Origin of the sequence: Pseudomonas mediterranea CFBP 5447 (assembly GCF_000774145.1) — a bacterium.
Taxonomy (GTDB): Bacteria; Pseudomonadota; Gammaproteobacteria; order Pseudomonadales; family Pseudomonadaceae; genus Aquipseudomonas; species Aquipseudomonas mediterranea.
On sequence record NZ_KN322987.1, the window covers coordinates 792747 to 850417 of the forward strand.

Here is a 57671-nt window from a genome sequence, read left to right on the forward strand (position 1 = left end):
CGATGGCGGCGGCACAGTCAACATCCATGCAAGCTGACCCACCGCTCCGCTCCCACCCTGGATCTGCGCCAAACGCCGCAATCAGGCCAGGTAACCGCCATCGACGGTGAGACTCGCACCGGTGACGAACGAGGCATCGTCGCTCGCCAGATAGGCAGCCATGCCGGCGATTTCATCCGCTGTACCCAGGCGTCCCAGCGGGACCAGGCCGATGACGTGCTCCAGGTAAGGTGCATCAGCCGGATTCATATCGGTAGCGGTCGGCCCCGGCTGGATGTTGTTGACGGTAATGCCCCGCGGGGCGAAGTCCAGGGCGAGGCCGCGGACCAGGCCGGTGAGTGCGGCCTTGGTCATCGAGTAGGCGCTGGAGCCGGGGAAGCCGGTGCGCTCCCCCGTTACACTGCCAACGGTGATAATCCGGTCTCCGCGATTCATCACCTTGGAAACTGCCTGGGCGGCGACGTAGATGGCGCGCACGTTTACCGCATACATGTCGTCAAATGCCTGGACACTGAAGTCGTCCACCGACCCGAGCCCCAGGATCCCGGCGTTGTTCACCAGGATATTCAACGCGCCAAACTGCGCCACGGTGGCGCTCACCGCATGCTCGATGTCCTCCGGGACCTTGCTGTCCGCCTTGATCGCCAGGACCCGGCCACCCTCCTGTCGGATGCTGCTGACAAGCGCCTGGGCTTTCGCTTCGGATGCCGCGTAGGTGAAGGCCACCGTGGCGCCTTCCCTGGCCAGGCGACGAACCACCGCGGCACCGATGCCGCGAGAACCGCCGGTCACCAGGGCGATCTTGCCGGTGAAGCGTTGCGATGTGATGGTCATTTTTTCCAACCTTTCAATGGAGTAATCGAAAGCCCATCCACGCATCGGGAGTCGATGCGTGAGCGGAACCCTCTCAAGACGCAGGAATCACTTCGCCGCAGCCGCTTCCTCGATCAACCGGGCCACCGGTTCCGGGTGGGACACCATCACCACATGGGAAGCCCCCTTGACCACCTTCACATCCCTCGCATCGGCGCGCTTGGCCATGAATGCCATGGCTTGCGGTGGAATGTTCTTGTCCTTGTCGCCATAGATGTACCAGGACGGAATGTGTTTCCAGGCCGGCGCGCCCGCTTGCTCGTTCAGTGCAGCCTCGGTCACCGGACGCTGGTTCGCCGCCATCAAGGCCGCCTGCGCGGCGGGGACGTCGGCGGCGAACTGGTCATGGAATTTGCCCTGCTGGATGTACAGATCCTTGCCGCCATCGGCCAATACGACAGGTGCCGCCAAGGTTGGGCCCAGGGTGCTGCCGGGGAACTTCCCGGCCAGCCCGGCGACGGTTTCCCCCGCCTCGGGGGCGAAGGCGCTGACGTAGACCAGTGCCTTCACGTTGGCGTGGTCATTGGCTGCTTCACTGATGACGTTGCCGCCGTAGGAGTGACCGACCAGCACCACCGGCGACTGGATACTGCCCAGCAGCGCCGAAACCGCGGCGCCATCGCTCTTCACACTGCGCAGGGGGTTGGCGGCGGACACCACCGTGTAGCCATCCTTCTCGAGGATCTTCACCACGCCATTCCAGCTCGACGCGTCGGCAAACGCACCGTGCACGAGAACGACGGTGGGTTTTACAGTCTGCGCCGAGGCGCTGGCACCGATGAACAGGCCGGCCGTGCAGGCCAGGGCGACAATGACTTTTTTCATGGAAAACTCCTTGGATAGCGGGTTTATGGAGCGAGACGCGTAAAGACAAAATCATGGTTCTGCACCCGCGCCTGGTGACAGGCGAAACAGGTCTGATGCTGAGCCTCGTCGGCGGGCTTGCCGTTGATAAAACGACCGAAGCCCCAACCACCGGTTGACGCATATTTTTTCGAGTCCTTGACCATCACCTGGACGGTGGTGGCCGCTCCAGGAATCGACGCCGGCTCGAACTCCGGTGACTGCACGTGCTTCCAGGCCAGCTTCACCAGGACCGCGCCGTCGGGGAACGGCAGCGTCGAGTCCTGGTAAGCCTTGATGGCCCGGTCATTGCCCAGCACCGCGCGAAGCTCGTTCAGCGGCTCGGCTTCCTGCGCCGGCGCGATCAGTCGCCATGTGCGGTAACCCTCGGGCAGCTTCACCCCGTAAATCGGTGAAGCCTCGCCGCTGCCGGCATCGCCCAAGGCAACGCCGGCGCCGATCAACGCCATCGATGCAACCGCGGCGGACGCCGCCAGATGCTTGAGTTTCATCGTTGCGTTCCTCGTACCGAGTCAGAGATGATCGGCGTCGATCACGGCCTGGGCGAAGGCTTGCGGGGCCTCCTGAGGCAAGTTGTGACCGACACCGCCGCTGATCAACCGGTACTCGTACTTGCCGGTAAAGCGCTTGGCATAGGCCTCGGCCGGTGGGTGCGGCGCACCGTTGGCATCGCCTTCAAGGGTGATGGTCGGCACCCCGATGGACGGGAACGCTGCGAGTTTCTTCTCCAGCGCGTCGTACTTGGCCTCACCCTTGATCAGGCCCAGGCGCCAGCGGTAGTTGAAGATCGATACCGGCACGTGGTCAGGGTTCTGCAACGCGGCGGCGCTGCGGTCATAGGTCGCGTCGTCGAAGTTCCACTTCGGCGAGGCCAGTTTCCAGATCAGCTTGGCGAAGTCGTGGGTGTTCTTTTCATACCCCAGGCGACCACGCTCGGTTGCAAAGTAGAACTGGTACCACCACTGCAACTCGGCGGCCGGCGGCAACGGCGCCTTGCCGGCTTCCTGGCTGCCGATCAGGTAGCCACTCACCGCCACCAATGCCTTTACCCGCTCCGGCCACAGGGCCGCGACGATGTCGGCGGTGCGCGCGCCCCAGTCATAACCACCGAGCACGGCCTGCTTGATGTGCAAGGCGTCCATGAAGTCGATCAGGTCGCTGGCAAGCGCGGCAGGCTGGCCGTTACGCACGGTCTTGGCCGACAGGAAACGTGTATCGCCATAACCCCGCGCATAGGGAATCAATACGCGATAGCCCTTCTGGGCCAGTGCCGGCGCCACATCGGTGTAGCTGTGGATGTCGTACGGCCAGCCGTGCAGCAGGATGACCACCGGCCCATCGGCGGGACCGACCTCGGCGTAGGAAACATCCAGCAGACCCGCCTTGACGTGCTTCAACGGGCCGAACGAAGTGTTGGTTCCTGGCGTGATGGCGCCGATGGTACCGGCCGGCACCTCGGCCGCGCTGGCCTGTGACGAGGTCACGGCCAGGGCGCCCAATTGCATCATGGCGACCGCCAGGAGAGCCGGCGCGAGCAGACGCCGGTGCCGCGGTTTGGAGGTGTGGTTCAACAGGGTCGTGGTCATGGTGAGTCTCCCTTGCGAACCGCCGCTTGGCGGCCGCGAGTTGTGAAATCGAAGGTGTCTGCCGGACGCGCCGCGGTGCCGGATTATTTCGCCGCCGCACGCAGTGGCCGGAATGCTTCACGCAGTTCTTCGCTGAACAGTTGCGGCTGTTCCCAGGCCGCGAAGTGACCGCCCTTGCTGACTACGTTGAAGTAGGACAGCGACGGGTAGGCGCGCTGTGCCCAGGTCTTCGGCGCCTGATAGATTTCGTGCGGGAACACGGTGATCGCCACCGGCACCTTGATGTCCGTGGTCTTCTGCGCCGCCGCGCTGAAGTTATTGTTGTTGTTCTCCCAGTAGAAGCGGGAGGACGACGCGCCGGTGTCGGTCAGCCAATAGAGGCTGATGTCATCGAGCATTTCATCGCGGCTGAGCACGCGTTCAGGCTTGCCGTCACTGTCGGTCCAGGCCGCGAACTTCTCGTACATCCATGCCGCCGTCCCGGTGGGTGAGTCGGCCAGCAGGTAGCCGATGGTCTGCGGCCGGGTCACCATCATCGCGCCGTAGGCCGCGTTGCGACCGAAGAACGTACTCAGGGAGGTGTAGGCCCGGCGTTCCGGATCGGTCAGCCCGGCGGGCGCCGGATCGCCGCTGTTGATCGGCTTTACCAGTTCCGGCGGCACGGTGGCCGGCATGTTCAGGTGGATGCCCAGCAATCCGGGCGGCGCCAGGCGGCCCAGCGCATCGGAAATCACCGAGCCGTGATCGCCGCCCTGGGACACGTAATGGCTGTAGCCCAGGCGCTTCATCAGCACGTCCCAGGCCTTCGCCACCCGGTCGGGACCCCAACCCAATTCGGTGGGCTTGCCGGAAAAACCATGGCCGGGAATCGAGGGAATGATCACATCGAAGGCATCTTCCGCACGGCCGCCGTAAGCGGTCGGATCGGTCAGCGGGCCGATGGTCTTGAGGAACTCGAACTGCGATCCCGGCCAACCATGGGTGAGGATCAGCGGCATGGCGTTGGGGTGGCGCGAACGCACGTGGATGAACTGAATGTCGACGCCATCGATGGTGGTGATGAACTCCGGCAAGGCATTGAGCTTGGCCTCGGCCTTGCGCCAGTCATAACCGTCGCCCCAATACTTCACCAGCGCTTGTACCTGGGCCAGTTGCACGCCCTGGGAGACGTCGTTGACGGTTTCCTTGTCGGGCCAGCGGGTGGCCGCGATGCGTTTGCGCAGTTCGCTCAACTGCGCTTCATCGACGTGAATATGGTACGGGCGAATCGCCTCCGACCCGGCCGGTGCAGCGCTGGCGGAGGGGCTGTCCGCAGCCAGGGTGACGCCGCTGCCGGCAAACAGGGCAAGACCGAACACGCTGACGAGAGCGGATGACGCCAAACAACGTTGCCAGGTAAAAGCGGAAGAAGCTGCTTGCATGGTGGTTCTCCTTTTTGACTAATCGGCTCAAGCAGCTCGATCAAACCATCGCGATACCCCATGGAGGATTGCACCATGGTGTCGGTCGATACCTAGGTATGACGCGCGCGGTTTCGTGTGCTGTCTCGATGCAGGTCATTTAAGGCCGGGGAGGTATCGCGGATGTGTCAGCAACGGCTCGTAAAGAAACAGTCCGTATCGACAAGGGGGCTGGATACACAGAGATACATTGGAGGCAGGAAGCTGATGTCAGCTCAGCCGCAGAACCTGTGGGAGCGAGCCTGCTCGCGATGGCGGCGGCACATCCAACATCAATGCAAACTGACCCACTGCTATCGCGAGCAGGCTCGCTCCCACAGGGGATTTGGGGTGGGCATGGGGTCTGTGGGCTATTCGGACAACCCATGTGGGAGCGAGCCTGCTCGCGATGACGGCGGCATAGTCAACATCGCTGCAAGCTGACCCACCGCTATCGCGAGCAGGGCTCGCTCCCACAGGGGATCTGGCGGGTATGATTTCTGTGGGCAACTCCCACAGGGGATTGCGGGCGGGCAGGGTTATTTGGGCGTCAGCCAGTCTCCTGCTGCTACTTAACCCCGCCGCCCAGCCAACACCTGCTCCAACACCACCTCCAACGGATGCCGCAGCTGCTTGTCCGCCAGCCGCTTCACCTGACTGCGGCACGAGTACCCCGTCGCCAGCGCCTCCCCTTCCTTGTCCAGCTTGCCGGCCCAGGACTGTTCGAAAATAGTTCGCGAGGTGTCCTGGTTGCGCAGTTCATGGCCGTAAGTACCGGACATGCCGCAGCAGCCGGTCGCCTCGGTCACCAGTTTCAGCCCCAACCTGGCGAATACGCTTTGCCATTGCGAGGTACTGGCGGGCACGTTGGTCTTTTCGGTGCAGTGCGCCAGCAGACGGTACGTCCGGGCGACGGGATTCGCTGCCTGCGGAACCGCATCGACCAGCCACTCCTGAGGCAGCAGGACTTTCGGGCAAGCCTCCAGACCCGGTACCTTCTGATATTCCTGGCGGTAGACCAGGGTCATGGCCGGATCCAGGCCCACCAGGGGCACCGAGCAGTCGGCGAGTGCCTTGAGTTGGGTGGCATTGCGGATCGCCGCTTTGTTGAAAGCACCGAGGAAGCCCTGCACATGCAACGGCTTGCCATTGGCGCTGTACGGCGCCAGGAACACCCGATAACCCAGTTGATGCGCCAGTTCGATAAAAGAGGCCAGCAACGGCGTTTCGAAGTAGCGGGTGAAAGCGTCCTGCACCAGTACCACGCTGCGCTCCCGTTGCGCCGGCGTGAGTTCACGCAGGGCCGGTACGCTGGCGACCGCGACCTTGCAGCGGCTCAAGGTGGCCTGGAAGTTGTAGCGGCTGATCAACGGGCTGTCGACCATGCCCACCTGGTTCGCCAACAGCCGGCTCAGCCATTTCGAACCCATGACCGCGTTGTAGAGGCCCGGCGCGTAAGCCATGTAGGGGATGGTGAATTCCAGCGAGCCGATCAGGTAGTCACGCAGTGGCCGTTGATAACGGCCGTGGTAGAGCTGCAGGAAACGCGAGCGGAATTCCGGCACGTTGACCTTGACCGGGCATTGCCCCGCGCAGGATTTGCAGGCCAGGCAACCGGCCATGGCGTCATAGACTTCGTGGGAGAAATCCTCCTGGCCCTGGGAGCGCGCACGATTGTTACGCAGCCGCGCCGGCAAGCCTTTCAACCATGACGCACCGCCCCGCGCCGCCTCCAGCACATCGACATTGGCCGCGCCTTGCAGGCGCAACCACTCGCGCATCAGCGACGCCCGCCCCTTGGGAGAATGCTGGCGTTCGCGGGTGGCTTTCCACGAGGGACACATGGCGTCGTCGGGGTCGAAGTTGTAGCAGGCGCCATTGCCATTGCAATGCACGGCGGTGCCGTAGCTCTGCCAGACGCGCTCGTCGATCTGCCGATCCAGGTCACCACGCAGTGTCACCTCATTGACCTTGAGCAGGCCTTCGGCGGCATCCGGCGGCGTGCAGATCTTGCCGGGGTTGAGCTGGTTGTGCGGATCGAACGCGCCCTTGAGCGATTGCAATGCCGGGTACAAATCGCCAAAGAACGCCGGCACGTATTCCGAGCGCAGCCCCTTGCCGTGCTCGCCCCAGAGCAGGCCACCATACCGCTGGGTGAGTTCGGCCACGGCATCGGAAATCGGCTTGACCAGCGCGGCCTGGGCCGGATCTTTCATGTCCAGTGCCGGACGCACGTGCAACACGCCGGCGTCGACGTGACCGAACATGCCGTAGCTCAAGCCGTGACCGTCCAGCAATGCGCGGAACTCGGCGATGTAGTCGGCCAGCCGCTCCGGCGGCACGGCGGTGTCTTCCACGAACGGCTGCGGCCGGACCTCGCCTTCGACGTTGCCCAACAGCCCGACCGAACGCTTGCGCATGGCATAGACGCGGTTCACCGCCTCGGCGCCTTCCGCCAGCGTATGGCCCAGGCGCTCGATGGTGGTGTCGCGCTGCAGATGCGTCACGAAGGCGGCTACATCGGCGTTCACCTGCGCAACATCGTCACCGCTGAATTCCACCAGGTTGATGCCCAGGGTCGGGCGCTCGGCGTCGGCCGGGAAATACTCGGCGACGCTGTGCCAGACGATGTCCTTCATCGCCAGCAGCAAGACCCTGGAATCCACCGTTTCGATGGACAGCGGCTTGTGGGCGAGCAATGCATTCGCGTCGCGCAGGGCGTCCATGAAGCTGCCGTAGCGCACGTTCACCAGCACCGAGTACTTGGGAATCGGTAGCACGTTGAGCTTGGCCTCGACCACGAACCCCAGCGAACCCTCGGCGCCGCACAGAACGCTGTTGAGGTTGAAGCGACCCTGGTCATCACGCAGGTGTGCCAGGTCGTAACCGGTCAGGCAACGGTTGAGCTTGGGAAACACCGACTCGATCAGTTCGGCCTGGGTTTCCTGGATCTGCCGCGCGGTGCGGTATACCTCGCCGATGCGGCTCGGTTCAGCACAGGCGGTTTCCAGCTCGGCGTCGGACAATGGCTGGGTGTGCAGGCGCTCGCCGCCGAGCAGCACGCTGTGCAACTCCAGCACATGGTCGCGGGTCTTGCCGTAGGTGCAACTGCCCTGGCCGCTGGCATCGGTGTTGATCATGCCGCCCACGGTGGCACGGTTGGAGGTCGACAGCTCCGGCGCGAAGAACAGTCCGTGAGGCTTGAGCGCGGCGTTGAGCTGGTCCTTGACCACGCCGGCCTGCACCCGGACCCAACGCTCGGCCACGTTGATTTCGAGGATGGTGTTCATGTGCCGCGACAGATCGACCACGATGCCGTCGGTCAGCGACTGACCATTGGTCCCGGTACCGCCGCCCCGTGGCGTCAGCTTGATCTGGCGAAAGCGCGGTTCGGCCATCAGCGTGGCGATGCGCGCAACGTCGTCGGCGTCCTGGGGAAACACCGCTGCTTGCGGCAGGCGCTGGTAGATCGAGTTGTCGGTCGCCAATACGGTACGGGTGCCGTAGTCAGCGCTCAGATGACCACGAAAGCCGCTGGCGCGCAGGGCCTCGATGAATTCCGGGTAGTGGGCCGCAGGGGCAACCACGGGCAGTTGGGCAATCATTAACGGCCTCTTGCTGGGCTAATCACGGAAATACTTGTCGCCGGTGCATGAATAGGTCAGGCTCGGAACGACCTGCGTCAATGTTCCTTCAGGTTCCGAGCGCAGACAACTGGATAATCCTGCCGCTATCGATGACTTTTCTGAATGAATTACCGTCACCTCACACCGTCCATGTCACTGCTGCTGGCATTCGAAGCCGCCGCCCGGCATGAAAGCTACACCCGGGCCGCGGTCGAACTCTCGCTGACGCAAAGCGCCGTCAGTCGACAAGTCCAGGCATTGGAAGAGCAATTGGGGCTGACGCTGTTTCGTCGCGAAGGCCGACAGGTCCGGCTGACCGATGTCGGTCGTCTCTACCAACGGGAGATGAGCGAGGCCCTCGGACGCATCCGTAGCGCGACGCTGCAGGCCATGGCTTATCAGTCCGGCAGCGGCACCCTGCGCCTGGCGACGTTGCCGACCTTCGGCTCGAAGTGGCTGCTGCCGCGCCTGCATGAGTTCTACAAAACCCATCCCGGCATCCTTGTGCACATCAGTTCCCGGATCGACGCGATCGACTTCGACACCAGCGGCATCGACGCCGCCATCGTCGTCGGTACGGCTGACCTGCCGGGCCTGATCAGCCACCGTTTGCACGCCGAGGAACTGATCGTGATCATCTCGGCCCAGGCGGCCAAGACCCATGAGACGTGGACGCCGGAACGGATCAGCGAGCAGATGCTGCTCAACGTGGCGAACAACCCCAACGTCTGGGGTGACTGGTTCAGTCACTACACCCTGCCCCACGCCAGGATGCGCCTGGGCCCCAGCTTCGAACTCACCTCGCACTTGATCCAGGCGGTGCGCGCAGACATCGGCATCGGCCTGGTGCCCCGCATCCTGGTGGCCGACGAGTTGGCCAATGGCGAGCTGATCGGCCTCGACCTGCCGTTCGCCAGCCGGCGCAGTTACTACCTCACCTACCCGCCGCGCAACGAAATGCTGCCGTCGTTGCGGGCGTTTCGTGGCTGGTTGTTGGAACAGATCTGACAGTTCCGCACTGATCGCGGACATAAAAAAGCCCCGCAAACCAAATGGGTCGGCGGGGCAAGGAGTTGGTTGGTTGCGGCCAACCAAAGGAGCTCTGTGAAAAGCGTCTATCCGTTGAATCAGATGCAGTCTTCTGCGGCGCGTTCGAAACTCGACGGCAGCAGGTTCGAGGCCAGCAGGTGCCGCTCATAGATGAACACCTTGCCGCCGTTCCCGGCCTTGTAGGCCTCCAGCACGTTGTCCGCGGAGACTTTGCTCGGCACGACGATCCGGTAGCTGCGCTGGGTCTGTGAGACCATCGGGTTCAACTGACTGTCCTGCAATTTCGGTATAACGCACTCGGCGTACTCGGCCGGGGTCTTTTGGGTCTGCAGGGTCAGCGTCGGATCGTTTGGCGCAGAGGCACAACCTGCGAGCAGCAAAGAGACAAACGCCATGACCGGCACGAAGAAAAAGCGCATCAGTTTCATTCCAAAAATAAAAAGAATCAGGCTCGTATGTCGACGGAACGCTGCTGCGTCATGTCTGGAGCCACCTGTTCGATGGGTGCGATTGTCCAACGACTGGCGACGAAGCAGAACTTGCGTTTAGTGATGGTCACTATTACTTCTAACGATAGTTGCGTGCCGCAAGGGTGAGGCACGCGTGCCTTGGTGTCGCGAAGCCGGGATTCCAGCCTCGCAGAACCAGGTATTGATGAAGGCGGAAGGCGTCAGGACTGGGCGGTCAGGACCGAGTGGGTTTTCAATTCTTCGTCAATGAACGCAGCGATCATGGCCCGGTAGACCCGCTCCACGACATCAGGCGAGGCACCGGCTTCGTTCGCAAGCCCGCGCACTTTGCTGATGACCTGCTCGACCCGCGCCGGCGCGCGCACATCGTCGGTGGTCTTCTTGAAGGCGGCCGCCTGCGTGACGAAGTCGCCGCGCCGGGCCAGGAGCGCAACGACCTGGCGGTCGATCTGGTCGATCTGCTGGCGGACTTCTTCGATGGATGTACAGCGCAATTCCATTTGGGTATCTCCTTTCAAGTAACGGCAATGTGCGTGAGTGTTTGCGATATGGCGGCATATTCGAGATAGATGCAAGCGGAGCCGCCGCCATCGCGAGCGGGCTCGCTCCCACAGGGTGTTCCGGGGACCTCAGAGCTTTGGGATAATACCGGTGGCCTCGGCAATCGTCGCCAACACTTCTTCCATTCCGGCAATGTGATTCTGAAGGTCAGCAAAAGACTGATGGACCGCTTCGTCGACGTCTACGGTTTGCTGGCCACGAAGCGCTATCACCCTGCGCAGCTCCTTTTCCTGGAGCTCATTCACACTTTCGCGCAGAGCCAGGAGTTGATCGAATATCTGCGCGACTTTGGCTTTGCTATCGGCGTCCATCATCTCCAACCCAGCCTCTTGATGAATTCGCGACGGTACGGTGTGTCGATCTGTTCGGGCACCCTGCGGATGTAATCGCGAGCGTGGTCGCGGGCGTCCCCAGTCAGGCTGTCAAGGTAAGAGACAGCATTGTCGGCCGAGGGGATGCGACCTTCCACTTCCTGGAACCTTGGCGGAAGAGCGGTCCATATGACCGCATCCAGTTGCCGAACGGATGCCCATTGGGCAATCACCCCGATCGACGAATCCCGGGCGCTGAATATTCCGATGCCATCTCGTCTGTCTGCCGGGATCTGCTCGCGCTTGCGCAGGGACTCACAAGCATCGTCCAGTGTCTCGACCGCCATGACTGCCCAGAGAACCTTGCAGGGCGGCGCGTTTGCGCAGACGACCGTGGCGAGCTCTCCCCCATCACCGACCCTGGAGAACTCGATTGGAAGTTGCGGACCGTCCATGAACCACTCACTGGCGAGGCGCAACGCGTCCGGCTTCCAGACCAAAGAACCCCACCCAAGGCACGCGATCAACATATTTCAACTCCTTGAGATGTAGCCGCTGTTCATCCGTTGTTCCCGCGAAACCTGGTGCGCAGGCTGTGGGGTGATCAATGGACAACTGAACGAACCGAGGAGTTTCGGCCCGCATGGCTCCGGGCGCAGCAGCCGGCGTTCCTGGGAACGTAACGACGGCTACGACAGTCGGAGCAATCAGGCCCTTGGCAAAGAACCCTTCCATGCCCCTACGATCCGCCGCCCTCGCTGCATTGTTCACCCTGGCTACCGGCACGGCAGCCGATGCACAGGAACCGCTGCGCCTGGAAAACCTGAAGCGCTGCGGCAACCTCCTGGAAAACCAGCGCCAGGACTGGTGCCTGACGGTGCGAGGGCTGGGCGACGGAATGCCGCAATTGAAACTGGGCAGCCGAGCGATTCCTCCGGACGCCATCCAGCGCGAGGGGCAGCACCTGCGCTTGCAGCTGGACAGCACCCATTATCAAAGCGGCCCTCTCTGGCTGGAGGATGGCCCACGCAGCAGCAACGCCGCCTGGCTGACCTTGCGCAACAGCCACGTAATGGCCGCCGGCCCGGACGAGGTGGCAAAGAACATGGACGGGCTGACCACCTACGTCAATCTGGTCAGCCTGCTGATCGAGGAAGATCGCGCCGGTCGCCAGGAAGCCGAGCGCATTGCCCGCAAGTACGGGGCGACCGTGGTCGGCAGCATTGCCCCGTTGAACCTTTATCAGCTTCGCCTGCCGGCCACGGACCTGGTGCAGCGTGACGCACTGGTGCTGCGTCTGGGCAGTGAAACCAGCGTGGATGCGGTGGTGATCGAGGAGTCCGCGGCGGAAGAAACCGAACAGCCCCCGGCTCGGCCCGAAGAGCCGAAAAAGCCGGCGCAGGACTCCGACGAATGGGCCGCGAACCGCTTTCTCGACGCGGTGCATTACTACCAGCGGCGCATTCCCGGGCGGCAAGCGCCCATCCAACCGCAACCCGTGCGTATCGGCCTGATCGAACGCGACGTGGATTTCGACACGGCGGATTTTGCCGACTACCTCGGTGCCTGCTCGGTACCGCGCACCTGTGTCTATGCCCGCGATGCCGACGCCCCGGACGGCCATGGCACCACCGTCGCGGGCATCCTCGCCGCACGCTGGAACGACGGTGGCAACACCGGTTTTCTGCGCGGCCTGGATAAGGCCAGCGGCGGCTTCGAGGTGATCGTCGAACGTAATTCCGATGCCGGGATTACCGCCAATATCGCCGCCTCGGTCAACCTCGTGGAGGATGGCGTACGCGTACTCAACTGGAGCTGGGGCATCCACCGGGTGGGTGCCAAGGACATCAAGGGAGACGATGTGGATTCCCTGCTGCGCTCGGGCATCGCCATGAGCGGCTACGAGGAGCTGTTGGAGGAGTTCTTCCTCTGGCTGCGCAAGGCGCACCCCGACGTGATCGTGGTGAACTCCGCCGGCAACGGCTCGTCCTTTTCGGGTAGCGACGAGTACCGCCTGCCCTCCTCCTTCATCACTGAGCAATTGCTGGTGGTCGGTGGTCATCAGCGCAGCGAGCGCACCGGGGTCGCCGTCGACGATCCGGCCTATGCGGTCAAGCGCAGCTCCTCGAACATCGACATGCGCGTCGACATCACCGCCGCCGCTTGCACTCACGCCTCGACGCCCAGTGCCGGCCAGGACGGTGCGGTGCATTGCGGCACGTCCTACGCCACGCCCATGGTCGCAGGCCTGCTGGCGGCAATGCTGTCCATTAACCCGCAACTTCAGCCCGAGCAATTGCGCACGCTACTGCGCCGCAGCGCCCTGACCATCGGCGACAACCACGACTTCGAACGGATGGATGCGGAAGACCTCACTGCGCCCATCCTGCCGTCGGAGCGCCGCTACCAGCTCAATGACAAGGACGTGGGGCGCTCGGCGCGGTTGGACATGCAGAAGGCATTGGACCTGGCGGTGGAAAGTCGCGAGCGGGTACGCTGACTGTCCGCGTATGCCCTGCTCGATGACTCACCCGTTCCCGAGCATCTGCCACAACGACGCGCCTACCCCGGTCATGCTCTCCCCGGCAATCAACCCCGCCGCCGCGGTGATTGCGAAGCGCTCCGTGAGGCTCGGCCAGCGACAGCTCACCGCCCAGGTGAGTACCGCGCCGAGGGCCATCATCAGCGACACCGAGGCCGGCAGCACGAACGCCAGGCCCAAGGCCGCGGTGCTCGGCAGGTACCGGGCCCGACGCTCGGGCAGCAGGCTGTCGAGCACGCCCAACAGCACGCCGGCCAAGCCACCGATGAAGATCGCCCAGCGGATGCTCGGCGATAATGACTCCAGCCCTTGGGTCAGGGTTTGCGCCACGGCTTTCCAGGTGGCCACCGCCGGGGCCGGCCATTCTTCGGAGAGCAGCATGGCTTGAGGGTCCGGGATCAGGGCCAGATAGGCCAATACGCCGACGATGCTGCCGACGAAAATACCCAGGGTCTGGGCGACCAACTGCTTGCGCGGCGTCGCACCAATGGCCCGGCCGACCTTGAAATCGTTCATCAAGTCCGTGCACTGCCCCGCCGAGCCACCGGCGGTGTTGGCACTCATCAGGTTGATCGGCACCTGCCCCGGCGCAACGATGCCGAAGCTCAACTGGGACAACTGTCCGATAGCGCCGATGGGCGGAATGCCCGTGGCGCCGACCACCCGGGCGGCCACCGCCGCCAGGCAGATCGCCAAGGGTATGGTCAACAGCGCCATCCACGGGTTGATGCCGAACAACAACGCCTGCAAGCTCACCACCAGTACGATGGACACCAAGAAGCCAGCGGCAGGTCCGGCCTTGGGAACCACCCAGATCGCCCCACCGCCTGCCCGGGTGGTCTTGTGCAGAGCCCACAAGCGAATCCCCAGGGAAGCCAACGTCGAACAGACCATCAGGCTCACGCCTGGCCACAGCAACCACTCCACCAGCGCCGCGAACTGCGGACCCGTGCTGCCTTGCGGCAATTGCACCAGGCCCTGGTCCAGCAACCACGGCGCCAGCCCGCCCCACGCCAGCAAGGCGCCGAGCAGCAGGGTCAAGCCAACGCGAATACCGATGATTCCGCCAAACCCCACCAGCAGCAGCGAAGGATCTGCGGTGAATGTCAGGCGCTCCAGTTGCGCGGTTGGCGACCAGCGCGGAAAAGCCCACAGGAAGGTGTCCACCCACTTGACCACGCCGGACAACAGCGCAGCGCCAAGCAATACCCTCAAGCGCGTCGCCGCTTCATGGCCTTGGTTGTAGATGTGCAACAGGGTTTCCAGGGTTGCCATGCCTTCGGGAAACTTCAGCGCCTTGTCGTTGAGCAGCGACGGTCGCAGATACCAGGCGATCCAGATGCCCAGGAAGCTCACCGAAAAGACCCAGGCGACCATGGGAATGGCATCCAGTTGTTGACCGGTCAACAAGGTGTAGGCCGGAATCGGCGCGACCAACCCGCCGGAAATGATCGAGGCCGCCGCGGAGGCCACCGTCTGGTTGATGTTGCTTTCATGCAACGTCCAGGGCAGTCGCGCGGCTAAACGCTTGGCCAGGCCTTGCCAGATGCCATAGCCGATCAGCAAGGCAATGATCGACATGTTGAACGACCAGCCGATCTTCAACCCGGCATAGACATTGGAAGGCGTCAACAGGATACCGATTACGATGCCGGTAACGACCGCGCGCACGCTGAGTTCCCGTTCGACCGGGGCATGGAGGGGCAGCGATGACGAGGTTTGAAGCATGCGAAATCCTTATCGGCAAGGAGACAGCGCGATCACTCGCCCAGGCTCTGTACGAAAAGTCTTGAGACGAAGGTCAGGCAAGGCGAAAACAGCCGAGGAAGCGCAGTGTACTGGAGTACATGAGCATTCCGAGGCTGTTTTCAACGCAGCATGAACGAGTATCAAGGCTTTTCGTACAGAGCCTAACAAGTGAGCGCTGCATTGGCGGAAGGTTCACAGTGTCGAGGGGCAGCTGTTCGCTGCTGCCAGGAATGCGGGACGTCGCTCGGGGCCGATAACGGCACCTGGTGGCGTCAAGGCTTGATGTTCTTCAGCTCATTGAGCAACGCCAGCAGTTGCTGCATCTTTTCCTCGCCGAATTGCTCTTCGATCCGCCGATAGTTGCCTTCCATCCCCTCGCTCATGGACACGAAGCATTGCTGGCCGCGTTCGGTCAGGCCGACGAATACCCGACGCTGGTCCTGGCTGGACTTCTGCCGGCGCACCAGGCCGTCGCGCTCCAGGCGGCTGAGCACGCCGGTCATGCTCGGTTTGAGGATGCAGGCCTGCTGGGCGAGCTGGTGGCTTTCCAGTTCACCTTGCTGATGCAGGATGCGGATCACCCGCCATTGCTGCTCGGTGAGGTCGTGCTGGTTCAACGCCGGGCGGAAAAATGCCATGGCCGCTTCGCGGGCCTGCAACAGGGTCAGCGTCAATGAAGGTCTGGGGTTGGCCATGTTTGGACTGCTTGGATGGACGAGTGGGCAGCTTAGTGGCGTGGGCTGGTGGCTGCAAGACTGTGGCAAGGGAGCGACTGTGGCGAAGGAGCTGTTGTGGCGAGGGAGCTTGCTCCCGCTGGGGCGCGAAGCGGCCCCGCTTCTATGCGATTGCTGCGCAATCGAGCGGGAGCAAGCTCCCTCGCCACAGCAAACTCCCTCACCACAGTAAGCTGATTCTCCCCAGTAAGCTGACTCTCCTCAGAAGAGCCTGTGTGGCCGGGGAGAACTTCAGCGCAACCCCGACTGCCGCTGGCGATACTCCCCTGGCGTGAGCTGGGCGTAGCGCTGGAAAAACCGGCTGAAATACGCCGGGTCCTTGAACCCGAGCTGGTAGCAGATTTCATTGGCCGAGCTGCCGGTGAACAGCAGCAGGCGCTTGGCCTCTTGCATCAACCGCTCCATGATCAGTCGCTTGGAAGGCAGGTCGGCAATGCGTCGGCACACGTCGTTGAGGCGCGCCTCGGTCACCCCGATGCCCTCGGCATAACGCGACAACGGCCAGTGTTGCAGGTATTGCGCTTCGATCAGTTCGTTGAAGCGGTGGAAGATCTTCAGGTCCTCATGCCGCGCCGGTCGCGCTTCCAGGGAGTTGGAACATAGCCGCAGCAGGCTGATCATGATCAGCCGCGTCAAACCGTCCAGCGCCACGCTGCGCCCCGGCCGACCGGTGGCCACCTCCTCGCTCAATTCCTCGAACAGATACTCCAACCGCCGTACCTCGCCGGCCTGCTCCGGCCCCAACTGCGCCAGCGCCACACAGGCCGCCGGCAATTGCACACCGGCCGGAGCGAGCCCGGGGTCGGCGTCGATCAACTGCCAGACCAGCTGCTGACGCACCGTCAACACGTGCCCGTCACTGTCGGCCTCGGTCACGAAGGAATGGGGGATGGTCGGCGGCGTGAGGAAGAACATCGGCCCGGATTCGACGTACTGCTGGTCGTCCAGATACACCCGCACGCTGCCACTCTTGACGTAGTGCACCTGAAAGAACCGGTCGTGGCGATGCACCGGCATGTTCCGGCCGAAAAAACCCGCCAGGTTGGCAAGCCGGTCGTAATGCACTTCGGCGTCGCTGTAGCGCTGGTCGTAGACCTGGCCAATGTTGATGTTCGGGATCGGCTGACGATCGGTCATCACGCAGTACTCGTTTTTATTCTGATTCAGGCAACGCCCGAGGCTCATCCTGCACCGAATCCGGGAAGGCAACCAGTGCCGGTCATTCTGTCATGCTTGACGATAGTTAACATCTTAATTATAACTGTTAACACATTAACAATATCGCAGAGCCCTCCTCCCTCTGCACCGCCAGGAGACAAGCATGAGCCGTGCCCTGCATGACGTCGCAACCGGCACCCTGTTCGGGGTCGCGCTGAACTACCAGGGGCTGCTGAAGCAGCGCCTCGCCGAGTTCGAGCAACCGCCCTACCAGAAGCCGCCGGTCAAGCCGGTGCTGTTCATCAAGACCCCCAACACCCGCAACCGGCACGACGCCGATGTGGTTCATCCCGGTCACGGCGAACGCCTGCAACCGGGCCCGGCCCTGGGTGTGGTGATGGGCAAGTCGGCCAGCCACGTCAGCGCCGCCGAAGCCCTGGACTATGTGGCCGGCTACACCGTCGTCAATGAATTCAGCCTGCCGGAAGACAGCTATTACCGCCCCGCCGTCAAGGCCAAGTGCCGGGACGGCTTCTGCGCCATCGGCCCGGAACTGGTGCCGAGCGCCAACGTGGCCGATCCCCACAGTCTGGCGATCACGCTGTACGTCAACGGCGAAGTACGGCAGCAGAACAGCACGGCCAATTTCGTTCGCAACATCCCTCAACTGATCGCCGAGATCAGCGAGTTCATGACCCTGCACGCCGGTGACGTGTTGATCACCGGCACGCCTGAAGGCCGCGTCGACGTGGTGCCCGGAGATCGTGTCGAAGTGGACATCGGCGGCCTGGGCCGTCTCATCAATACCGTCGTGGCCGAGCAACCAGGAGCACGTTCATGAAACACGCGCGCATTCGTTTCGAAGACCAGGTCCACCCCGTCACCGTGGAGGCCGGCAACACCGTGCGCCTGGCCGACGGTCGCCTGCTGGCCGAAGACCAGGTCGAGTGGCTGCCACCGGCCACCGGCAGCATGTTCGCCCTGGGCCTGAACTACGCCGACCACGCCGCCGAGCTGGCCTTCAAGCCGCCCACCGAGCCCCTGGCGTTCATCAAGTCGCCCGGCACCTACACCGGCCACAACCAGCAGACCTGGCGCCCCGACAACGTCGCCTACATGCATTACGAGTGCGAGCTTGTCGCGGTCATCGGCAAAGCCGCCCGCAACGTCAAGCGCGAGGATGCCCTCGACTACCTGGCCGGCTACACGGTGTGCAACGACTACGCGATCCGCGACTACCTGGAAAACTACTACCGCCCCAACCTGCGGGTGAAAAACCGCGATGCCACGACCCCCGTCGGCCCGTGGATCGTCGATGTCGCCGATGTGCCGGACCCGGCCAATCTGAAGCTGCGCACCTGGATCAACGGTGAGCTGCGCCAGGAAGGCAGTACGAAGGACATGATTTTCGACATCCCCTACCTGATCGAATACCTGTCCAGCTTCATGACCCTGCAACCCGGCGACATGATCGCCACCGGCACGCCGGAAGGCCTGGCGGACGTGGTACCCGGTGATGAAGTGGTGGTGGAAGTGGAAGGCGTCGGCCGCCTGGTCAATCGAATTGTCAGCGAAGCCGCGTTCTTCGCATCCCGTAAAGAGGCTTGAGCAACATGATCAAACACTGGATAAACGGCCGTGAGGTCGAAAGCAAAGACGTCTTCGTCAACTACAACCCGGCCACCGGCGAAGCCATTGGCGAAGTCGCCAGCGGCGGTGCCGAGGAAGTCGCACAGGCGGTGGCAGCGGCCAAGGAGGCCTTTCCGAAGTGGGCCAACACCCCCGCCAAGGAACGCGCCCGACTGATGCGCAAGCTGGGTGAGCTGATCGACCGGGACGTGCCGAAACTGGCCGAGCTGGAAACCCTCGACACCGGTCTGCCGATCCACCAGACCCGCAATGTGCTGATCCCGCGGGCCTCCCATAACTTCGATTTCTTTGCCGAAGTCTGCACACGCATGGACGGTCACACCTACCCGGTCGACGACCAGATGCTCAACTACACCCTGTACCAGCCGGTGGGTGTCTGCGGCCTGGTGTCGCCGTGGAACGTGCCGTTCATGACCGCGACCTGGAAGACCGCGCCGTGCCTGGCCCTGGGCAACACCGCCGTGCTGAAGATGTCCGAGCTGTCGCCCCTCACCGCCAACGAACTGGGGCGCCTGGCCGTGGAGGCGGGAATCCCCAACGGCGTGTTGAACGTGATCCAGGGCTACGGCGCCACGGCGGGCGATGCGTTGGTGCGGCACCCGGATGTGCGGGCGATTTCCTTTACCGGGGGCACCGCCACCGGCAAGAAAATCATGCAGACTGCGGGGTTGAAGAAGTACTCCATGGAGCTCGGCGGCAAGTCGCCGGTGCTGATTTTCGAAGACGCGGACCTGGAACGGGCCCTCGACGCGGCGCTGTTCACGATCTTCTCGCTCAACGGCGAACGCTGCACCGCCGGCAGCCGGATCTTCATCCAGGAAAGCGTCTACCCGCAGTTCGTCGCCGAATTCGCCGCCCGCGCCAAGCGCCTGATCGTCGGTGATCCGCAGGATCCGAAGACCCAGGTCGGCTCGATGATCACCCAGGCCCACTACGACAAGGTCACCGGCTACATCAGGATCGGCCTTGAAGAAGGCGCCACCCTGCTCGCGGGTGGACTGGAACGCCCGGCCAACCTGCCGGCGCACCTGAGTCGCGGCCAGTTCATCCAGCCGACGGTGTTCGCCGACGTGAACAACAAGATGCGCATCGCCCAGGAGGAAATCTTCGGTCCGGTGGTCTGCCTGATCCCGTTCAAGGACGAAGCCGAAGCCTTGCAGCTGGCCAACGACACCGAATACGGCTTGGCGTCATACATCTGGACCCAGGACATCGGCAAGGCCCATCGCCTGGCCCATGGCATCGAGGCCGGCATGGTGTTCATCAACAGCCAGAACGTCCGCGACCTGCGCCAGCCTTTCGGCGGCGTAAAGGGTTCCGGAACCGGGCGCGAAGGTGGACAGTACAGCTTCGAGGTGTTTGCCGAGATCAAGAACGTTTGCATTTCCATGGGCGGGCATCACATTCCAAGGTGGGGCATCTAAAACCAGCGCTGCCCCCCTGTGATGACCACAACCCCTGTGGCGAGGGGATTTAGCGAGACGTCGCACCGCCCCGCTGGGCTGCGAAGCAGACCTCAAACCAGACACCTCGGTGTGTCAGGTTGATCGGGGTTGACTGATTCAGGGGCGCTTCGCGCCCCAGCGGGGCGGTGCGACGTCTCGCTAAATCCCCTCGCCACAAAGGCTGTAGTTCATCAACCTAATGTGACCCTAGCCTCAACAAGAACAATTTTTTCAGGAGAATCATCATGGGCGAAGTCGTCCTGGCTGCGAAGATCTGCCACGTTCCCTCGATGTACCTGTCGGAGCTGCCCGGCAAGCACCATGGTTGCCGTGCGGCAGCGATTGCCGGGCACAAGGAAATCGGCCGCCGCGCCCGTGAGCTGGGTGCCGACACCGCCGTGGTGTTCGATGTGCACTGGCTGGTCAACAGCGCCTATCACATCAACAGTGGCGAACATTTCAAGGGCATCTACACCAGCAACGAGCTGCCGCACTTCATCAAGAACATGGAGTACGAATATTCGGGCGCGCCGGAACTGGGCGAGCTGATTGCCGCCGAAGCCAATGCCGCCGATGTCCGTACCCTGGCCCACAACATCCCCAGTCTGGAACTGGAATACGGCACGCTGGTGCCCATGCGCTACATGCACATGGATGTCCCGCCGGAACAGAAGCTCAACGTCGTCTCGATAGCCGCCTGGTGCGCCTGGCATCGCTTGCAAGACAGCTTCACCTTCGGCGCCGCCGTGCGCCGGGCCATCGAAAAAAGCGACCGCAAGGTGCTGGTGCTGGCGTCCGGCTCGCTGTCCCACCGGTTCTCCGACGATCGCAATGCCGAAGCCAACATCCACAACTGGACGCGGGAATTCGACAAGCAGGTCGACCTGCACGTCGTGCAGATGTGGCGCGAGGGTCGCTGGAAGGAATTCTGCGCCATGCTCCCGGACTACGCCGAGCACTGCTTCGGCGAAGGCAAGATGCATGACACGGCGATGCTCCTGGGGTTGCTCGGCGGACCAGACTACGACAAGCCGGCGGAAATCATCACCGAACCCTTCGGCAGCTCCGGCACCGGCCAGATCAACGCAATCTTTCCGATTTAGCTGCAAGTGCCAAGCCACAAGCCACCCAGCTTGCCGCTTGAAGCTCGCCACTCAAAACTGCCGACAACGGAGGCCTCGATGCCGCACTTCATCGCTGAATACACCGACAACATCGAACAACAGGCCGACCTGCCTGGCCTGTTTGAAAAAGTCCACGCCTTGCTGGGCGACAGCGGCGTGTTTCCCCTCGGCGGCATCCGCAGCCGCGGGGTGCGCCTGGACACCTGGCGCATGGCCGACGGCAAGCACGACTACGCCTTCGTGCACATGACGCTGAAAGTCGGCCACGGCCGCGACCTCGCCAGCCGCCAGAAAGTCGCGGAGAAGCTCTTCGAGGTGATCACCGCACACTTCGCCGAACTCCAGGCCCAGCGCCTGCTGGCGTTGTCGTTCGAGATGATCGAACTGCACGAACACCTCAACTTCAAGGCCAACAACGTCCACGCCTTCCTCAAGGCCCAGACGAGCTAAGCGCACCTGACAGTTGCCCCTCGGCCCCTCTGACAAAAAGTACAAGATCATGAGCACAGCCAATCCCGCCGGCACTGCCGGCGCCATCGCGCACGACCGCACCCACGCCACGATCACCTGGCGGCTGATGCCGTTGCTGCTGGTCTGCTACCTGTTCGCCCATCTGGACCGCATCAACATCGGTTTCGCCAAGATGCAGATGAGCGCCGACCTGCAGTTCAGCGACACGGTCTACGGCTTCGGCGCCGGCCTGTTCTTCATCGCCTATGCGCTGTTTGGCGTGCCGAGCAACATGGCCCTGGACCGGGTCGGGCCACGCCGCTGGATCGCCGTGCTGATGGTGGTCTGGGGGGCCTTGTCCACCGGCATGTTCCTGATCGAAAGCGCCAGCGGTTTTTATGTGTTGCGCTTTCTGCTGGGGGTGGCCGAAGCCGGTTTCTTCCCGGGCATCCTGGTCTTCCTCAACCGCTGGTACCCGGCGCGCCGCCGGGCCCAGGTGACCGCGCTGTTCGCCATCGCCGTGCCGATGGCCGGGGTGATCGGCGGGCCATTGTCCGGTGGAATCCTCGAACACTTCCACGACATGGGCGGCCTGCGCGGCTGGCAGTGGATGTTCGTCCTCGAGGGGCTGCCGGTGATCCTGCTGGGCCTGGTGGTGCTCAAGTGCCTGCCGGACAGTTTCGAGACGGTCGGCTGGCTCACGCCCGACGCCAAGCAGCAACTGCGCGAACAACTGAGTGTCGAGGAGCAGCGAAAATCCATCACCTCGTTCTCGGCGATCCTCAATAACCCGCAGGTCTGGTTGCTGGTGGCGGTGTACTTCGCGGTGATGCTGGCGGTAAACACCCTGGCCTTCTGGATGCCCACCCTGATCCACGGCGCCGGCATCGGCAACGATGGCAAGGTCGGCTTGCTCAGCGCGGTGCCGTACCTGGCCGGTTGTTTCTTCATGATCGGCTGTGGTCGGTCTTCCGACCGCCATCGTGAACGCCGCTGGCACCTCTGCGTGCCGCTGCTGATGGCGGCGGCCGGCATTGCCATCGCCGGGCTCTCACCCAGCAACCCGACGCTGGTGCTCGGTGGCCTGATCGTCGCCGGCATGGGCGCCAGCGCCGCGTTGCCGATGTTCTGGCAACTGCCGCCGGCCTTCCTCTCCAACAGTACCCAAGCCGCCGGGATTGCCCTGATCAGTTCCTTCGGCAGCATCGCCTCGTTCTTCGCGCCCTACCTCATCGGCTGGATGCGCGACACCACCCAGAGCGCCAGCCTGGCCCTTTACGTCCTGGCGCTGTTCATCACCCTGGGCGGCCTGCTGGTGCTGCGCACCCGGGCTGCCGTCGTCAATCCTCAATAGGGACCTTGTCATGCTCGATCAAAGCCTCATCCAACAAGCCGCCGCCCGCCTCGACCATGCCGAGCGTTCACGGGAACAGGTCCGGCAGTTTTCCCTCGATCACCCGGAGATCACCCTCGACGACGCCTACGCCATCCAGCGCGCCTGGGTGGCGCAGAAGATCAAGGACGGCCGCAAGCTGGTCGGCCATAAGATCGGCCTGACCTCCCGGGCCATGCAGGTCTCTTCGAACATCACCGAGCCGGACTACGGTGCGCTGCTGGACGACATGTTCTTCGATGAAGGCACCGACATTCCCTTCGAGCGCTTCATCGTCCCGCGGGTGGAAGTGGAACTGGCGTTCATCCTCGGCAAACCGTTGAAAGGCCCGAACGTGACGGTGTTCGACGTGCTGGACGCGACCGAATGGGTGATCCCGGCACTGGAAATCATCGATGCGCGGATCCAGCAGGTCGACCCGCAGACCAAGGCCACCCGCAAGGTCTTCGACACCATCTCCGATAACGCGGCCAACGCCGGCGTGGTCATGGGCGGTCGCGCGGTGCGCCCCACCGAGATCGACCTGCGCAAAGTGCCGGCGGTGCTCTACCGCAACGGCGTGATCGAAGAGTCCGGCGTTTCGGCGGCGGTGCTCAATCACCCGGCCAAAGGCGTGGCCTGGCTGGCGAACAAACTGGCGGCCTATGACGTCACCCTGCAACCGGGGCAGGTCATCCTCGGCGGCTCCTTCACCCGCCCGGTGGCGGCCAACCCGGGCGATACCTTCCATGTCGACTACGACATGCTCGGCTCCATCGCCTGCCGTTTCGTCTGACTGCTAGAGGACTGCCCAATGGACATGCCGATCAACACCTTCAAACAACGCCTGAAAAGCGGCGATGCGCAGATTGGCCTGTGGCTCGGACTGGCCGATCCCTACTGCGCCGAACTGGCGGCCAATGCCGGTTTCGACTGGCTGCTGATCGACGGCGAGCACGCCCCCAACGACGTGCGCAGCCTGCTCGGTCAACTCCAGGCCGTAGCGCCCTACCCCGGCCAGCCGGTGATCCGCCCGGTAATCGGCGACACCGCGCTGATCAAGCAAGTGCTCGACCTCGGCGCGCAGACCCTACTGGTGCCGATGGTGGAAAGCGCCGGGCAGGCGCGCGAACTGGTGCGCGCCATGCATTACCCGCCCAGCGGCATCCGCGGGGTCGGCAGCGCGCTGGCCCGGGCGTCGCGCTGGAACAGCATCCCCGGTTACCTCGACAAGGCCGATGAGCAGATGTGCCTGCTGGTGCAGATCGAAAGCCGCGAGGGCCTGGCCAACCTCGACGCCATTGCCGCCGTGGAAGGGGTCGACGGTGTGTTCATCGGACCGGCGGACCTGAGTGCGTCCATGGGCTTTCGGGGCAATCCGGGCCATCCGGACGTGCAGGCGGCCATCGAGGACGCCATCGCCCGCATTCGCCAGGCCGGCAAGGCCGCGGGGATTCTCAGCGCCGATGAGAAATTGGCCCGGCGCTACATCGAGCTGGGCGCGGCGTTCGTCGCGGTCGGGGTAGACACGACGGTGCTGATGCGCGGTCTTCAGACCCTTGCCGCCACCTTCAAGGATGCACCAAAGCCAGCCGCCAGCAGCGTCTACTGACCTGAGTCGCCCCCCTGTGGCGAGGGGATTTATCCCCGCTGGGCTGCGCAGCAGCCCTAAAGCCTGACACCTCGGTGTATCAGGCAGATTGGGTTGGACTCTCTTGGGGCTGCTGCGCAGCCCAGCGGGGATAAATCCCCTCGCCACAAAAAGCAGTCCTAACTAACGCCGTTCAGCGCTTCACCGCCTTCAACTCATTCAACAACCCCAACAACGTCTGCAGCTTCTCCTCGCCCAACTTCTCCTGCAATCGCTGGTAATTGGCTTCCATGCTCTGGCTCATCGAGTCGAAGCACGCCTGCCCCTGGGGTGCCAGGCGCACCAGGACCCGTCGCTGGTCCTGCTCGGCCTTGCGCCGCACCACCATGCCCGCTGCTTCCATGCGCACCAGCACGCCGGTCATGCTGGGCTTGAGGATGCAGGCCAGTTCGGCCAGGCGATTGATCTCCAGCTCGTCGTGCTGGCTGAGAATACGGATGACCCGCCATTGCTGTTCGGTCAGGCCATGTTGATTGAGGGAAGGACGGAAAAACCCCATGGCCGCTTCACGGGCCTGTAGCAGGGTCAGGGTCAAGGATTGACGCGGTTTGGGCATGAAGAGTGATCGCCGAGGGGATTTAGTTAATCAGTTAACTAAATCTTAGCATCACCGCTGCCCGGTTGTCCGTGGCGAGAAAAAATCGAGCACCCGGGAGCCCTTGTGGGAGCGAGCCTGCTCGCGATGGCGGTGTGTCTGTCTCAGGCCAATTGACTGACCTACCGCTATCGCGAGCAGGCTCGCTCCCACTGGGTACTGGGGTATTCCTGCCTTTTGTGTTCGGCATCGGAACTGTATCAAGCGCCCTTGATCACCCCTTTGAGCACCGTCTTGAAATGCTCCACCTGGCCCTCGCCAAACTGGCCGAACACCTTGTCCTGTTGCTCCCTGGCAATGGCCCAGAGCCCTTCGGTTTCGTCGATGCCCTTGACGGTCAGGCGCACCCGGTCGCCGTCATCGCTCACCAGGCCCTTGCGCTTGAGGTTGGCCACGGCCTCTTCGATCTCGCGCACCGGCATCGCCACTTCCCGTTGCAGATCAGTCAGGTTCAGCCCGGCGTCGTTTTCCAGCACCATCAACATCCGTGCTTCGCTGGTGCGCAATCCGGTGGACAGTTGCCGTGGCTGGTAGCTGGCCTGGTACGCCCGCAATGCCTGGGTCATCAGGTAGTAAAGATTGTGGCTCAAGCGCCCCTGGAAGTGACTGCTGGGCGCTTGCCCCTCTTCCCTCCGGGTCATGCGCGTGTGGGGCAGGACCATCGAGTAAGCGCCCTGGTGATAGAGCAACGGTGAGCGTCCGAAGTCGTCGAAGGCCACGACCTTGCCGATCATGATCCAGTGGTCGCCGCCGTCGACCTGTTGGAATTTTTCACAGTGGAAACGTGCGGCGCAATCGGCGAATACCGGCGCTCCACCGACGCCGCTGTCGAATTCGATGTCAGCGAAGCGATCTTCCTTGGGCCGGGCGAAGTTGTTCGACAGGTCGATCTGGTCGGCCGCCAATACGTTCACGGCAAAGTGACTGGCGGCTTCGAACACGCCGTGGCTGCTGGAGCGCTTGTCGATGCTCCAGAGAATCAGCGGCGGGTCCAAGGACACCGAGTTGAAACTGTTGGCGGTCACGCCGACCTTGCGGCCATCTTCAGCGGCGGCGGTGACCACGGTCACACCGGTGGCAAAGTTGCCCAGGGCGCGGCGGAATGCGCGGGTATCGAAAGCGCTATCGGAAATACTGGACATGCAAGACTCCCGGCCGCCTCACACGACGGCCTCGATTTATTGTTGTAAGGGCAGAACTCGGCGAGCCGGCGGTCACACCATGGTCGGATCGGGCTCCAGGCCCATCAGTTCGCGTCCGAGGATCTGCGCGCAGACGTCGTAGTCGGTGTAGGCATGGGCGCCGGTGAGGTGTGCATCGCGGAACAGCCGTTGCAATTCGTTGGTTTCGAACCAGGCTCCACCCCCGGCCGCTTCCATCAGCCGGTCCACCGCCTGGATGCACATCTTGGTGGCATAGCCCTGGTTGGTCCGCCAGAACGCCAGGGTTTCCCGGCTCGGGTATTCGTGACGCTCGCTGTGCTCGGCGTGCTCCTGCCAGGTTTTTTCCAGGAAAGCCCGGGCCGCCGCCACCTGGTGGGTGGACTCGGCCAGGCGCATCAGCGCCGGAGTGGCCGCCCCCACTGCCGCACCGGTGTAGGCACGCACGCGGTTGCGGGTTTTCTCGCGGAACACCTCGAGCATGCGCTCGGCCACGCCCAGGCTGACGGTGGAAAAACCGCTGGCGAAGTACGGCCGATACGGCGAGTAGAAAATCTTGCTGTCGGGGTACAGGCCGAAGCCGCCGGACTTGCCTTCCATCATGTCCTTGGCTTTCTGGATCCGGTGTTCCGGCACGAACGCGTTGTCGATGATCAATGTCTTGCTGCCGCTGCCGCGCATGCCCACCGCGAACCAGTCATCGCGAATGGCGTAATCGCTGCGAGGCAGTACCGCGAAGCAATAGTCCTGGGTGCCTTCGGCGTTCTTGCGGCGAAACCCGACAATCGCCCACTCGGCGTGGTCGCAACCGCTGCTCCAGCCCATTTCGCCGCTGAACATCACGCCGCCCTCGACCTCCTCGGTACGGCCAAAGGGTGCGATGCTGCTACTGGCGGTGGCATCGGGATCGTCGCCCCAGATTTCTTCCTGGGCCTTGGCCGGGAACATCGCCAGTTGATGGCTGTGGGTACACAGCAGGCTCATGGCCCAGGCCGTGCTGGCACAGGCGCCGGCCAGCAGGGCGATGCAATCGGCGAACTGCGGCAGGGAAATCTCCATGCCGCCGTATTTCTTCGGCAGGAAGGCCCGATGCATACCGATGCCCTTGAGCAAGGCGATATTCTCGGCCGGAACGCTACGGTCCTGTTCCGCCTGGAAGGCATTGGCGGCAATCACCGGGAGGATGGGCTTGAGGTCTTCGAGAAGCGGGTTTGGCTTTTTCATGGACGGGCTCTTTTATTATTGGCGTCTGCCGATCCCGCCTGGACTTGCCCAGGCACGTGGCGCAGAAACGGCGGGATCAAATGATTAAGGCCCGTCCAGTATGGGCATTCACGGGTGGCTGAAAAATGCACCTTCCAGATCGAAGATTGTACTTTTCATGGCGAAAGAACCGAGCGATGGCGCGCTCGGTCAAGTCCCGCGGCACGGATGATCAAGACAAGTGCACCCCTCCTGGCCCTTAATAGAGCCATCGCGTGCAGGGCTCTGCACGGAGTTTCCTTTCACTTTGTCAGGTTGCGTCATGATCAATATCGAAACGCCCACCTATTACACCGCTACCAAGAAGTACAACCTCAGCTTCCCAACCCTGGAGCAGGACGTGGAAGCCGATGTCGTGGTGATTGGCGGTGGCTTCTCCGGCATCAACACCGCGCTGGAGCTCGCCGAAAAAGGCATCACCAATATCGTGGTGCTCGAAGCACGTTATCTGGGCTTCGGCGGTACCGGGCGCAACGGCGGGCAGATCATGGCCGGGATCGGGCATGACCTGGAAAAGATCAAGAAGGACGTGGGCGAAGACGGCCTGCGCCAGGTCTTCGAGATCAGCGACCTGGGCGCGGACATCATCAAGGAGCGCATCGCCAAATACGCCATCGATGCCGACTTCTGCCATGGCTATGGCTACATGGGCTTCAACGCTCGCCAGGAGAAAACCCTGCGGGCCTGGGAAAAAGACTTCAAGTCGATCAACAGCAAGCACGAGATCCGTTTTCTCGGCGGCTCCGACGTCCAGCAGATCATCGGCTCCAAGGCCTACGGCAGCGCGTTGCTGCACATGGGCGGCGGGCATGTGCATTCGCTGAACCTGCTGCTGGGCGAAGCCAAGGCCCTGGCCGGCCACGGCGTGCGGATCTTCGAAAACAGCCCGGCCCTGGAAGTCAGCTACGGCGAGCGCATCACCGTGCGCACCGGGCGCGGCTCGGTCAAGGCCAGCAAACTGCTGTGGGCCTGCGACAGTTTCCTCAACAAGCTGGAGCCGGAACTGCATCGGTCGACCATCAACACCTACGCCTTCCAGATGATGACCGAGCCGTTGTCGGAGGAGCTGATCCAGCGCATCAGCCCTATCCGCGGTGCCTACAGCGACATTCGCCCGGTGATCGACTACTACCGCGTCACCAATGAGAACCGTCTGCTGTTCGGTGCCGCCACGCCGCTGGTGGAACACATCCCCCGGGACCTCAAGGCCTGGAACCGGCATCTGATGCTGAAGATCTTCCCGTACCTCAAGGACGTGAAAATCGACCTGGCCTGGGGCGGTCCGATGGCGTGCAGCCCGAACCTGTTCCCGCAGATCGGCACCCTGCCCGGCCGCCGCAATGCCTTTTTCGTCCAGGGTTATTCCGGGTTCGGTGTCACGCCGAGCCACATCATTTGCAAGGTGCTGGCCGAAGGCATGAGCGAAGGCTCGGCGCGCTACGACCTGGTCAGCTCCATCAAGCGCCCGACCATCATCGGCAAAGACGCCATCCGCCCGCTGCTGCTGACTGCCGGGAAGTCCTGGCATCAGTTGTCGGGGTACTGGAATGGGCGTCGCTGACAGCCACACCGCTTTTTCTTCTCAATCATCAGGAGTCACTGCCATGTCCCTCACCACCGTTAAAAAAGACATCCAGCTGTCCGAGCTCGACGCCTGGGGCACCGTTGCCGACCTGGGTTCGCAGATTCTCGAAGGCGAAGTCAAAGCCTTCGGCAAGATGACCTTCGGCGCCCCGACCGATGCCATCAGCAGTGCCTACTTCGGCACCACCCAGGGCAAGTTCCGGATGGTGTATCCCTTCGCCGAACAAGCCACCGTGGTCACCGGCGAAGTGGTGCTCACCGATGAAGCCACCGGCCAGAGCACCCGCTACAAGGCCGGCGACAGCTGGTTCGTGACCAAGGGCACGCCGGTGCTGTGGGAAGTGGTCAGCGAGAGTTTCGTCAAACACTACTTCGCGGTAGCCTGAGCACAGCGACTGTGGCGAGCGGACCTGTGGCGAGGGAGCTTGCTGTGGCGAGGGAGCTTGCTCCCGTTCGATTGCGCAGCAATCGCATAATAGAAGCGGGGCCGCTTCGCAGCCCAGCGGGAGCAAGCTCCCTCGCCACAAGAGCGTCTTCGCCACAGTCGTGCCACTTTCCTAACCCGCAGCGTGCTTGCGAAGGTTGCGCCCATGAACGTCATCCCCACCCAGGACATCGCCAGCCACTGCCTGCAAGCGTTCACCCAGCTGATTCCCGCCAGCCGGGCGGCCTTTTACTGCGTCGACCGGCATTTGCAGGCCCATGATTTCAGCCTGCACGGCATGAGCGGCGAGATGCACCGCGATTACCTGGACAATTACTGCCAGTTCGATCCGCTGCAACCGCGCAAATGCGTATCCAGCGAGCAAGCCGTGGTACCGCTGGGCCTGGCGATGACCCGCCAACCGGTACGGGACAACCAGCGCTACCGCAGCTTCTTGCAGCGCCACGGCATCGTCGATGTGGTGGAAGTCTTCGCCCGTCGGGACGGTCAGCCGCAAGCCGCCATCTCGTTGCTGCGCACCGCCGAACAAGGCGCCTTCACCAGTCAGCAGCTGACCCAACTCAACGCCTTGCAGACCCTGCTGCAACTGGCCGTCGCCCATCTGCCCGCCCACGAGGACGTTTTGAACAATTTGACGCCCAAGGAGCGCCAGATCGCCTTGCTGCTGCGTCAGGGCGTCAGCAACAAACACCTGGCCAGGGAGCTGGACGTGGGTTTGCCGACCATCAAGACGCACCTGATCAACCTGTTCCGCAAGGTCGGCGTGAGCAGCCGCACCGAGTTGGTCAGCACACTGTTTCTCTGACGCGGCTCAACCTTTCGGTTGATAGTCCGCGAGGGCCCAGACCGCCATGATCCGGGTGGACACTTCATCCAACCGGAGCCTTGCAATGAGCACATCTACAGACTGGATCACCGTCGGCGCCCTGGCCGATGGCTTTGCCCCAGAAGCCTTCATCCTGCCAAACCTGGCTGACCTGAGCGGCAAGACCTTCACCCTGAATTTCGCCAATGGCTGGCAGATCGAGCATCGGTTCGAGCAAGAAACGTTGTCGTGGCACGCCGCCGATGGGCACTCCAGCGGCACGGCGGCGTATCGGGCCACCTCGGTGCGCCCGGGCTTGTACCTGGTGGACTTCCTCAAGGGCGAAGGCGCGCAGACCCTGTCGGTCAGTCTGGTACTCGACACCGCCAACGCGGCATTCACCGCGGTGATCGGGCGCATGCCCGAGCAGGCGCAAACCCGCGAAGGGCTGTACGGGCGCGCCTTGGCCGGTCAGCCGCTGACTTGCGTCGGTGTCGAGTTCCTCCATGGCAGCCTTGATCGCCCCTGGCAGCCAGGCCTCTGCCCGCACGCCCCGAGCACGGAGCTGGTGGGCTTGCGCAACCTGTATCGCTACAGCCCGAGTGAAGTCTACGAACACATCTACCTCAACGACCGGTTCTATGCCTGGCAATGCCTCAAGGGCGTGGAGCAAGGCCTGTGCGACACCGATCGTTGCGACACCTACAAGGTCGCCGATGAGTTGTACCTGTTCGTCTGGCGGGAAAAAATCATCCCGACCCTCGGCCTGGTGCTGATCGACCTGCAACAGCATCGCAGCGACGGCAAGATCTTCGGCTACGCCGGGGCCTCCTTCGATGAGTTCTCCAACTTCCCGGTCAGTTCCTATTGCCAGGTCCTCAACCGCACGGAGTATCCCGATGCCTGAATCACGCACTGTGGTGATTACCGGCGCCGGCACCGGGATCGGCGCTGCCTGTGCCCGATTGCAGGCCGCCGAAGGCGCCAATCTGGTATTGATTGGCCGACGCCGCGAGCCCCTGGAGCAACTGGCCGCAGAGATCGGCGGCCTGGTGCTGGTGGGCGATGCGGCCTGCCCGGAGACCTGGGACGGTTTCGTCGCGCAGATTCGCCAGCGCTTCGGCCGACTCGATGTGTTGCTGGCCTGTGCCGGTGGCATGGGCCAGGGCAGCGCCACCGAGACCAGTCCGCAGGCCTGGGACGCGGCCATGCGCAGCAACCTCGACAGCGCGTTCCATAGCGCGCGGGCTTGCTTGCCGCTGCTCCAGGAAAGCGCCGGCAACATTGTGCTGGTGGCCTCCATCGCGTCATTGGCGGCAGGGCCGCAGGTATGCGGCTACACCACCGCCAAGCATGCGCTGCTGGGCCTGAACCGCTCCCTGGCGCGGGATTACGGGCCAAAAGGCGTGCGGGTCAACGCCGTCTGCCCAGGCTGGGTGCGCACGCCAATGGCCGACGAGGAAATGCAGGTGCTGATGCAGTTCCATGGCGAAACCCTGCAACAGGCCTACGAGCGGGTCTGCGCCGACGTGCCGTTGCGTCGGCCAGCCAGCGCCGAGGAAATCGCCCAGGTCTGTCGCTTCCTGGCTTCCCGGGACGCGTCGATCATCACCGGCGCGGCGCTGGTGGCCGATGGTGGTTCCAGCATTGTCGACGTGCCGACGCTGGCCTTCAGTCGAATGGAGACATCCCATGCCGAATGATCTGGATTTCAGCGGTAAAACGGTGTTGGTGACGGGCGGTGCCCAAGGCATTGGCCGGGCCATTGTCGAAGGCTTCGCCTGGCGCGGGGCCCGGGTGGTGATCGCCGACCTGGGCCGAGCGCGGGCCGAAGCGCTCGCCGATGAACTGACTGCCGAGGGCTGCCAGGTGGAGGCCGTCGGCGTTGATCTGGCCGACGCCACGGCGATTGCTGCGATGATGGCCGGGCTGGAGCAGCGCCTGGGCCGGCTGGATGTGCTGGTGCACAACGCCGGCTACTTTCCGCTGACGGCGTTCGAGCAGATTACGCCGGAGGTACTGGAACGGACGCTGGCGGTGAATCTGTCGGCGCTGTTCTGGCTGACCCAGGCGGCGCTGCCGCTGTTCCGGCGCCAGGGCCAGGGCTGCGTACTGGTGACTTCATCGGTCACCGGCCCGCGGGTGGCATATCCGGGGCTCAGCCATTACGCCGCGTCCAAGGCCGGAGTCAATGGTTTCATTCGCAACGCGGCGCTGGAACTGGCGGCTGAGAATGTCCGGGTCAACGGCGTCGAACCCGGCATGATCGCGACACCGGCCATGGCCAACCTCGGCGGCGACGAGCTCAACCAGGACATTGCCCGGCGTGTCCCCCTGGGGCGCCTGGGCAAACCGGCGGACATCGCCGGCGCCATGCTGTTCCTGGCCTCGGACCTGGCCGCCTATGTGACCGGCCAGACCCTGGTGGTCGACGGCGGCTCGACCTTGCCGGAGGTTTGAAGGGAGTCGGCTTGCGGTGGTGGTGACAGAACCACCGCCATCGCGAGCAGGCTCGCTCCCACATTTGTTCGAGGCGTTCATAGCCATCGCGTACACCACAACTCCCTTGTGGGAGCGAGCCTGCTCGCGATAGCGGTGTATCTGCTACAGAAATGTTGAATGTACCGCCGCCATCGCGAGCAGGCTCGCTCCCACATTTTGTTCGAGGTGTTCACAGTAATCGCACACACCACAACTCCCCCTGTGGGAGCGAGCCTGCTCGCGATGGCGGCAGTTCGGTCAACAACCACCCCGACTCAAACCACCCCCAACGCCTGCTGCAGGTGACTGGAGCGAAAGTCCTTGGGCGACTGCTCGAACTGCTTCTTGAACGAACGGCTGAAGTGGGCCGAGTCGGTGAAGCCCCATTTGTAGGCAATCGAGGTAATGGACTCATCCCGCAGAAATGGGTTGCTCAGGTCATCGGCACTGCGCTTGAGCCGGGCCCGCTGGATGTAGCGGCAGACGCTGTCATCCTGTTCTTCGAACAAACGGTACAGGTGCCGCACCGAGATGTTCAGGCGATTGGCCAACCCCACCGGGCTCAGGCCGGGCTGGTTCAAGGATTCGTCGATGACCTTCTGCACATAGCTGCGCAGGTGGTTGCCCTGGAGCGACGCGGCATCATCACGGGCCTCGGTGGTGTGTTCCAGCGCCGACCCCAGCAGCGAGACAAAGGCATTCTGCAGCGCTTCTCCCTCGCCCGCCACGCCCTCGCCGTCCGGGGTGTCCTTGCACAGTTGGTCCATCAGCACATGCAGCATCCGCCCGCAGGCTTTGCTCGACGAGACCTTGCCGAAGGTCTTGGTCTCTGCGCCCAGTTGCCTCGACACATCCTGGCGAGACAACGAAAGCACGGCGTGCTCGATCAGGCCGAACGGGCTGATCTCAAGCGAGCCGGCCGAATCCATCAACAGCAGCTCACCGGGAGCCAGCTGGATGCTCAGGCCGTTCTGGGTGATGCGGCAATAGCCGCTGCGCTGGCTGACCAGCAAGCAATCCTGATCATCGTCGTGATCCGGATTGGGCGAATGACGCTTGATGGAACCGGCGTTGGTACGCAGGTTGGAAAGGGATAGGCCGCCACGGCAGAAATTCGATACCTGGCCGATAAACAACGCACGATTAAACGCCAACTCCGTCTCGAAGTGACCGCAAGTGGCGCGCAGATCCCGATTCCAGGATTCCAGCCCGTCTTGCCCAACCTGTTGCATGCTCATGGCGCTCTCCGCAGTGGCTTATTGTTTTTGTACGGCAATAGTTAACATGTTATCTATATGCACGCAACAAGTACCTGTTCGCCAGAGCAACAGCAGGATTGATGCCAGAGCATCACAACAGCGTCATAGGCTCCCCAGGATCCTTTGCAAGCCGCTCAAGACCGCCAGCAACGCGGCGCGCTGCTCTCGTCCGATAGGAATGTAACGACGAAAGGCCGGCATGCGGTTGACCACCTCACTGCCGCCCATGTGCTCCAGGCGTACACACCATTCGCGCCCTTGCAGCTCTATGCGCAAGCGCTTGAAGTCCAGCGGCATGAGCGCCTGGTACAGCGCCGGATCCTGCTCCACCGCCGCCTGCAGCCGGGCCGCCAGCGCCGTGTCCCCGCCCCGCTGCCGACAGCGAATGCCATTGCGGCGAATGGCCCCGCCATGGTGCAGCTCCAGGCGCGCCGTGCCCTCTATCGGCGCCGGCACGCGCAGCACGAACTCAGTCATCACCAAGTGCATCAGTAGCTGCGATTCGGTGCGTTCGACGACTTCCAAATGAAGGCTGTCGTCGTCGCTGACCAGCGTCGCCGTCGCCGGTCCCGACAACTCGAAGCGCGCCAGGCCGAGGTTGCGCCGCACATGCTCCAGGGTCACCCCCGGCCGATAACCGGCCGGGGCGCGCCTGGCGCTGAACAGCTCAGACAGTTTTTGCAGCACGCTCGTCAAACTCGGCGACAGGTTGCCCTGGCTCATGGGAGAACTCCTTGGCCAGCACGTCTTCGACCGACGCCGGCTTGAATGGATTGACCTTCTGCACCACCAAAGTCCAGAACAACGCATAGGCTGCGGTGCCGCCGAGCATCACCGCGAACGGGATGTAGATGTCCGCCGGGTTCATGCCCGGTGGCGTGATGAACCACATGCCCAACACGATGCCGACGCTGGAGAGGATCTGTGGCAGCGGGAACCATGGCGAGCGATAGGCCCGTGGCAGGTCGGGACGACGGATCCGCAGGCTGACCACCGACACGGTCACCAGCAGATAGGCAAAGCTCCAGGCACACACCGCCGCCAGCACCAGGTGCATGATGTTGTCGGTGTTGCCACCGAGCCACAGGGCGTGCAGGCAAGGAATCAGCGCCGCCACCAGGATGCACAACAGCGGCGTCTTGAAGCGCGGGTGCAGGTAGGTGAAGACTTTCGGCAGAGCGCCGTCCACCGCCATCCCGTAAAGGATCCGAGGCACGCCGGCCATCAATGTGTTGATGGTCGCCGCACCGGCAAACAGAAAGCCGATCCCCAGCCACAGCGGGCCGATGTCGCCCATGACCTGTTCGGCGAAGCGCGGGATCGCCATGGGCGTGTCCAGCAGATGCACGCCGCTGGTGGCATCCAGCAGCACGTTTTCCACCTGGCGTTTCATGGCTGCGCCGTAGATGAACATGCACGAGGCGACACTCAACAAGCCCAGGACCATCGCCTTGGGCATGACCTTGGCCGAGTTGCGCAAGTCCGGCGCCAACGGCGTCACGAACTCGCAACCGACGAACATGAACATCGCCATGCCCACCAGCGACAGGATGGTGATCAGGTCAGTGCCCACCAGCGAGACGCCGAACCAGCCCTCCAGTTGCACCGCCGGCGCGGCGATCAGGCCCAGCACGCCGAACACCATCAACGTGGTCCACATGCCGAACGTCAGGATGATTTCGGCCCTGCCAAACGCGCTGACGCCGAAGGCATTGAGCACCCCGAAGACGATGACGAACCCGACCCCGAGCAGCCAGGAGCCACCGGCGGATTCGGCCAGGGTGTTCAGGTGTTCGAAGTTCACCAGCGCCATGACCCCGGAAAGAATGGTCTCGGCGGTCCCGGCGAACACGTGCACGATCAGGTAGGCCGATAGCGTGCCGGTGATCGCGAAGAAGCGCCCCATGCCGCAGTTGATGTAGTCATAGACCGAACCGGTGGTGGGCAGGATCGATGCGGCTTCGGCGAACGTGGTCGCCTGGGCCAGCATCATGACCACGGCGATCAGCATGGCCACGGCAAACGCGCTGCCGCCGATACCGAAACCCATGGTCGCGGTGAGAATCACCGGGCTGGCCATGATCAGGCCAATGGTACTGGCCAGGGCAGTGGGAAAGCCCACCGTGCCCCGGTTCAGGTGGGCGGTGAGCCGGTCATTGATCGACATGGTGCAGATCCTCGAAAAGCGGATTTTTAGTATGGATGCCACAGCCGTCCAGGAGCCGGCATTCGAGCTCCCCAGCCAGTCCCTGATCGAAACGGCGTTGCGTGCAGCCTCACTTTGCGCCGCCCCGTGACGGGCGTCTTGCCCATGTCTGCCGCCGGTTTTGTTGCTGCCTGCCAGCGTCCGCCACCTGGCGGGCTGGGTCAATTCCCTGGCAGCCAGGTGAAAGACTTCCCCGGCCCCTGCTCGCCTTAATGCGTGCTCTGTCATCCAACCACACTGGGGAAACACCATGGAGCACACACGCCACACACCACTGTTGCGCCACGCCATCGGCCTGGGCGTCGCCTTGCTGGCCGCCGGACCATCGGCCCAGGCCTATGAGCTTTACGCCGACGAAGACACCACTGTCACCGGCAACTTCCTGGCGGTCTACGGAATGTTCAATAGCCGCAAGAACTACGACGGCACCGCCGGCGGTTCCAGCTGGCGGGAAGGTTTCATCAAGTATGGCCTGAGTGTCGAGCAGACACTCGCAGGCACGGGCAGTGTCTACGGCACCGCCAATCTGGTCAGCTCCGGCACCTGGGGCGACGGCGATCCGGCCGGCCTGAGCGACGGCTCCGAACGCACCACCAAATTCGATGAAGCCTTCGCCGGCTGGCGCTCGGGGGATTTGTTTCCACTCCTGGGCAAGGATGGTGTCGACTTGTCCTATGGTCGTCAGGTGATCACCCTGGGCGACGGCTTCATCATCAACGACGACGGCCTGAACCTGGGCAAAGGCCCGGCGGATGGCGAGTTCAATCGTGGCGGCGCCTATTACCTGGCAGCCCGTCACGCCTTCGACAAGACCGCCGTGCTGCGCCTGGGCGGCAAGGAAGGCGTGCACGGCAGCCTGATGTGGATCAAGTCCGATAACCGCGCCCAGGCCAACACCGAAATGGCCGCCGGTACCCTGGAATACACCGGCGCGCCGGGCACCCTGGGCTTGACCTATATCCATGGCATCGACGTCGACGACCACTACGCCAGCGACTTCCAGAAGCAGCGCGAAGGCATGGACATCTACAGCCTGCGCGGCAGCGGCAATGCCGGCATCGAAAACGCTCACTTCGCCTTCGAATACGCCTGGCAGGACAAGGACGCCGGCGCGGAAAAAGCCTGGTACACCGAGGCTGGCTACACCTTCGCCGACCTGCCCTGGACCCCCGACCTGACCTATCGCTACAGCCGTTACTCGCAGAACTGGGACTCGATGTTCAACGGCCTGAGCCGTGGCTACGGCACCTGGTTCCAGGGCGAGGTGACCGGCAACTATTCCGGCCCGTTCAACAGCAATACCGCCATCCAGCACGTCGGCCTCAAGCTCAAGCCGACGGAAACCGTGACCCTCGGCGCATTGCTCTTCGACTACAAGACCTTGCATACCCGCGAGGCATTGAACCTCGACGGCCGTGAACTGGACCTGTACGTGGAATGGGCGCTGAACGAGCACCTGATCGTTACGCCGCTGGTGGGCCTGTACAAGCCGGAAAAGGACGACAGCAACGGTGGCAATCAGGTGGGCGGCAACGGCACCAACGTCTACAGCCAACTGGTGGTGGCGGTGCCGTTCTGAACGCATCGGGAGCGGCCAGGACGGCGGCTCCCGACCCGCTTACTGTTTGTGCTGATGCAACATCGTCTGGATCTGGTGCGTCGCCTGGCGGGTACTCTCCGCCAGCTTGCGGACCTCGTCGGCCACCACGGAAAAACCGCGTCCGACTTCTCCCGCCCTGGCGGCCTCGATCGCCGCATTCAAGGCCAGCAGGTTGGTCTGATCGGCAATGCCCTTGATCACCCCCACCACCGTGGCGATCTGGGCGTAGGTCACCTGATTCTGCTCCAGCATGCGCTGATGGGTGGATTGGGCCGAGCGCTCATCGCTGATGTCACGCACCGCGCCAATGACCCGCACCAGCCGTCCATGGGCATCCCGTACCGCGCGCCCGCGCTCACGGCACCAGATGTAGTCCCGGCTGTTATGGCGCATGCGGTACTCGAAGACGTATTCGCCACTGCCCTGGGAGCCGAGGATCTCCCGGTCGAAAATCGCCATGATCTTCGGCAGGTCGTCCGGGTGGGTGATGCCCACCTGGGCATCCCAGCCATCGGGTAGCTCATCCGGCCCGTAGCCCAGCAGCGAGCGGAACTGGCTGGAGAAACGCATGCCGCTGCCAGGATGCTGGAGATCGCCGTTGACCACCGTAATATCCCAGCAGCCTTCGGTCAGGGTCGATTGCAGCAGTTCCCAGATCTGCGCTTCCTGGCGGTGCTGCTGCAATTGCTGACGGTGTTCATCCAGCTGCGTTTCCAGTGCGCGCTCGCGCACCTCGGCCTGGGCCAGTTGCTGGCGCGCCGTTTCCAGCTCACGCTCGCCTTGCTGAGCTCGGGCCACTTGCTCGTCCAACTGTTCTTCGACGCGACGACAGCGCTCCGTGGCTTCCGCCAACAGCCGAGCGTGCCGGGCCAGGCACGGCCGCAGTTGTGGATACGCGTCGAGCACCGGTGTGTCGTCGCTTTCACCGGCCAGCACCCGCTGCACCTGGGCGCTCAGCGCCAGTTTCTGTCTGTTGCTCTGGAGAAACATCGCCCGCCCCTTTGCCCGTCAAGTCGAAACGCCGATCTGACCGCAAACCGACGACGCTGGCTTGTCCCTGGCTGCAATGGGTTTTGCTCCTGGCTGCCAACGCCATCCTGGCAGGCACAGACATACGCCACGGCAGGCACAGTCAAGCCGCGCCATCCGCCAGCGATTAACCTCGGGCTTTCCCTTGTTCGCGATCAGGAAACTCCCATGAGCGATATTGCCCTGCTGCCTCAGGTCGAGGCCTTTCTCGGCCGGCGTCACGCGCTGTTCATCGACGGCCGCTACGTCGAAAGCCAAGGCGGCCAGACCCTGGACGTCCTCAACCCCGCCACCGGCCAAGTCATCGCCCAGGTCAGCGACGCCATTGCCGCCGATATCGACGCGTCGGTGGAGTCATCCCGGCGCGGCTTCAAGGAATGGTCCCGGACGGCACCGGCGGTGCGGGGCCATGTGTTGCTCAAACTGGCCGACCTGATGGAGCAGAACCGCGAGGAACTGGCGCAGATCGAAACCTGTCAGTCGGGCAAGATCATTCACATCTCCCGCGCGTTCGAAGTCGACCAGGCCGCTCACTTCCTGCGCTACTACGCCGGCTGGGCCACCAAGATCGGCGGGCAGACCATCACCCCGTCGCTGCCCTCTTTCGCCGGTGAACGCTACACCGCGTTCACCCTGCGTGAACCGGTCGGTGTGGTCGTGGGCATCGTGCCGTGGAATTTCTCCACCATGATCGCCATCTGGAAACTCGCCTCGGCGCTGGTGACCGGCTGCAGCGTCATCATCAAACCCAGCGAGTTCACCCCGCTGACCATCCTGCGCATCGCCGAACTGGCCATGCAGGCCGGTCTGCCGGCGGGTGCCCTGAACGTGGTCACCGGTGGGGGCCAGGTGGGGAAAGGCTTGATCGAGCACCCGGGCACCGACAAGGTTTCGTTCACCGGCTCGGTGCCGACCGGCATCGCGGTGGGCCAGGCAGCGATGGGCGCCGGGCTGACCCGTGCCACCCTGGAGCTGGGCGGCAAGAACGCGGCAGGGTTCCTGCCGGACGTGGATCCAGAGGTGGCGGTCAACGGCATTATCGAAGCCGGTTTCCTGCATTCGGGACAAATCTGCGCCGCCGCGGAACGCTTTTTCGTCCACCGCTCGCAGATCGAGCCGATCATGGACAAACTGGCCCAGCGCCTGGGCCAGCTCGCCATCGGCTCCCCCCTGGACGAAGGCACCCAGTTCGGTCCGGTCAGCAACCGTCCGCACCAGCACAAGCTCGGTGAGTTCTTCGCCAAGGCCCGGGCGCAGAACAACACCATCGTCCACGGCGGCAAACTGATCGAGGGCCCGGGCTGCTATGTCGAGCCGACCATCATCCTCGCCAACCGTCGTGACGACACCTTGCTCCACGAAGAGACCTTCGGCCCCATCGCGACGTTCCTACCCTACGACGACGAAGAAGAACTGCTGGACCTGATGAACGACAGCCCCTACGGCCTGAGCGCCAGCCTCTGGACCCAGGACTTGAGCAAGGCCTTGCGCATGGTGCCGGCCATCGAAGCCGGCACCGTCTGGGTGAACATGCACACCCTGCTCGACCCGGCCGTGCCGTTCGGTGGCAGCAAGGCCTCGGGGATCGGCCGGGAGTTCGGCGGCGCCTTCATCGACGACTACACCGAACTCAAATCGGTGATGATTCGCTACTGAGTAGCGCGGCCACGTTCACCCTGGCGATCCGGCCCGTCTCAACCGACCCAGCCGACTGCCGTCTTGGGAATGACATCGGATTCATCGAGCTTGGACGCAAACATGCTCACTGCTTCGAGTGCGTCCGTGGTGCCGGTCCTGATCTGCACGATGACCGACCCGGCCTGGTCGGCGAGGGTAACCCCGCGCAATGCGCCCTCATGGGTCACGTTCATGCTGGCGACTGCTTCACGGGTTTCGGACAGGATCATGTTGATCATTTCCGCGATCTCCGACGTCGAACGGCTGGTACGCCCGGCCAGTTGCCTGACTTCGTCGGCCACCACCGCGAACCCCCTGCCCTGGTCACCGGCCCGCGCCGCCTCGATGGCGGCGTTCAGGGCCAGCAGGTTGGTCTGCTCGGCAATGCCGCGAATGGTATTGACGATCGCCGTGATCTCTTCCGAACGAGCCCCCAACTGCCCGACCAGACGCGCGGAGGCACCGATGTTGTCGGCGATCTCGCGCATTTCCTTGGCGGTCTGGTGGATCACCTGGGCACCCTGCTCGGCGACCCTCTCGGTCTCGGCGGAGATGTGATAGGCACGGGACGCGCCCCGTGAATCTTCCTCGAACTTCTCCACCCGCTCGGTGATGTCGGTGGCGAACTTGACGACCTTGCTCAACTTGCCTTCAGCGTCGTAGACCGGGTTGTAGCTCGCCTCCAGCCAGACCACCTTGCCGTGCTTGCCGATACGCTTGAACTGGCCGCTGAAAAACTCACCGGCGTTGAGACGGCGCCAGAAATCGCTGTACTCGGAACGGCTCACCAGCTCCGGCTCACAAAACATCCGGTGGTGCTTGCCCTTGAGTTCGGCCAGCGAATAATTCATGACCTGGAGGAAGTTATCGTTTGCCGTCAGGATGTTGCCACCCAGGTCGAACTCGATCACCGCCATGGCCCGATCAAGTGCCGCCAGCCTGCCGCGGGTTTCGGCCTCGCTCGCGACTTTGGCAGTCACGTCCAGCGCATACTTGACCACCTTCGCTACGCGGCCATTTTCATCCAGCACAGGGTTATAACTGGCTTCCAGCCAGATGTGCTGGCCTTGTCCGCTGACACGTTGAAAGGTGCCGGAAACGAATTGACCGGCACGCAGCTGGTTCCAGAATTCGCGGTACTCGGCGCTGCCCGCCAGCGCGGGGGTACAGAAATCACGATGGGACAGACCGGCCAACTGGTCCGCACGGTAACCCATCGTACTGAGAAAATTCTCATTGGCCCGAAGCACCTTGCCATCGGGGCTGAACTCGACAACGGCCATCGACCGTTCCAAGGCACCGACCAATCCCTTGTAGGTTGCCAACTCGGCTGTCCTGGCCATCAGTTCATTTTTTAGCGTTGTATTAAACATGACATACCCCTCGACGGAACCACATAAATCAGTCGGACTTCATAGGGCTATCGACCCGTAAGTCGGGGGCTTTATACCGCCTAACAAAATTATGTATTGACGTCAAGAAAGCATCGAAAGCCCCCTAACGATCTGGTCCGGTCAGCGGTTCGAGCACTGTTCCAGTATTGCGCTGGCCTCGCGAGTAAAGCAGTAGCTCTTGTCAGCCTGAGAAAAAATGACGCCCTCGTCACACAAGCGCCTGAGCACTTCACGCACACTGATGAGCGACAACTCGGCCGCGAACAACCCCAGGTAGTGGTGCACCCCGCGCACGGTGATAGAGCGCCCATCCCTGGCGGCAACGAGCAAGGCATCGATGACCTTGAGGCGGATCAGGCTGGTGCGCAGTCCGTAATGCCGCAGCAGCTCACGGATGTTGTGACGGTCGTCTTCGAGTGGATGTGGAGTCGCCGCTGTCTCGCCTTGTCCAGGTGTAACGGGAGACGCGGAGGCTGAATGTCTGTACATGCGAATAGTCCCTTTCAAGATGTACGGGTATCAAAGGTCTGGTGCCCTCTTCCCAACCAAGAGGCTTGCCATCCCTGTCGGCAAGCCCTTGGAGGATTTCTTAACGAACGGGGCGCTCGTTGATCGTGCCGGCCGCTTGAAACAGGATTTGCGCGACGAAATCGATTTCCTGTTCGGTGATGATCAGCGGTGGCAAGAAGCGCACGGTCGCACCGTGGCGCCCGCCCAGTTCGACGATCAAGCCATGCTTCAGGCAGGCCTGCTGGAAAGCCTTGGCCCGGGCGGTATCCGCCGGTGCATGCCCCTGTACGTCGAGGGTGCCCTGTGGGTCGACGATTTCCATGCCCAGCATCAGGCCACGACCGCGCACGTCGCCAATCCAGTCGAACTCGCTTTGCAGCGCCTGTAGCTGTTTGCGCAGGTGAGCGCCCACGGTTTCGGCGTGCTTGACCAGGCCCTCGTTGCGAATGAAGCGCAAGGTCGCGGTGCCGGCCGCCATGGCCAGTTGATTGCCGCGGAACGTGCCGGCGTGGGCGCCCGGTTGCCAGGTGTCCAGCGAATCGTTGTAGACCATCACCGCCAGCGGCAGGCCTCCGCCGATGGCCTTGGACAGGGTGATGACATCCGGGGTGATCCCCGACTGCTCGAAGCCGAACATCCGGCCACTGCGGCCGATGCCGCACTGGATCTCGTCGACGATCAGCGGAATGCCGTGGGCCTGGGTCAAGCGACGCAGTTCCTGGAGCCAGCGGTCCGGCGCGGCAATCACCCCGCCCTCGCCCTGGATCGGCTCCAGGATCATGGCCGCCGGGGCGGTCACGCCGCTTTCCGGGTCATTGAGCAGATGTTCGAGGTAGCGCACGTTCAATGTCACGCCCTGATCTCCGGCCACCCCGAACGGGCAACGGAAATCATGGGGGTACGGCAAGCGTTGTACTCCCGGCGTCAGCGCGCCGAGGGCATTTTTCGGCGACAGGTTGCCGCTGATGGCCAGCGTGCCCAGGGTCATGCCGTGATAAGCACCTTCGAACGCCAGCACCGAATGACGGCCGGTGGCGGTGCGGGTGAGTTTGAGCGCGGCTTCCACCGCATCGGCACCGCTCGGGCCGCAGAACTGGATACGGGCGTTACGGGCGAACTCGCTGGGCAGGCAGGCGAAGATTTCCTGGACGAAGGCATCCTTGACCGGGGTCATGAGGTCGAGGGTGTGCATGGGCACGCCCGCCGCCATGACCTGGGTGATGGCTTCGACGATCACCGGGTGGTTGTGGCCCAGGGCCAGGGTGCCGGCGCCCGCCAGGCAATCGACGAACACCTGTCCGCGACTGTCCTGCACATAAATACCGTGGGCCCGTTCGAGCACCAGGGGAATGCGCCGTGGATAGCTGCGGGCGTTGGATTCCTGCTGTTGCTGGCGTTCCAGCAGCGGCGTCGGATCCAGGCAGTAAGGGCTCGAAAGACCGGTATGCAACAGGCGTAGCTGTGGCGCGCCACCTGTCGTGGCATTTGAAAAAGCGTTCATGATTTCCTCCATGGAGGCTGGGTTTGGAAGGGAACAACAGCCTGAAAACAAACTTCCGTGACACTGCAAGCCGGGCGCGGGAAGATTGCCTTCCCGCGCCTCTGGGCTTACATGTCGTAGCGCAGGATCATGCCCAACGTGCGCGGTGCGCCGACGTCGATGATGTCGTCGCTGCGGTTGTTGGTGACATATTCCTTGTCGAACGCGTTCTTGACGTAGGCGGATACGGCGACGTTCTTGGTGACCTTGTACTCGGTGTTGAAGTTGACCAGTACGTAGTTGTCGCTCCGACGCTCACCCGTGACCTTGCCGCTGGCATCGAACTCGTATTCAGACGGCGCGGTGCTCTGATAGGTGATATCCGTGCCGAACATCAGGCGGTCGTTGTAGTGATAGATGCCGCCCACCGACATTTTGTACTTGGGTGATGATAGGAACGATTCACCGCTCATGTCCTGGCCGGAGCCAGTGACGAAGTCCTTGTACTTGCCATCGGTGACAGCGCCACCTGCGGTCAGCGTCAACTGGTCAGTGACATCCTTTTCAACGAAAACCTCCAGGCCCTTGATGTCGCTGCGACCGGCGTTGAAGACATCGATGACGGCGCTTCCGCTCTGCCGCACACTGACCTGCTGGTCTTTCCAGTCGGTGTAGTAGAGGTTGGCGCGAGCGCGTAGTGTCTTGTCGAAGAACGAACCACGATAGGACAGCTCGTAGTTGGTGGTGTATTCCGGATCATAGGCTTGGTGACCGCTACCAGAGCGCAGGTTGACACCACCGCCGCGATAACCTTTTTGCACCATGAAACCAAGGAACTGGTCCGTCGCCAGCTCGTAGTCGATGCCGAGTTTCGGAAGCACGGCATCGAACGATTTCTTGACTGTCGCCGGAGCGAAGGAACCATCCTGGTCGATATCGGTGTCGTTTGTCTCGTGGTCGTAACGCAGACCGGTGATCAACGTCCAACGTGGCGCAAAGGTCCAGTTGACTTCACCGAACACCGCCTTGTTATCAATCGCGGTATCCCCCTTGACGGTACGAACCAGGACGTTATCGAACAACAACCGATCATGGAATTTATTGGTGTTGTGGCCGTAGTAGGCGCCGACGAAACTCTTCACAGTGTCCGAATCGTAATTCAGACGCAGCTCCTGGCTGAACAGGTTACCCTCCTGCTTACGCAGGACGACCTCGTTGTCCACGGCAGTCTGGTCGAAGTCCAGACGGTTGCTGTAGTCCGAGCTGGTATTGGCAGTCATGCTCGTCAACGACCAGGCATCGTTCAGACGATGATCCACCTTGGCGCTGAGAGTGTCCTGCTTGAGGTTGTCGAAGGCCTCGGTATTGGACGAGATGTCGTAATAGCTGGGCTTGCCATCAGTGCCGCGCATCGTCGAGCGGTCACCCTGGCGGTGTTCGCTATGAACGTAGGTCAACAGAACGTCAGTGTCGTCATTGGGCAGAATCAGCAATTTGCCGCGTGTGTTGCTGGTGCGATGCGGGTTGGCGTCCTTGTCGAGCGCAGTATTGCGGATGTAGCCGTCGCCGTCGGTGTAATCCACGGCAATCCGGCCGGCGATCTTGTCATCGACGATGGCACCGCCACCTGCAACGGCCGCACCATGCTCACCATAGTTCCCCATGCTGGTTTGCGCCGAGAAGCTGGGCTCGAACGTCGGTTTCTTGGTCTCGATCACCACCGCACCGGCCAGGGAGTTACGGCCCTGGGTAGTGGATTGCGGACCGAGGAAGACTTCGACCTGCTCGGCGTCCCAGAGCGGCACCGGGCTCAGGGTCAATGCGCGGTTCGGTTGCACGGCACCATCGACATACACGGAGACCGCACCGTTAAGGGCTGCCGGCCCCTGGTCGTCAAAACCGGACACCGGCACGCCACGGATACCCCAGGTTTCATTGTCGGCCTGGCCATAGACACCCGGTGTACGAGCGAACAGATCCACCAGGTTCTTGTCGGCATGCTCGCGCAGCTTTTCTTCAGTGACGACCACCACACTGGACTGGGTCTGCTCCAGGGTACGGTTGATTTTCTCACCCGTCACAGTGATCGGAGCGATCTCCACGGCAGTGGACTCTTCCGCTGCCCATGCACAGTTGCCAAGGCCGATTGCCGACCCCACAGCCAACGCAATTGTATTCTTTTTGAAATTCAAGCCCCGCACCCCTGCGACAGATATTTTTGGTTTTTTTGAGCTGGCCGAACGCTGTTTGGCGCCAGCGGAGCGGAGTCTAATCCAAAAAAAAAATTAAATAAATAGTATTGATAATCTCTCTCATTTGTACCTAGTATGTCGTCCTGTATTAGATCCAAAACACTACAGACGAGTCCTACAGAGGCGCCTGGCGCGCCATCTTCAGGCCTCGTAACGGGTCGAAAAAGATAGAAGAGGATGTGCAAGGATGACCTCAATCGAACACCTGGACAGGCGTTCCGAGCCTTTTTCAATGACTTCCACGGACGGCGGTGAACACGCGTTGCCCGTGTTGGTGCAGGCGACGCCTGGGCAGTCGATTCACGATCTGGACGCATCGCTGCGCGACAGCCTGCCCCACGTGCTGAACACCGTGGGCGGGGTCTTGTTTCGCGGCTTCAACGTGGCGACCCCGATCGATTTCAAGCGCTTCGCCGCCAGCTTCGGTGCACCGCTGGCCAGTTATGAGTTCGGCTCCACGCCGCGCAGCAAAGTCTTCGCCGGGGTGTACAGCTCCACGGAATACCCGGCCCATCAGTTCATCCCTCTGCACAACGAGCAGGCCTATACCCGCCCCTGGCCTTCGCGCATCTGGTTCCACTGCATCAAGGCCAGTGAAACCGGCGGCGAGACGCCGATTGCCGACAGTCGCCTGATCTACCAGCGCATGCCCACCGAGATCCGCGAGCTGTTCGCCAGCCGCGAGCTGCTTTACGTGCGCAACTACAGCGGCGCCCTGGACCTGCCCTGGCAGAAAGTCTTCAACACCGAGGACCGCGCCCAGGTCGAGCGTTATTGCCGGGACAACGACATCGAGTGGGAATGGAAAGCCGACGGTGACCTGCGTACGCGCCAGCGGTGCGCGGCGGTGCAGCAGCACCCCGAGACCGGCGAATGGGTCTGGTTCAACCAGGCCCACCTGTTCCATGTGTCGGCCATCGAACCGAGCGTACGTGCCAGCCTGCTGGCCGCCGTGGGTGAAGAGAACCTGCCGCGCCATGTGTATTTCGGCGACGGCTCGGCCATCCCCGACGAGATGCTCGACCGCGTGCGCGAGGTCTACCGTCAGACCGCCATCAGCTTCCCCTGGCAGCCCGGCGACGTGCTGATGCTCGACAACCGACTGGTCGCACACGGTCGCAATCCTTACACCGGTGACCGCAAGGTCATCGTGGCCATGGCGTGAATTGCAAAATGTCTTCATTCGAACAGTGGATCGAAGTGCTGGAAACCAATGCCCGGCGCTTTCCAGAACGTGCCGCCCTGCACTTTTTGCCGGACGGCGTCACGGTCGGCGAAACCCTGACCTTTTCCCAGTTGCACGAGCAGTCCCAGTCCCTGGCGGCTGCGTTGCAGTCGCGCTATGCGCCGGGGGATCGCGTGTTGCTGATGCTCCCCAGCAGCCTCGACTACGCCCGGGCGTTCTGCGCCTGCCTGTATGCCGGCATGATCGCCGTGCCGTTGTTTCCGCCGCCGTCGCGCAAACCGCGGCACCTCGAGCGCGTGCGCAATGTGGTGGTGGACGCCGAGCCGGCACTGATTCTCGCCCCGGCGGATCACTGCGAAGGCTTGTTGGAACTGGTGGAGGGCCGTGTCGACGTGCTCACCGTCCAGCACCTGGGCACACCACCGCCCAGCCAATGGCAACGCCCGGCCATCGACGGTTCGACCGTGGCCTTCCTGCAATACACCTCGGGCTCCACCGGTTCGCCCAAAGGCGTCGAGGTGCGTCAGCGCAACCTGATCGCCAACGTCGAGCTGATGCGCCAGGCCTACGGTTTCGATGAACACGGCGCCATGGTCAACTGGCTGCCGCTGTACCACGACATGGGCCTGATCGGTGGCCTGCTGGCGCCGATCTACAGCGGCATGCCCTGCTACCTGATGGCTTCGCAGACCTTCGTCAACGCGCCGTCGACCTGGCTGCAGGCGCTGAGCCGCTACCGTGGCACCGTCAGCTTCGCGCCAAATTTCGCCTACGCCCTGTGCAACCGGGTAGTCAGCGACAACCTGATCGCCCAACTGGACCTGAGCGCCTGGAAACACGCCATCAACGGCGCCGAACCGATCCACCCCGGCACCCTGGAAACCTTCGCCCAGCGCTTTGCCGCCTGTGGCCTCAACCCGTTGGCGATCAGCCCCGGTTACGGCCAGGCCGAAGCGACTCTGTGTGTCAGCGCTACGCCGGAAGACGCCTTGCCGGTGACGCTGCGCCTGGACAAAGCGGTGTTGGAAACCGGTCGCGTGGCCCTGGCGGCCGCCGGTGCCGCCGCCGTCGAATTCGTCGCCTGTGGCTTCCCCCAGGCTTTGCACAGCATTGCCATCGTCGACCCGCAAACCCATGAGCGCTGCGCTGCCGATCGCATCGGTGAAGTGTGGCTGAAGGGGCCGAGCAACGCCGAGTCCTATTGGAAAAACCCCGAGGCCACCCGCGAAGCCTTTGAAGCGCGCATTGTCGGCTCGACCGAGCATTACCTGCGCTCCGGCGACCTGGGGTTCATGCACGAGGGCCAGGTGGTGATCTGCGGGCGGCTCAAGGACTTGCTGATTCTCAACGGACGCAACCTGTACCCCCACGACATCGAATTCGCCATCACCGATGCCGAACCGGGCATCCGCACCGGGCGCATCGCCGCGTTCTCGGAAATGGACCCGACCCTGGGCCGGGAGAAACTGGTGATCGTCGCCGAGCCGCAGCGCAAGTTCGTCGACCCGGCGCGGCACCCGGCGCTGTTTGCCTCGATGCAGAACGCCGTGCGCGAAGCCGCCGACTGCGGCATCGACCAGATTGTGCTGGTGGAAGCCGGCACCATCCCGATGACCACCAGTGGCAAAATCGCCCGTCAAGGTGCGCGCAAGCAACTGGCAGCGGGGACGCTGAGCATCATCGCCCAGAGCGGCGGGCAGCTCGCTTCCAGCGGCGAAACCCTTGGCCTCGACCCACTCAAGAATCTTGTCCAGGCCTCGGCGCAAGACGCCCAGGCCGCTTGCCGGCAATGGCTCCAGCAGACCCTGCGCGGGGTGAATCCGTATCTGCTTCCAGACTTCGAACGGAGTCTGATCGGACAAGGCCTGGACTCCATCGGCGTCGCCGACTTCGCCGCTCGCCTGCACCGGGACCTGGGCTGGAGCCTCGACACCCAGCGCCTGTTCGGTGAGCAGACCCTGGGGCAATGGGCGCAAGACCTGCTGGCGTTCCTCAGTGCGCCGTCTACCGCGATCAGCCCTTCGGCCGAACGTACGGAGGTCAGCGAAACCCGCCAGTCCTTCGCCCAGCGCCGGCTGTGGTTCCTGCGCCAGCTGAACCCGGACGACACCCGCCACAATCTGGTGCTGCACCTGCGCCTGCAAGGTCCATTGGACGTCGAGGGGTTGGCCGAGCGCTTGAACAGCCTCGTCAACCGTCACAGCGTGCTGCGCACAGTCTATCGCGACGGGGTGGACGGCCCGCAACAACAGGTTCTGCCCGCCACGCCGGTGCCGTTGAACTGGCACGGGCAGACCGAACAGCAAGCGCTGCGCGACTGCCTGGCGGGCGAACACGCCACGCCGGTGGATCTGGTCAACGGCCCCCTGCTGCGGGCGCAGTTGCTGAGTCAAACGGACCAGCAACACGATCTGCTGCTGACCGTGCACCACATCGCCTTCGACGGGCGTTCGGCGCAGGTGCTGCTGGCGGAACTGGCCGGCTCGGCAAGCGCTGAATGGCCGGTGCAGTACCTCGACTTCGCCCAGTGGGAAGCGGCGCACTGGAGCGAGCAGCGGATCGCCACCGAGCAGGGCTTCTGGCGCGAGCATCTGGCCGGCCTGCCACAGACCCTCGAACTGGGCGGCAGCGGCCAGTTTCCGGGTGAACACAGCCTGGACTTCAAGGTGCCCCAGGCCCTCTGCGAGCCACTTTCGACGCTGGCCCGCGAACGCGGCATGACCTTGTTCATGCTGTTGCTGGCCAGCTATCAACTGGTGCTCAAGCAACTGGGCGGCCAACAACGATTCCTGTTGGGCACTGACGTCAGCGGCCGTCCACTGGCGGAGCACAATGACGTCATCGGTTTCTTCGTCAACCAGCTGACGTTGCGCTGCAACCTGCAGGGTGAACCGACCCTGGCCGGTTTCCTGGAGCGTGTTCGCGATGAGGCGCGCCTGGCCTATGCCCACCAGGGCTTGCCTTTCGACCTGGTGGTGTCGGCGCTGGCGCCGCAGCGCCTGCCCGGTCACTCGCCGCTGTTCCAGGTAAAGCTCAACTACCAGCCGTCCCGAGTCACGCCGACCGCCATCGCCGGCGCGCACCTGCAAGCCCTGGAAGTGGCCCAGGCACCGGGAGATTTCCATCTGGTGCTCGACCTGGTGCACGACACCGAGGGGCTCGCCGCAACCCTCAAGTACCGCGGCGAATACTTCGATCAGGACCGCGCCTTGCGCCTGCAATACCTGTGGACGCGCCTGCTGGAAGACACCCGCCACTTGCTGGACGAACCGCTGCCGGCCCTGGCCGAGCGCATCGATGCCTGGGACCAGGCCTTCCAGCGCGAGCGGCAACAGGCCCGGACGCTGGCCGGTCGCAGCCAGATGCTGCAAGCCAAACGTCGCTCAATGTCCCTTTAACCGAGTCGGATGCCGTTATGTCTATCATGCCCCCATCGCCCCGCGCCCTTGGCGCCGTGCGCCGCAAAGCCATGAACGTCTCGGAACAGCAACTGGTCACCGAACGCCTGCTCAGCCCGGAGCATGCCCTGCCGCTGGTGATCGAGCCGGCGGTCAGTGGCGTCGACCTGGTGGCCTGGGCCACCGGCGAGCGCGAGTCCATCGAGAAAAAACTGCTGCAATACGGTGCCCTGCTGTTTCGCGGGTTCAACGTGGCGTCCGTCGAGCAGTTCGACCAGGTGATCGCCACCCTCTCCCCCGGTGCCCTGGAATACATGTTCCGCGCGTCGCCCCGGACCCGGGTCGGTGGCAACATCTACACCTCGACCGACTACCCGGCCGACCAGATGATTTTCCCCCACAACGAACACTCTTATTCGCCGCGTTTCCCGCTGCGACTGTTTTTCTATTGCCAGCTCCCCTCCGAGACCGGTGGCGAAACCCCGATTGGCTCGACCCGTGCGGTCAAGGCCGCCATCAGCCCGGAGATCGAAGCACGCTTCCGGGAAAAAGGCGTGATGTACGTGCGCAACTACGGCGATGGTTTCGGCCTGCCGTGGCAGTCGGTGTTCCAGTCCGAAGACCGCAGCGAAGTCGAAGCCTACTGCGCCAGCGTCGGCATCGAAGTGGAATGGAAAGACAACAATCGCCTGCGCACCCGCCAGCGCGGACCCGCCGTGGTGCGCCATCCACGCACCGGTGAAGAGGTCTGGTTCAACCACGCCACCTTCTTCCACATCAGCACCCTGCCGCCGCACATCCGCGATTCGCTGCAGAGCAACTTCACCGATCTCGACCTGCCCACCAACACCTTTTATGGCGACGGCGAACCCATCGAGCCGCAGGTGCTGGAGGCGCTGCGAGCGGCCTACCTCGACTCGCTGGTGCGTTTCAGCTGGCAACAGGGCGATGTGTTGTTCATCGACAACATGCTCGCGGTCCACGGACGCGAACCCTTTACCGGCAGGCGCGCAATCATGACCGGCATGGCCGAAGCCCTGCTGTCGAGCGACGTCGCTATTTGACTTTCAACGGCGGCACCGTCGTCCGCCAGCGGCTCCCGTGACGTTCAGTCAGTGAGCCCCGGCGCCGACGCTGCCGCAGATCCAACCCCCATTTCCAGTCGAGTTGAACATGAGCGGACTTCAAGGTTTTCGTATTTCGCCGCAACAGGCAGCGCTGTATCCCCACATCAAGGGCGCTGCCGAGCACCCGTTCGGTTGTCACTTGCAATGGTCGCTGTCCGGCCCGACCGACGTCGAAGCGCTGAACAGCCGTCTGCAAGCGCTGCTGGCTGCCAGTGAAATCCTGCGGACCCGCCTGATGCCGGTACCGGGCCTGCGTCATCCGGTACAGGTCATCGACGAGACCGGCACACTGGCGGTGGCCCAGCTGGACCTGCGCCAGCACAACGGCTCCGACCAGGATGCCGAACTGGCGCGCCTCGTTTCGCAAACCCGGGACTGGACCGCGCCGCTGGCCGTGACCCTGGTGCGCCTGTCGGATCAAACAGCGGTACTGGACCTGGCCGGCGCGGGCAGCCATTTCGATCTCGCCAGCCTCAGGCTGCTGGCTGACGCCTTGCTGCAAGAGACCCCGGCGGATCTGTCCGAAGCCCTGCAATACGCCGATTACGCCGAATGGCGCTGGAACCTGGTGGAAGACGAACCGGACCATCCGGGCGTGAGTTTCTGGAAAGCCTTGGGCGAGGCCGAGCAGCCCACCTTGCAACTGTCCCTCGAAGCGCCCAGCGGTGCCGGCTTCGCCCCTGCCCGACAGGCACTGGCCCTCCCCGCCGAACTCGCCCGTCACCCGGCCCTGACCTCGGCGTTGATGCTGGCCGCCTGGGCAGCGGTACTCGGCCGCCAGGCCGGCCAGCAGCAGGTCCCGCTGACCTTGATCCACGAAAGCCGCGGCGCCGAACTGGACGCCGTTCTGGGAGTATTCGAGCAGTGCCTGCCCCTGAACATCGACCTGGATCCCCAGGCCACCCTGCTCCAGCAGAGCCAACAGTTGGCCGCCTCGGTGGAGCGCACCACCGGCTGGCAAGACTATTACACCCGGGACCTCACCACGGGCTACGCCTTCGCCTGGCGCTCGGGTGATGCCCGGGAACGCTACGCCGACGCGCTGATGGGCCCGGTGAAAGCCTGCCTGAATGTCCGCCAGTTGCCGGACAGCCTGCACGCCAGCGTGAGCTACGATTGCCACACCCTGAGCGCCGCAGCCGCACGCAGCCTTGGCGAACAATGGTTGCAACTGCTGCAAGGCGCCTTGGCCGAACCGCAACAGGCCTGGTCCCACCTGCCGCTCGGCGGACCGTTGCAATCGGCGATTATCGACAACGCGCCAAGCTCGCCCTCCATCGAAGCGCTGACACTGGTGGACTTGATTGCCCGCCAGGTTCGCCAGCAACCGGACGCCATTGCCCTCAGCGACCAGCACGGCGACCTGAGCTATGCCGGCCTCGACGCCTGCGCTACCCGTCTGGCCCATCGACTGGTGGCAGCCGGCATCGGCCGCGACGTGCCGGTCGGCATTCTCTTCCCGCGCAGCAACGCCGCCATTGTCGCCATGCTCGCAGTGTTGAAAGCCGGTGGTGCCTATGTGCCGATCGACCCGACCTACCCGGCCGATCGACGCGCCTACATGCTGGCCGACAGCGGCATCGCCCACATCGTGGTCAGCGCCGAATTGGCCGACAGCCTGCCGGCGACCCTGCAACGTTTCGTGCTGGATGAGCTGAACGAATTCGACGCGAACGACCTGCCGCCGCTGCCCCTGCCGGACGCCAGCGCCCTCGCCTACCTGATCTATACCTCGGGCTCCACCGGCGCGCCCAAAGCCGTGGAAATCAGCCATGGTGCCCTGAGTTTCTCGACCCAGGTGCGGATGGCTGCCTACGAGACGCCGGTGCGCGCCTACCTGCTGTTGTCGTCGTTCGCCTTCGACAGCTCGGTCGCCGGGATTTTCTGGACCTTGGCTCAAGGTGGCCGGCTGGTGCTGCCGGCGCCTGGTGAAGAGCTGGAGATGGCGCGCCTGGCGCAGCTGGTTGCCCAGCACAAAGTCAGTCACGGCCTGTCGCTGCCATCGCTGTATCAGGCCCTGCTCGATCTATTGCAGCGCAGCGCCAGCGCCGACAGCCTCGAGTGCTGGATTGTCGCCGGTGAAGCTTGCCCGCCGGCCCTGGTCGCGCAACACAGCAAGACCTTGCCACAGGCCCGCCTGGTGAACGAATACGGTCCTACCGAGGCCACGGTCTGGGCCAGTCACGAGGTACTGGAGCCGAGCCGCAGCGTCAGCATCGGCCGCCCGATTGCCGGCATGGACCTGCGCCTGCTGAACGAATTCGACCAGGCCTGCGGCATCGGTGAACCGGGTGAGATCGTCCTCGCCGGCCCGACCCTGGCGCGGGGCTACCGCAACAAACCGGAAGAAACCGCCAAGGCCTTCGTCACCCTGGCCGACGGCACCCGTGCCTACCGTACCGGTGACCTGGCGTGCTGGCTGGCCGACGGACGCGTGGCTTTCCTCGGCCGCAAGGACCACCAGGTCAAAGTCCGCGGCTACCGCATCGAACTCGGGGAAATCGAACGGCAACTGTGCAGCCACAGCGACGTGCGCGAAGCCGCAGTGATCGTGCAGGAACACGCTGCCGGCAAACGCCTGCTCGCCTATGTCCTCGCCGCGCATGGCTATGCGCCGGACTCGGAAGCGATCAAGCGTTTCCTCGGCGAGCGCCTGCCGTCGTACATGGTTCCGGCCCGAGTGCTGACCCTGGCGACCTTCCCGCGCACGCCTAACGGCAAACTCGACACCCGTCAGTTGCCCGACCCGGATCAGTTCGACGAAAGCACCCACGTCGCACCGCGCAACGCCATGGAAACCACCTTGCAAGCCATCGTCGCCAAGGTCCTGAAGCTGGCGAGCGTGAGCGTCACCGACAACTTCTTCGCCATCGGCGGTGACTCGATCCTGAGCCTGCAAGTGGTGGCCCAGGCCCATGAGCAAGGGATCGCGCTCTCGGCCAAACAAGTCTTCGAACGCCAGACCGTCGCCGCCATGGCCGAGGTCGCGCAGCCCCTGGCCGAATCCGCCGCCGAGCCGCTGGCAGACAGTGCCGAGTTCAGCGCCTCGGGCCTGTCCGACGACGAAATGCAAGCGCTGATGGCCGAACTGGACGAGGCCGACCTGTGAGTCGTTCCTCCCGTTGCCAGGCCATCACCGTTGCCCCCTTTTACGCAGGACGTTTTCAATGACCACCGAAAAAACCACCGGCAATCCAATCGAAGACGTTTACCCGCTGTCGCCGTTGCAGCAAGGAATGCTCTTCCACTCCCTGCTCCACGAAGACTCCGGTGTCTATCTGATGCAGGACCGCTATCGCATCGGCGGCGCCATCGATGAAGTGGCCTTCCTGGAATCATGGCGCCAGGTGGTGGCGCTGCACCCGTCCCTGCGCGCCAGTTTCCAATGGAAAAGCCAGAAGCAACCGGTGCAGGTAATCCACCGCGAGGTCAAGGTCCCGCTGGACACCCTCGACCTGCGCGGGCTTGCCGCCCACGAGCAGGAGGCGCGCATCCGCAGCCTGCTGGAAGATGAACAGAAAGTCGGCTTCAACCTGTCGAAGCCGCCGCTGATCCGCTTCCGGCTGGTGCGCCTGGCCGATGAGTCCTACGAATTCATTCGCAGCTTCCATCACATCCTGATGGACGCCTGGTGCATTTCCTTGGTGACGGTGGACTTCCTCAAGGTCTACGAGGCACTGTGCAACGACCGCACCCCGGAGTTGAAAAGCCCTCGGCCGTTCCGCGACTACATCCAGTGGCTGCAACGCCAGGATGCGGACAAGGCCGAACAGTTCTGGCGCGGCCAACTGCAAGGCCTCAATGCACCGACGCCACTGACCGTGGACAATGGCGTGGCCCATGATCGCTACACCGACGCGGTGCTGGTGGACGATCAACTGATTCACCTGAGCGAACAGCAAACCCAGGCGCTGGCGGCGTTCTGCCGTAGCCGGCGGATCACCCCGAACACCTTCTTCCAGGGCGTCTGGTCATTGTTGCTGGCGCGCTACAGCGGCCAACGGGACGTAGTCTTCGGTGTCACCGTGGCCGGTCGTCCAGCGGACCTGACCGGCGTCGCGGAAATGATCGGGTTGTTCATCAACACCTTGCCGCTGCGGGTGTCGGTGGACCCAGACGCCTCCCTCGGCAATTGGCTGGGTGACCTGCAAGGGCTCAACGTCGACATGCGCGACTTCGAGCACACGCCCTTGACGGATATCCAGGGCTGGAGCGATTTCCCCCGGGGCGAAACCCTGTTCGACAGCATCCTGGTGTTCGAGAATGCCCCTATCGATGAGCAAATCCTCGAAGGCGGTTTCCAGTTCAGCCTCGAAGGCATGGACCACAGCGTGCACACCCACTACGGCTTGACCGTGGTGATCCTGCCCGGCGAGCAGCTGGGCATCCGCGTGTCCTATGACCGCGAACGCTTCGAGGCCGCCACCGTCGAGCGCCTGCTGGGCCATATCGCCAGCCTCGTGGAAGGCATGCTGGCGGCGCCGGATGCGCCGTTGAGCAGCTTTGAGCTGCTGGCCGTCGAGGAGCGCCAGCAACTGCTGGGCGATTGGGCGGTCAATCCTCACGATTTCCCGCTGGATCAGAGCTACGCGCAATTGTTTGCCCGCCAGGTCGCCCAGCGCGGCGGGCAAGTCGCCGCCCTCTGTGACGGCGAGTCCCTGACCTACGCCGAGCTGGACCAGCGCTCCACACGCCTGGCCCACGCGTTGCGCGAGGCCGGTGCCGGCGAGGATCAACTGGTCGCCCTGGCCGCCCCTCGTGGCCTGGCGCTGTTGACCATGATGATCGCCGTGTTCAAGACCGGCGCGGCGATGCTGCCCTTGGAAGTCAATCACCCGCCCGAGCGCCTGCGGGAGATCCTCAGCCTGTCCCGCGCACCGCTGCTGGTCGCCAGTGAAGGTTGCAGTGCCCTGCTCGATCCGTTGCTCAGCGGTCTGGAACAGGCCCCGGTGGCGCTGTTCGCCGAAGCCTGCTGGAGGACTGGCAACGACTCGCCGCTGCCCGCCCTCGGCCGCCCGGACAGCCTCGCCTACGTGCTCTTCACCTCGGGTTCGACCGGTACGCCGAAGGGCGTGATGATCGAACAGCGGGGCATGCTCAACAACATCTTCGGCAAGGTCCCGGCCCTGGGGCTCGGCGCCGAGGACCGGATCCCGCAGACCGCCTCCGTGGCGTTCGACATTTCCGTGTGGCAGTTCCTCGCCGCGCCGGTGCTCGGCGCCACCGTGCACATCCTCCCGGACGAAGTCGCCCACGACCCGCAGCGCCTGTTGGAGGTGCTCGCCAGCGAACGCCTGAGCGTGCTGGAAATCGTCCCGAGCCTGATGCGCACCCTGCTCGCCCTGTGCCCGTGCGACCTGCAACTGCCGGACCTGCGCTGGGTGCTGCCCACCGGTGAAGCCCTGCCGCCGACCGTGGCCCGGGACTGGTTCGCGCGCTTCCCCGACATCGCCTTGATGAATGCCTACGGACCGGCCGAATGCGCCGACGACGTGGCGTTCCAGCCGATCTTCGAAGCCCCGGCCGCGCACATCAGCCACATGCCCATCGGCCAGCCGACCGCCA

Annotated in this window: 47 protein-coding genes and 1 pseudogene (1 of these 48 only partly in view); 23 read left to right on the forward strand and 25 right to left on the reverse strand. The window is 63.3% G+C overall.

All coding sequences use genetic code 11. From position 1 onward, the window contains the following. Positions 1-81 precede the first annotated feature (81 nt). The 6 genes from N005_RS23445 to ydiJ all read right to left on the reverse strand — a co-directional run bounded on the left by N005_RS23445 (position 82) and on the right by ydiJ (position 8367). Positions 82-828 carry a 3-oxoacyl-ACP reductase family protein gene (locus N005_RS23445; RefSeq protein ID WP_197678643.1) on the reverse strand — a complete coding sequence of 249 codons (747 nt, stop codon included), beginning with the start codon at positions 826-828 and terminating at the stop codon, positions 82-84. A gap of 93 nt (positions 829-921) precedes the next feature. Beyond that, positions 922-1698, reverse strand: a complete 777-nt coding sequence (locus N005_RS23450) for an alpha/beta fold hydrolase (protein ID WP_047703367.1) — start codon at positions 1696-1698, stop codon at positions 922-924. A gap of 23 nt (positions 1699-1721) precedes the next feature. After that, positions 1722-2228 (reverse strand): cytochrome P460 family protein, encoded by a 507-nt coding sequence (locus tag N005_RS23455; protein ID WP_047703368.1) that lies wholly within the window; start codon positions 2226-2228, stop codon positions 1722-1724. Positions 2229-2249: 21 nt separating this feature from the next. Then, positions 2250-3323 (reverse strand): alpha/beta fold hydrolase, encoded by a 1074-nt coding sequence (locus tag N005_RS23460; RefSeq protein WP_047703369.1) that lies wholly within the window; start codon positions 3321-3323, stop codon positions 2250-2252. Between the two features lie 83 nt (positions 3324-3406). After that, complete coding sequence (locus N005_RS23465) at positions 3407-4744, reverse strand: epoxide hydrolase family protein (protein ID WP_047703370.1); 1338 nt, start codon at positions 4742-4744, stop codon at positions 3407-3409. 590 nt (positions 4745-5334) lie between these two features. Then, entirely contained in the window at positions 5335-8367 is a 3033-nt protein-coding gene (gene ydiJ, locus N005_RS23470; protein ID WP_047703371.1) for a D-2-hydroxyglutarate dehydrogenase YdiJ, read from the reverse strand. Between the two features lie 144 nt (positions 8368-8511). On the opposite strand from ydiJ, the gene N005_RS23475 reads away from it, so the two are divergent. Beyond that, positions 8512-9396 (forward strand): LysR substrate-binding domain-containing protein, encoded by an 885-nt coding sequence (locus tag N005_RS23475; protein ID WP_047703372.1) that lies wholly within the window; start codon positions 8512-8514, stop codon positions 9394-9396. 119 nt (positions 9397-9515) lie between these two features. Here the strand turns inward: N005_RS23475 and N005_RS23480 are convergent, their stop codons facing one another. The 4 genes from N005_RS23480 to N005_RS23495 form a co-directional block, all read right to left on the reverse strand. After that, positions 9516-9857 carry a hypothetical protein gene (locus N005_RS23480; RefSeq protein WP_047703373.1) on the reverse strand — a complete coding sequence of 114 codons (342 nt, stop codon included), beginning with the start codon at positions 9855-9857 and terminating at the stop codon, positions 9516-9518. Positions 9858-10108: 251 nt separating this feature from the next. Then, positions 10109-10408 carry a chorismate mutase gene (locus N005_RS23485; RefSeq protein ID WP_047703374.1) on the reverse strand — a complete coding sequence of 100 codons (300 nt, stop codon included), beginning with the start codon at positions 10406-10408 and terminating at the stop codon, positions 10109-10111. Positions 10409-10537: 129 nt separating this feature from the next. Continuing rightward, on the reverse strand, positions 10538-10783 hold the full coding sequence (locus N005_RS23490; RefSeq protein ID WP_313926772.1) for a hypothetical protein: 246 nt from the start codon (positions 10781-10783) through the stop codon (positions 10538-10540). Beyond that, positions 10780-11310, reverse strand: a complete 531-nt coding sequence (locus N005_RS23495; protein WP_047703375.1) for a hypothetical protein — start codon at positions 11308-11310, stop codon at positions 10780-10782. The genes N005_RS23490 and N005_RS23495 overlap by 4 nt, the downstream gene beginning before the upstream one ends. A 203-nt stretch (positions 11311-11513) precedes the next feature. Between N005_RS23495 and N005_RS23500 the strand changes: the two genes are divergently transcribed. Continuing rightward, positions 11514-13280, forward strand: coding sequence for a S8/S53 family peptidase (locus tag N005_RS23500; protein ID WP_047703376.1), 1767 nt, complete (start codon positions 11514-11516; stop codon positions 13278-13280). Positions 13281-13307: 27 nt separating this feature from the next. On the opposite strand, the gene N005_RS23505 is transcribed toward N005_RS23500, so the two are convergent. The 3 genes from N005_RS23505 to hpaA all read right to left on the reverse strand — a co-directional run bounded on the left by N005_RS23505 (position 13308) and on the right by hpaA (position 16942). Further along, entirely contained in the window at positions 13308-15050 is a 1743-nt protein-coding gene (locus N005_RS23505; protein ID WP_047703377.1) for an OPT family oligopeptide transporter, read from the reverse strand. Between the two features lie 293 nt (positions 15051-15343). Further along, complete coding sequence (hpaR, locus tag N005_RS23510; protein ID WP_041020135.1) at positions 15344-15766, reverse strand: homoprotocatechuate degradation operon regulator HpaR; 423 nt, start codon at positions 15764-15766, stop codon at positions 15344-15346. 270 nt (positions 15767-16036) lie between these two features. Then, the gene (gene hpaA / locus N005_RS23515; RefSeq protein ID WP_047704125.1) at positions 16037-16942 is read right to left on the reverse strand and encodes a 4-hydroxyphenylacetate catabolism regulatory protein HpaA; all 906 of its coding nucleotides are present in this window, start codon (positions 16940-16942) and stop codon (positions 16037-16039) included. 184 nt (positions 16943-17126) lie between these two features. Here hpaA and N005_RS23520 point away from each other — a divergent pair, with 184 nt between their 5' ends. The 8 genes from N005_RS23520 to hpaI all read left to right on the forward strand — a co-directional run bounded on the left by N005_RS23520 (position 17127) and on the right by hpaI (position 24616). Next, positions 17127-17804, forward strand: a complete 678-nt coding sequence (locus tag N005_RS23520; RefSeq protein ID WP_047703378.1) for a fumarylacetoacetate hydrolase family protein — start codon at positions 17127-17129, stop codon at positions 17802-17804. Next, a complete protein-coding gene (locus tag N005_RS23525; protein ID WP_047703379.1) occupies positions 17801-18571 on the forward strand; it encodes a fumarylacetoacetate hydrolase family protein in 771 nt (256 codons plus the stop codon). The genes N005_RS23520 and N005_RS23525 overlap by 4 nt, the downstream gene beginning before the upstream one ends. Before the next feature lie 5 nt (positions 18572-18576). Continuing rightward, complete coding sequence (hpaE, locus tag N005_RS23530; RefSeq protein WP_047703380.1) at positions 18577-20037, forward strand: 5-carboxymethyl-2-hydroxymuconate semialdehyde dehydrogenase; 1461 nt, start codon at positions 18577-18579, stop codon at positions 20035-20037. A 266-nt stretch (positions 20038-20303) separates the two neighbouring features. Then, the gene (gene hpaD / locus N005_RS23535; RefSeq protein ID WP_047703381.1) at positions 20304-21161 is read left to right on the forward strand and encodes a 3,4-dihydroxyphenylacetate 2,3-dioxygenase; all 858 of its coding nucleotides are present in this window, start codon (positions 20304-20306) and stop codon (positions 21159-21161) included. A gap of 78 nt (positions 21162-21239) precedes the next feature. Further along, complete coding sequence (locus N005_RS23540) at positions 21240-21632, forward strand: tautomerase family protein (RefSeq protein ID WP_047703382.1); 393 nt, start codon at positions 21240-21242, stop codon at positions 21630-21632. A gap of 49 nt (positions 21633-21681) precedes the next feature. Then, positions 21682-22986 carry an MFS transporter gene (locus N005_RS23545; RefSeq protein ID WP_047703383.1) on the forward strand — a complete coding sequence of 435 codons (1305 nt, stop codon included), beginning with the start codon at positions 21682-21684 and terminating at the stop codon, positions 22984-22986. Between the two features lie 10 nt (positions 22987-22996). After that, complete coding sequence (gene hpaH, locus N005_RS23550) at positions 22997-23800, forward strand: 2-oxo-hept-4-ene-1,7-dioate hydratase (RefSeq protein WP_047703384.1); 804 nt, start codon at positions 22997-22999, stop codon at positions 23798-23800. 18 nt (positions 23801-23818) lie between these two features. Continuing rightward, a complete protein-coding gene (gene hpaI, locus N005_RS23555) occupies positions 23819-24616 on the forward strand; it encodes a 4-hydroxy-2-oxoheptanedioate aldolase (RefSeq protein ID WP_047703385.1) in 798 nt (265 codons plus the stop codon). A 172-nt stretch (positions 24617-24788) separates the two neighbouring features. On the opposite strand, the gene hpaR (N005_RS23560) is transcribed toward hpaI, so the two are convergent. The 3 genes from hpaR (N005_RS23560) to N005_RS23570 all read right to left on the reverse strand — a co-directional run bounded on the left by hpaR (N005_RS23560) (position 24789) and on the right by N005_RS23570 (position 27634). Next, a complete protein-coding gene (hpaR, locus tag N005_RS23560; RefSeq protein ID WP_047703386.1) occupies positions 24789-25211 on the reverse strand; it encodes a homoprotocatechuate degradation operon regulator HpaR in 423 nt (140 codons plus the stop codon). Between the two features lie 239 nt (positions 25212-25450). Then, positions 25451-26392, reverse strand: a complete 942-nt coding sequence (locus N005_RS23565) for a p-hydroxyphenylacetate 3-hydroxylase reductase component (RefSeq protein ID WP_047703387.1) — start codon at positions 26390-26392, stop codon at positions 25451-25453. A 72-nt stretch (positions 26393-26464) separates the two neighbouring features. Continuing rightward, positions 26465-27634: a p-hydroxyphenylacetate 3-hydroxylase oxygenase component gene (locus N005_RS23570; RefSeq protein ID WP_047703388.1), complete on the reverse strand. Its 1170-nt coding sequence runs from the start codon at positions 27632-27634 to the stop codon at positions 26465-26467. Between the two features lie 301 nt (positions 27635-27935). Between N005_RS23570 and N005_RS23575 the strand changes: the two genes are divergently transcribed. From N005_RS23575 to N005_RS23600, 6 genes are all read left to right on the forward strand, one after another. After that, entirely contained in the window at positions 27936-29234 is a 1299-nt protein-coding gene (locus tag N005_RS23575) for an NAD(P)/FAD-dependent oxidoreductase (protein ID WP_047703389.1), read from the forward strand. Between the two features lie 43 nt (positions 29235-29277). After that, a complete protein-coding gene (locus N005_RS23580; protein ID WP_041020123.1) occupies positions 29278-29643 on the forward strand; it encodes a cupin domain-containing protein in 366 nt (121 codons plus the stop codon). 204 nt (positions 29644-29847) lie between these two features. After that, positions 29848-30507 carry a helix-turn-helix transcriptional regulator gene (locus N005_RS23585; RefSeq protein WP_047703390.1) on the forward strand — a complete coding sequence of 220 codons (660 nt, stop codon included), beginning with the start codon at positions 29848-29850 and terminating at the stop codon, positions 30505-30507. 85 nt (positions 30508-30592) lie between these two features. After that, on the forward strand, positions 30593-31414 hold the full coding sequence (locus N005_RS23590) for a molybdenum cofactor biosynthesis F family protein (RefSeq protein ID WP_047703391.1): 822 nt from the start codon (positions 30593-30595) through the stop codon (positions 31412-31414). After that, positions 31407-32210 carry an SDR family NAD(P)-dependent oxidoreductase gene (locus tag N005_RS23595; RefSeq protein WP_047703392.1) on the forward strand — a complete coding sequence of 268 codons (804 nt, stop codon included), beginning with the start codon at positions 31407-31409 and terminating at the stop codon, positions 32208-32210. The genes N005_RS23590 and N005_RS23595 overlap by 8 nt, the downstream gene beginning before the upstream one ends. Then, a complete protein-coding gene (locus N005_RS23600; RefSeq protein WP_047703393.1) occupies positions 32200-32967 on the forward strand; it encodes an SDR family oxidoreductase in 768 nt (255 codons plus the stop codon). The genes N005_RS23595 and N005_RS23600 overlap by 11 nt, the downstream gene beginning before the upstream one ends. Before the next feature lie 296 nt (positions 32968-33263). Here the strand turns inward: N005_RS23600 and feaR are convergent, their stop codons facing one another. The 3 genes from feaR to N005_RS23615 all read right to left on the reverse strand — a co-directional run bounded on the left by feaR (position 33264) and on the right by N005_RS23615 (position 36414). Further along, positions 33264-34226, reverse strand: a complete 963-nt coding sequence (gene feaR, locus N005_RS23605; protein ID WP_047703394.1) for a transcriptional regulator FeaR — start codon at positions 34224-34226, stop codon at positions 33264-33266. Positions 34227-34349: 123 nt separating this feature from the next. Beyond that, positions 34350-34970: a DUF3156 family protein gene (locus tag N005_RS23610; RefSeq protein ID WP_052126460.1), complete on the reverse strand. Its 621-nt coding sequence runs from the start codon at positions 34968-34970 to the stop codon at positions 34350-34352. Then, positions 34915-36414, reverse strand: coding sequence for an APC family permease (locus N005_RS23615; protein WP_047703395.1), 1500 nt, complete (start codon positions 36412-36414; stop codon positions 34915-34917). The genes N005_RS23610 and N005_RS23615 overlap by 56 nt, the downstream gene beginning before the upstream one ends. Before the next feature lie 289 nt (positions 36415-36703). On the opposite strand from N005_RS23615, the gene N005_RS23620 reads away from it, so the two are divergent. Next, the gene (locus N005_RS23620) at positions 36704-38032 is read left to right on the forward strand and encodes an alginate export family protein (RefSeq protein WP_047703396.1); all 1329 of its coding nucleotides are present in this window, start codon (positions 36704-36706) and stop codon (positions 38030-38032) included. Positions 38033-38071: 39 nt separating this feature from the next. Here N005_RS23620 and N005_RS29830 read toward each other — a convergent pair whose 3' ends face one another. After that, entirely contained in the window at positions 38072-39043 is a 972-nt protein-coding gene (locus N005_RS29830) for a methyl-accepting chemotaxis protein (RefSeq protein ID WP_047703397.1), read from the reverse strand. A gap of 207 nt (positions 39044-39250) precedes the next feature. Between N005_RS29830 and N005_RS23630 the strand changes: the two genes are divergently transcribed. Next, a complete protein-coding gene (locus N005_RS23630) occupies positions 39251-40738 on the forward strand; it encodes an aldehyde dehydrogenase family protein (RefSeq protein WP_047703398.1) in 1488 nt (495 codons plus the stop codon). A 38-nt stretch (positions 40739-40776) separates the two neighbouring features. Here N005_RS23630 and N005_RS30045 read toward each other — a convergent pair whose 3' ends face one another. The 5 genes and pseudogenes from N005_RS30045 to N005_RS23650 form a co-directional block, all read right to left on the reverse strand. Continuing rightward, positions 40777-41361, reverse strand: coding sequence for a methyl-accepting chemotaxis protein (locus N005_RS30045; RefSeq protein WP_392397534.1), 585 nt, complete (start codon positions 41359-41361; stop codon positions 40777-40779). Positions 41362-41364: 3 nt separating this feature from the next. Continuing rightward, a pseudogene (locus N005_RS30050) lies at positions 41365-42132 on the reverse strand (PAS domain-containing protein); the annotation flags it as partial. 141 nt (positions 42133-42273) lie between these two features. Further along, positions 42274-42642, reverse strand: a complete 369-nt coding sequence (locus tag N005_RS23640) for a hypothetical protein (RefSeq protein WP_047703400.1) — start codon at positions 42640-42642, stop codon at positions 42274-42276. Between the two features lie 100 nt (positions 42643-42742). Next, positions 42743-44164: a diaminobutyrate--2-oxoglutarate transaminase gene (locus N005_RS23645; RefSeq protein WP_081993334.1), complete on the reverse strand. Its 1422-nt coding sequence runs from the start codon at positions 44162-44164 to the stop codon at positions 42743-42745. Positions 44165-44271: 107 nt separating this feature from the next. Beyond that, positions 44272-46335: a TonB-dependent receptor gene (locus N005_RS23650; protein ID WP_047703401.1), complete on the reverse strand. Its 2064-nt coding sequence runs from the start codon at positions 46333-46335 to the stop codon at positions 44272-44274. Positions 46336-46582: 247 nt separating this feature from the next. Here N005_RS23650 and N005_RS23655 point away from each other — a divergent pair, with 247 nt between their 5' ends. The 5 genes from N005_RS23655 to N005_RS23675 form a co-directional block, all read left to right on the forward strand. Next, positions 46583-47560 carry a TauD/TfdA family dioxygenase gene (locus N005_RS23655; RefSeq protein WP_052126461.1) on the forward strand — a complete coding sequence of 326 codons (978 nt, stop codon included), beginning with the start codon at positions 46583-46585 and terminating at the stop codon, positions 47558-47560. An 8-nt stretch (positions 47561-47568) separates the two neighbouring features. Further along, positions 47569-50979 (forward strand): condensation domain-containing protein, encoded by a 3411-nt coding sequence (locus N005_RS23660; RefSeq protein WP_047703402.1) that lies wholly within the window; start codon positions 47569-47571, stop codon positions 50977-50979. A 17-nt stretch (positions 50980-50996) separates the two neighbouring features. Further along, the gene (locus N005_RS23665) at positions 50997-52043 is read left to right on the forward strand and encodes a TauD/TfdA family dioxygenase (protein WP_047703403.1); all 1047 of its coding nucleotides are present in this window, start codon (positions 50997-50999) and stop codon (positions 52041-52043) included. Positions 52044-52152: 109 nt separating this feature from the next. Beyond that, positions 52153-55215 (forward strand): non-ribosomal peptide synthetase, encoded by a 3063-nt coding sequence (locus tag N005_RS23670; protein WP_047703404.1) that lies wholly within the window; start codon positions 52153-52155, stop codon positions 55213-55215. 58 nt (positions 55216-55273) lie between these two features. Next, positions 55274-57671, forward strand: the 5' portion of a protein-coding gene (locus N005_RS23675) for a non-ribosomal peptide synthase/polyketide synthase (protein WP_047703405.1). The gene runs 11552 nt beyond the window's last position; only the first 2398 of its 13950 coding nucleotides appear in the window; it begins with the start codon at positions 55274-55276; the stop codon falls past the right edge of the window.

Coding starts and splice junctions, on each gene's coding strand:
- N005_RS23620 (WP_047703396.1), top strand. CDS start 36,704: ATGGAGCACACACGCCACACACCACTGTTGCGCCACGCCATCGGCCTG.
- N005_RS23455 (WP_047703368.1), bottom strand. CDS start 2,228: ATGAAACTCAAGCATCTGGCGGCGTCCGCCGCGGTTGCATCGATGGCG.
- N005_RS23660 (WP_047703402.1), top strand. CDS start 47,569: ATGTCTTCATTCGAACAGTGGATCGAAGTGCTGGAAACCAATGCCCGG.
- N005_RS23595 (WP_047703392.1), top strand. CDS start 31,407: ATGCCTGAATCACGCACTGTGGTGATTACCGGCGCCGGCACCGGGATC.
- N005_RS23590 (WP_047703391.1), top strand. CDS start 30,593: ATGAGCACATCTACAGACTGGATCACCGTCGGCGCCCTGGCCGATGGC.
- N005_RS23485 (WP_047703374.1), bottom strand. CDS start 10,408: ATGGAATTGCGCTGTACATCCATCGAAGAAGTCCGCCAGCAGATCGAC.
- N005_RS23475 (WP_047703372.1), top strand. CDS start 8,512: ATGAATTACCGTCACCTCACACCGTCCATGTCACTGCTGCTGGCATTC.
- N005_RS23495 (WP_047703375.1), bottom strand. CDS start 11,310: ATGTTGATCGCGTGCCTTGGGTGGGGTTCTTTGGTCTGGAAGCCGGAC.
- N005_RS23525 (WP_047703379.1), top strand. CDS start 17,801: ATGAAACACGCGCGCATTCGTTTCGAAGACCAGGTCCACCCCGTCACC.
- N005_RS23505 (WP_047703377.1), bottom strand. CDS start 15,050: ATGCTTCAAACCTCGTCATCGCTGCCCCTCCATGCCCCGGTCGAACGG.
- N005_RS23630 (WP_047703398.1), top strand. CDS start 39,251: ATGAGCGATATTGCCCTGCTGCCTCAGGTCGAGGCCTTTCTCGGCCGG.
- hpaD (WP_047703381.1), top strand. CDS start 20,304: ATGGGCGAAGTCGTCCTGGCTGCGAAGATCTGCCACGTTCCCTCGATG.
- N005_RS23655 (WP_052126461.1), top strand. CDS start 46,583: ATGACCTCAATCGAACACCTGGACAGGCGTTCCGAGCCTTTTTCAATG.
- N005_RS23575 (WP_047703389.1), top strand. CDS start 27,936: ATGATCAATATCGAAACGCCCACCTATTACACCGCTACCAAGAAGTAC.
- N005_RS23580 (WP_041020123.1), top strand. CDS start 29,278: ATGTCCCTCACCACCGTTAAAAAAGACATCCAGCTGTCCGAGCTCGAC.
- hpaA (WP_047704125.1), bottom strand. CDS start 16,942: ATGACCGATCGTCAGCCGATCCCGAACATCAACATTGGCCAGGTCTAC.
- N005_RS23450 (WP_047703367.1), bottom strand. CDS start 1,698: ATGAAAAAAGTCATTGTCGCCCTGGCCTGCACGGCCGGCCTGTTCATC.
- N005_RS23665 (WP_047703403.1), top strand. CDS start 50,997: ATGTCTATCATGCCCCCATCGCCCCGCGCCCTTGGCGCCGTGCGCCGC.
- ydiJ (WP_047703371.1), bottom strand. CDS start 8,367: ATGATTGCCCAACTGCCCGTGGTTGCCCCTGCGGCCCACTACCCGGAA.
- N005_RS23545 (WP_047703383.1), top strand. CDS start 21,682: ATGAGCACAGCCAATCCCGCCGGCACTGCCGGCGCCATCGCGCACGAC.
- N005_RS23670 (WP_047703404.1), top strand. CDS start 52,153: ATGAGCGGACTTCAAGGTTTTCGTATTTCGCCGCAACAGGCAGCGCTG.
- N005_RS23600 (WP_047703393.1), top strand. CDS start 32,200: ATGCCGAATGATCTGGATTTCAGCGGTAAAACGGTGTTGGTGACGGGC.
- hpaR (WP_041020135.1), bottom strand. CDS start 15,766: ATGGCCAACCCCAGACCTTCATTGACGCTGACCCTGTTGCAGGCCCGC.
- N005_RS23565 (WP_047703387.1), bottom strand. CDS start 26,392: ATGTCCAGTATTTCCGATAGCGCTTTCGATACCCGCGCATTCCGCCGC.
- N005_RS23465 (WP_047703370.1), bottom strand. CDS start 4,744: ATGCAAGCAGCTTCTTCCGCTTTTACCTGGCAACGTTGTTTGGCGTCA.
- hpaE (WP_047703380.1), top strand. CDS start 18,577: ATGATCAAACACTGGATAAACGGCCGTGAGGTCGAAAGCAAAGACGTC.
- N005_RS23570 (WP_047703388.1), bottom strand. CDS start 27,634: ATGAAAAAGCCAAACCCGCTTCTCGAAGACCTCAAGCCCATCCTCCCG.
- hpaR (WP_047703386.1), bottom strand. CDS start 25,211: ATGCCCAAACCGCGTCAATCCTTGACCCTGACCCTGCTACAGGCCCGT.
- N005_RS23460 (WP_047703369.1), bottom strand. CDS start 3,323: ATGACCACGACCCTGTTGAACCACACCTCCAAACCGCGGCACCGGCGT.
- hpaH (WP_047703384.1), top strand. CDS start 22,997: ATGCTCGATCAAAGCCTCATCCAACAAGCCGCCGCCCGCCTCGACCAT.
- N005_RS23585 (WP_047703390.1), top strand. CDS start 29,848: ATGAACGTCATCCCCACCCAGGACATCGCCAGCCACTGCCTGCAAGCG.
- N005_RS23480 (WP_047703373.1), bottom strand. CDS start 9,857: ATGCGCTTTTTCTTCGTGCCGGTCATGGCGTTTGTCTCTTTGCTGCTC.
- feaR (WP_047703394.1), bottom strand. CDS start 34,226: ATGAGCATGCAACAGGTTGGGCAAGACGGGCTGGAATCCTGGAATCGG.
- N005_RS29830 (WP_047703397.1), bottom strand. CDS start 39,043: ATGTTTCTCCAGAGCAACAGACAGAAACTGGCGCTGAGCGCCCAGGTG.
- N005_RS23640 (WP_047703400.1), bottom strand. CDS start 42,642: ATGTACAGACATTCAGCCTCCGCGTCTCCCGTTACACCTGGACAAGGC.
- hpaI (WP_047703385.1), top strand. CDS start 23,819: ATGGACATGCCGATCAACACCTTCAAACAACGCCTGAAAAGCGGCGAT.
- N005_RS23610 (WP_052126460.1), bottom strand. CDS start 34,970: ATGAGCCAGGGCAACCTGTCGCCGAGTTTGACGAGCGTGCTGCAAAAA.
- N005_RS23490 (WP_313926772.1), bottom strand. CDS start 10,783: ATGATGGACGCCGATAGCAAAGCCAAAGTCGCGCAGATATTCGATCAA.
- N005_RS23500 (WP_047703376.1), top strand. CDS start 11,514: ATGCCCCTACGATCCGCCGCCCTCGCTGCATTGTTCACCCTGGCTACC.
- N005_RS23615 (WP_047703395.1), bottom strand. CDS start 36,414: ATGTCGATCAATGACCGGCTCACCGCCCACCTGAACCGGGGCACGGTG.
- N005_RS23520 (WP_047703378.1), top strand. CDS start 17,127: ATGAGCCGTGCCCTGCATGACGTCGCAACCGGCACCCTGTTCGGGGTC.
- N005_RS23540 (WP_047703382.1), top strand. CDS start 21,240: ATGCCGCACTTCATCGCTGAATACACCGACAACATCGAACAACAGGCC.
- N005_RS23645 (WP_081993334.1), bottom strand. CDS start 44,164: ATGAACGCTTTTTCAAATGCCACGACAGGTGGCGCGCCACAGCTACGC.